58 protein-coding genes, 3 tRNA genes, 1 other RNA gene and 2 pseudogenes (1 of these 64 running past the window's edge) are annotated in these 55,178 nt (G+C 73.0%); 45 read left to right on the forward strand and 19 right to left on the reverse strand.

Translation table 11 applies throughout. From position 1 onward, the window contains the following. Nucleotides 1–31: 31 nt before the first annotated feature. The 9 genes from B5Y66_RS18035 to B5Y66_RS18075 all read right to left on the reverse strand — a co-directional run bounded on the left by B5Y66_RS18035 (nucleotide 32) and on the right by B5Y66_RS18075 (nucleotide 6,142). Nucleotides 32–1,311 (reverse strand): IS3 family transposase gene (locus tag B5Y66_RS18035; RefSeq protein WP_139820890.1). Its coding sequence is split into 2 segments (ribosomal slippage): nucleotides 32–1,008 and nucleotides 1,008–1,311, totalling 1,281 coding nucleotides; the frame shifts between segments, so codons are not numbered across the junction. Between the two features lie 22 nt (nucleotides 1,312–1,333). Beyond that, complete coding sequence (locus tag B5Y66_RS18040) at nucleotides 1,334–1,780, reverse strand: hypothetical protein (RefSeq protein ID WP_079576024.1); 447 nt, start codon at nucleotides 1,778–1,780, stop codon at nucleotides 1,334–1,336. Nucleotides 1,781–1,956: 176 nt separating this feature from the next. Next, nucleotides 1,957–2,292, reverse strand: coding sequence for a DUF2511 domain-containing protein (locus B5Y66_RS18045; RefSeq protein WP_139820973.1), 336 nt, complete (start codon nucleotides 2,290–2,292; stop codon nucleotides 1,957–1,959). 67 nt (nucleotides 2,293–2,359) lie between these two features. After that, a complete protein-coding gene (locus B5Y66_RS18050) occupies nucleotides 2,360–2,686 on the reverse strand; it encodes a hypothetical protein (protein WP_245807206.1) in 327 nt (108 codons plus the stop codon). Then, nucleotides 2,670–3,308, reverse strand: a complete 639-nt coding sequence (locus B5Y66_RS18055; protein WP_139820974.1) for a hypothetical protein — start codon at nucleotides 3,306–3,308, stop codon at nucleotides 2,670–2,672. Before B5Y66_RS18055 ends, B5Y66_RS18050 begins: the two co-directional genes overlap by 17 nt. Before the next feature lie 148 nt (nucleotides 3,309–3,456). Continuing rightward, on the reverse strand, nucleotides 3,457–4,218 hold the full coding sequence (locus tag B5Y66_RS18060) for a hypothetical protein (protein WP_139820975.1): 762 nt from the start codon (nucleotides 4,216–4,218) through the stop codon (nucleotides 3,457–3,459). A gap of 319 nt (nucleotides 4,219–4,537) precedes the next feature. Continuing rightward, complete coding sequence (locus tag B5Y66_RS18065; protein WP_079576028.1) at nucleotides 4,538–5,245, reverse strand: DUF2637 domain-containing protein; 708 nt, start codon at nucleotides 5,243–5,245, stop codon at nucleotides 4,538–4,540. Continuing rightward, nucleotides 5,242–5,571: a hypothetical protein gene (locus tag B5Y66_RS18070; RefSeq protein WP_079576029.1), complete on the reverse strand. Its 330-nt coding sequence runs from the start codon at nucleotides 5,569–5,571 to the stop codon at nucleotides 5,242–5,244. Before B5Y66_RS18070 ends, B5Y66_RS18065 begins: the two co-directional genes overlap by 4 nt. A 22-nt stretch (nucleotides 5,572–5,593) precedes the next feature. Then, nucleotides 5,594–6,142 (reverse strand): hypothetical protein, encoded by a 549-nt coding sequence (locus B5Y66_RS18075; RefSeq protein WP_139820976.1) that lies wholly within the window; start codon nucleotides 6,140–6,142, stop codon nucleotides 5,594–5,596. Nucleotides 6,143–6,269: 127 nt separating this feature from the next. Between B5Y66_RS18075 and B5Y66_RS18080 the strand changes: the two are divergent. The 9 genes and pseudogenes from B5Y66_RS18080 to B5Y66_RS18115 form a co-directional block, all read left to right on the forward strand. Next, nucleotides 6,270–6,458 (forward strand): annotated as a pseudogene (locus B5Y66_RS18080) (type II secretion system F family protein); the annotation flags it as partial. A gap of 59 nt (nucleotides 6,459–6,517) precedes the next feature. Next, nucleotides 6,518–6,706, forward strand: coding sequence for a hypothetical protein (locus B5Y66_RS18085; RefSeq protein WP_079576031.1), 189 nt, complete (start codon nucleotides 6,518–6,520; stop codon nucleotides 6,704–6,706). A gap of 1 nt (nucleotide 6,707) precedes the next feature. Next, nucleotides 6,708–6,866, forward strand: a pseudogene (locus B5Y66_RS23195) (VOC family protein); the annotation flags it as partial. A 79-nt stretch (nucleotides 6,867–6,945) separates the two neighbouring features. Next, the gene (locus B5Y66_RS23200) at nucleotides 6,946–7,122 is read left to right on the forward strand and encodes a VOC family protein (protein ID WP_281252028.1); all 177 of its coding nucleotides are present in this window, start codon (nucleotides 6,946–6,948) and stop codon (nucleotides 7,120–7,122) included. Then, entirely contained in the window at nucleotides 7,119–7,508 is a 390-nt protein-coding gene (locus B5Y66_RS18095; protein ID WP_139820977.1) for a TadE/TadG family type IV pilus assembly protein, read from the forward strand. The genes B5Y66_RS23200 and B5Y66_RS18095 overlap by 4 nt, the downstream gene beginning before the upstream one ends. Beyond that, nucleotides 7,505–8,002, forward strand: a complete 498-nt coding sequence (locus B5Y66_RS18100; protein WP_245807207.1) for a pilus assembly protein — start codon at nucleotides 7,505–7,507, stop codon at nucleotides 8,000–8,002. Before B5Y66_RS18095 ends, B5Y66_RS18100 begins: the two co-directional genes overlap by 4 nt. An 80-nt stretch (nucleotides 8,003–8,082) precedes the next feature. After that, entirely contained in the window at nucleotides 8,083–8,508 is a 426-nt protein-coding gene (locus B5Y66_RS18105) for a hypothetical protein (RefSeq protein WP_079576317.1), read from the forward strand. A 126-nt stretch (nucleotides 8,509–8,634) separates the two neighbouring features. Continuing rightward, complete coding sequence (locus B5Y66_RS18110; RefSeq protein WP_079576032.1) at nucleotides 8,635–9,078, forward strand: RrF2 family transcriptional regulator; 444 nt, start codon at nucleotides 8,635–8,637, stop codon at nucleotides 9,076–9,078. A 65-nt stretch (nucleotides 9,079–9,143) separates the two neighbouring features. Beyond that, nucleotides 9,144–10,352 carry a globin domain-containing protein gene (locus tag B5Y66_RS18115; RefSeq protein WP_079576033.1) on the forward strand — a complete coding sequence of 403 codons (1,209 nt, stop codon included), beginning with the start codon at nucleotides 9,144–9,146 and terminating at the stop codon, nucleotides 10,350–10,352. Between the two features lie 3 nt (nucleotides 10,353–10,355). Here the strand turns inward: B5Y66_RS18115 and B5Y66_RS18120 are convergent, their stop codons facing one another. Continuing rightward, on the reverse strand, nucleotides 10,356–10,892 hold the full coding sequence (locus B5Y66_RS18120) for a putative glycolipid-binding domain-containing protein (RefSeq protein ID WP_079576034.1): 537 nt from the start codon (nucleotides 10,890–10,892) through the stop codon (nucleotides 10,356–10,358). An 83-nt stretch (nucleotides 10,893–10,975) separates the two neighbouring features. Between B5Y66_RS18120 and B5Y66_RS18125 the strand changes: the two genes are divergently transcribed. From B5Y66_RS18125 to B5Y66_RS18165, 9 genes are all read left to right on the forward strand, one after another. Beyond that, a complete protein-coding gene (locus tag B5Y66_RS18125) occupies nucleotides 10,976–11,353 on the forward strand; it encodes an ankyrin repeat domain-containing protein (protein ID WP_079576035.1) in 378 nt (125 codons plus the stop codon). 93 nt (nucleotides 11,354–11,446) lie between these two features. After that, complete coding sequence (gene prfB / locus B5Y66_RS18130) at nucleotides 11,447–12,562, forward strand: peptide chain release factor 2 (RefSeq protein ID WP_079576036.1); 1,116 nt, start codon at nucleotides 11,447–11,449, stop codon at nucleotides 12,560–12,562. Nucleotides 12,563–12,746: 184 nt separating this feature from the next. After that, entirely contained in the window at nucleotides 12,747–13,694 is a 948-nt protein-coding gene (ftsE, locus tag B5Y66_RS18135; RefSeq protein WP_079576037.1) for a cell division ATP-binding protein FtsE, read from the forward strand. A gap of 3 nt (nucleotides 13,695–13,697) precedes the next feature. Beyond that, on the forward strand, nucleotides 13,698–14,609 hold the full coding sequence (gene ftsX, locus B5Y66_RS18140; protein ID WP_079576038.1) for a permease-like cell division protein FtsX: 912 nt from the start codon (nucleotides 13,698–13,700) through the stop codon (nucleotides 14,607–14,609). Nucleotides 14,610–14,617: 8 nt separating this feature from the next. Next, nucleotides 14,618–16,072, forward strand: a complete 1,455-nt coding sequence (locus B5Y66_RS18145; RefSeq protein ID WP_079576039.1) for a M23 family metallopeptidase — start codon at nucleotides 14,618–14,620, stop codon at nucleotides 16,070–16,072. A 90-nt stretch (nucleotides 16,073–16,162) separates the two neighbouring features. Then, nucleotides 16,163–16,663 carry an SsrA-binding protein SmpB gene (gene smpB / locus B5Y66_RS18150; protein ID WP_079576040.1) on the forward strand — a complete coding sequence of 167 codons (501 nt, stop codon included), beginning with the start codon at nucleotides 16,163–16,165 and terminating at the stop codon, nucleotides 16,661–16,663. Nucleotides 16,664–16,793: 130 nt separating this feature from the next. After that, nucleotides 16,794–17,161: a transfer-messenger RNA gene (ssrA, locus tag B5Y66_RS18155) on the forward strand. Nucleotides 17,162–17,348: 187 nt separating this feature from the next. Then, nucleotides 17,349–18,395 (forward strand): NAD(P)-dependent alcohol dehydrogenase, encoded by a 1,047-nt coding sequence (locus B5Y66_RS18160; RefSeq protein ID WP_079576041.1) that lies wholly within the window; start codon nucleotides 17,349–17,351, stop codon nucleotides 18,393–18,395. A gap of 34 nt (nucleotides 18,396–18,429) precedes the next feature. Beyond that, a complete protein-coding gene (locus B5Y66_RS18165; protein WP_079576042.1) occupies nucleotides 18,430–20,130 on the forward strand; it encodes a beta-N-acetylhexosaminidase in 1,701 nt (566 codons plus the stop codon). A gap of 16 nt (nucleotides 20,131–20,146) precedes the next feature. On the opposite strand, the gene B5Y66_RS18170 is transcribed toward B5Y66_RS18165, so the two are convergent. Next, nucleotides 20,147–21,169, reverse strand: coding sequence for a DUF4349 domain-containing protein (locus B5Y66_RS18170; protein ID WP_079576043.1), 1,023 nt, complete (start codon nucleotides 21,167–21,169; stop codon nucleotides 20,147–20,149). A 179-nt stretch (nucleotides 21,170–21,348) separates the two neighbouring features. On the opposite strand from B5Y66_RS18170, the gene B5Y66_RS18175 reads away from it, so the two are divergent. The 9 genes from B5Y66_RS18175 (at nucleotide 21,349) to B5Y66_RS18215 (ending at nucleotide 31,284) form a co-directional block, all read left to right on the forward strand. Further along, nucleotides 21,349–22,500 carry an ROK family transcriptional regulator gene (locus tag B5Y66_RS18175; RefSeq protein ID WP_079576044.1) on the forward strand — a complete coding sequence of 384 codons (1,152 nt, stop codon included), beginning with the start codon at nucleotides 21,349–21,351 and terminating at the stop codon, nucleotides 22,498–22,500. 72 nt (nucleotides 22,501–22,572) lie between these two features. Further along, nucleotides 22,573–23,904, forward strand: coding sequence for an extracellular solute-binding protein (locus tag B5Y66_RS18180; RefSeq protein ID WP_079576045.1), 1,332 nt, complete (start codon nucleotides 22,573–22,575; stop codon nucleotides 23,902–23,904). Nucleotides 23,905–24,011: 107 nt separating this feature from the next. Beyond that, nucleotides 24,012–24,941, forward strand: a complete 930-nt coding sequence (locus tag B5Y66_RS18185) for a carbohydrate ABC transporter permease (protein ID WP_079576046.1) — start codon at nucleotides 24,012–24,014, stop codon at nucleotides 24,939–24,941. Then, nucleotides 24,938–25,867 carry a carbohydrate ABC transporter permease gene (locus tag B5Y66_RS18190; protein WP_079576047.1) on the forward strand — a complete coding sequence of 310 codons (930 nt, stop codon included), beginning with the start codon at nucleotides 24,938–24,940 and terminating at the stop codon, nucleotides 25,865–25,867. The genes B5Y66_RS18185 and B5Y66_RS18190 overlap by 4 nt, the downstream gene beginning before the upstream one ends. Nucleotide 25,868: 1 nt before the next feature. Continuing rightward, the gene (locus B5Y66_RS18195) at nucleotides 25,869–26,876 is read left to right on the forward strand and encodes an ROK family protein (protein ID WP_079576048.1); all 1,008 of its coding nucleotides are present in this window, start codon (nucleotides 25,869–25,871) and stop codon (nucleotides 26,874–26,876) included. Beyond that, entirely contained in the window at nucleotides 26,873–28,189 is a 1,317-nt protein-coding gene (locus tag B5Y66_RS18200; protein WP_245807208.1) for an extracellular solute-binding protein, read from the forward strand. The genes B5Y66_RS18195 and B5Y66_RS18200 overlap by 4 nt, the downstream gene beginning before the upstream one ends. Before the next feature lie 61 nt (nucleotides 28,190–28,250). After that, on the forward strand, nucleotides 28,251–29,033 hold the full coding sequence (nagB, locus tag B5Y66_RS18205) for a glucosamine-6-phosphate deaminase (protein ID WP_079576049.1): 783 nt from the start codon (nucleotides 28,251–28,253) through the stop codon (nucleotides 29,031–29,033). 74 nt (nucleotides 29,034–29,107) lie between these two features. Beyond that, nucleotides 29,108–29,425, forward strand: coding sequence for a DUF3039 domain-containing protein (locus tag B5Y66_RS18210; RefSeq protein WP_079576050.1), 318 nt, complete (start codon nucleotides 29,108–29,110; stop codon nucleotides 29,423–29,425). A 77-nt stretch (nucleotides 29,426–29,502) separates the two neighbouring features. After that, entirely contained in the window at nucleotides 29,503–31,284 is a 1,782-nt protein-coding gene (locus tag B5Y66_RS18215) for a DEAD/DEAH box helicase (protein WP_245807237.1), read from the forward strand. 13 nt (nucleotides 31,285–31,297) lie between these two features. Here B5Y66_RS18215 and B5Y66_RS18220 read toward each other — a convergent pair whose 3' ends face one another. After that, complete coding sequence (locus B5Y66_RS18220; protein WP_079576052.1) at nucleotides 31,298–32,734, reverse strand: nicotinate phosphoribosyltransferase; 1,437 nt, start codon at nucleotides 32,732–32,734, stop codon at nucleotides 31,298–31,300. A gap of 143 nt (nucleotides 32,735–32,877) precedes the next feature. Between B5Y66_RS18220 and clpS the strand changes: the two genes are divergently transcribed. The 5 genes from clpS (at nucleotide 32,878) to B5Y66_RS18245 (ending at nucleotide 36,008) form a co-directional block, all read left to right on the forward strand. After that, nucleotides 32,878–33,195, forward strand: coding sequence for an ATP-dependent Clp protease adapter ClpS (clpS, locus tag B5Y66_RS18225; RefSeq protein ID WP_217700859.1), 318 nt, complete (start codon nucleotides 32,878–32,880; stop codon nucleotides 33,193–33,195). Continuing rightward, nucleotides 33,192–33,875, forward strand: a complete 684-nt coding sequence (locus B5Y66_RS18230; RefSeq protein WP_176168925.1) for a DUF2017 family protein — start codon at nucleotides 33,192–33,194, stop codon at nucleotides 33,873–33,875. Before clpS ends, B5Y66_RS18230 begins: the two co-directional genes overlap by 4 nt. Nucleotides 33,876–33,982: 107 nt before the next feature. Beyond that, nucleotides 33,983–34,786, forward strand: coding sequence for a glutamate racemase (gene murI / locus B5Y66_RS18235; protein WP_079576055.1), 804 nt, complete (start codon nucleotides 33,983–33,985; stop codon nucleotides 34,784–34,786). Continuing rightward, complete coding sequence (locus B5Y66_RS18240) at nucleotides 34,783–35,589, forward strand: MBL fold metallo-hydrolase (protein ID WP_079576056.1); 807 nt, start codon at nucleotides 34,783–34,785, stop codon at nucleotides 35,587–35,589. Before murI ends, B5Y66_RS18240 begins: the two co-directional genes overlap by 4 nt. A gap of 17 nt (nucleotides 35,590–35,606) precedes the next feature. Next, complete coding sequence (locus B5Y66_RS18245) at nucleotides 35,607–36,008, forward strand: DUF3054 domain-containing protein (protein WP_079576057.1); 402 nt, start codon at nucleotides 35,607–35,609, stop codon at nucleotides 36,006–36,008. A gap of 19 nt (nucleotides 36,009–36,027) precedes the next feature. Here the strand turns inward: B5Y66_RS18245 and rdgB are convergent, their stop codons facing one another. Both rdgB and rph read right to left on the reverse strand, forming a co-directional pair. Beyond that, entirely contained in the window at nucleotides 36,028–36,696 is a 669-nt protein-coding gene (gene rdgB, locus B5Y66_RS18250; protein WP_079576058.1) for an RdgB/HAM1 family non-canonical purine NTP pyrophosphatase, read from the reverse strand. 2 nt (nucleotides 36,697–36,698) lie between these two features. Next, the gene (gene rph, locus B5Y66_RS18255) at nucleotides 36,699–37,466 is read right to left on the reverse strand and encodes a ribonuclease PH (RefSeq protein WP_079576319.1); all 768 of its coding nucleotides are present in this window, start codon (nucleotides 37,464–37,466) and stop codon (nucleotides 36,699–36,701) included. Nucleotides 37,467–37,516: 50 nt separating this feature from the next. On the opposite strand from rph, the gene B5Y66_RS18260 reads away from it, so the two are divergent. Both B5Y66_RS18260 and B5Y66_RS18265 read left to right on the forward strand, forming a co-directional pair. Further along, complete coding sequence (locus B5Y66_RS18260; protein WP_079576059.1) at nucleotides 37,517–39,256, forward strand: ABC-F family ATP-binding cassette domain-containing protein; 1,740 nt, start codon at nucleotides 37,517–37,519, stop codon at nucleotides 39,254–39,256. Between the two features lie 46 nt (nucleotides 39,257–39,302). Further along, nucleotides 39,303–41,579: a DEAD/DEAH box helicase gene (locus tag B5Y66_RS18265; protein WP_139820978.1), complete on the forward strand. Its 2,277-nt coding sequence runs from the start codon at nucleotides 39,303–39,305 to the stop codon at nucleotides 41,577–41,579. Here B5Y66_RS18265 and B5Y66_RS18270 read toward each other — a convergent pair. Together B5Y66_RS18270 and B5Y66_RS18275 are read right to left on the reverse strand one after the other, a co-directional pair. After that, nucleotides 41,576–42,220, reverse strand: coding sequence for a Pr6Pr family membrane protein (locus B5Y66_RS18270; protein WP_245807209.1), 645 nt, complete (start codon nucleotides 42,218–42,220; stop codon nucleotides 41,576–41,578). The two genes, B5Y66_RS18265 and B5Y66_RS18270, sit on opposite strands and share 4 nt — an antisense overlap. Then, nucleotides 42,217–42,789: an NUDIX hydrolase family protein gene (locus B5Y66_RS18275; RefSeq protein ID WP_079576060.1), complete on the reverse strand. Its 573-nt coding sequence runs from the start codon at nucleotides 42,787–42,789 to the stop codon at nucleotides 42,217–42,219. The genes B5Y66_RS18270 and B5Y66_RS18275 overlap by 4 nt, the downstream gene beginning before the upstream one ends. Before the next feature lie 126 nt (nucleotides 42,790–42,915). On the opposite strand from B5Y66_RS18275, the gene trxA reads away from it, so the two are divergent. Continuing rightward, a complete protein-coding gene (trxA, locus tag B5Y66_RS18280; RefSeq protein ID WP_079576061.1) occupies nucleotides 42,916–43,293 on the forward strand; it encodes a thioredoxin in 378 nt (125 codons plus the stop codon). Between the two features lie 69 nt (nucleotides 43,294–43,362). On the opposite strand, the gene B5Y66_RS18285 is transcribed toward trxA, so the two are convergent. After that, nucleotides 43,363–43,443: transfer RNA gene (locus B5Y66_RS18285), tRNA-Leu, on the reverse strand. A gap of 25 nt (nucleotides 43,444–43,468) precedes the next feature. Further along, on the reverse strand, nucleotides 43,469–43,975 hold the full coding sequence (locus B5Y66_RS18290) for a peroxiredoxin (protein WP_079576062.1): 507 nt from the start codon (nucleotides 43,973–43,975) through the stop codon (nucleotides 43,469–43,471). Nucleotides 43,976–44,115: 140 nt separating this feature from the next. On the opposite strand from B5Y66_RS18290, the gene B5Y66_RS18295 reads away from it, so the two are divergent. The 10 genes from B5Y66_RS18295 (at nucleotide 44,116) to B5Y66_RS18340 (ending at nucleotide 54,927) form a co-directional block, all read left to right on the forward strand. Further along, the gene (locus B5Y66_RS18295; protein WP_079576322.1) at nucleotides 44,116–44,412 is read left to right on the forward strand and encodes a GroES family chaperonin; all 297 of its coding nucleotides are present in this window, start codon (nucleotides 44,116–44,118) and stop codon (nucleotides 44,410–44,412) included. 34 nt (nucleotides 44,413–44,446) lie between these two features. Beyond that, entirely contained in the window at nucleotides 44,447–45,637 is a 1,191-nt protein-coding gene (locus tag B5Y66_RS18300) for an acyl-CoA dehydrogenase family protein (protein WP_176168936.1), read from the forward strand. A gap of 104 nt (nucleotides 45,638–45,741) precedes the next feature. Continuing rightward, a tRNA-Lys gene (locus B5Y66_RS18305) sits at nucleotides 45,742–45,817 on the forward strand. Nucleotides 45,818–45,904: 87 nt separating this feature from the next. Beyond that, nucleotides 45,905–45,980 (forward strand) — tRNA-Lys (locus B5Y66_RS18310). Between the two features lie 211 nt (nucleotides 45,981–46,191). Then, on the forward strand, nucleotides 46,192–50,178 hold the full coding sequence (locus tag B5Y66_RS18315; protein ID WP_139820979.1) for a metallophosphoesterase: 3,987 nt from the start codon (nucleotides 46,192–46,194) through the stop codon (nucleotides 50,176–50,178). Further along, complete coding sequence (locus B5Y66_RS18320) at nucleotides 50,175–51,407, forward strand: HupE/UreJ family protein (protein ID WP_079576065.1); 1,233 nt, start codon at nucleotides 50,175–50,177, stop codon at nucleotides 51,405–51,407. The genes B5Y66_RS18315 and B5Y66_RS18320 overlap by 4 nt, the downstream gene beginning before the upstream one ends. Nucleotides 51,408–51,468: 61 nt before the next feature. Then, nucleotides 51,469–51,873, forward strand: coding sequence for a pilus assembly protein CpaE (locus B5Y66_RS18325; protein WP_079576066.1), 405 nt, complete (start codon nucleotides 51,469–51,471; stop codon nucleotides 51,871–51,873). A 48-nt stretch (nucleotides 51,874–51,921) separates the two neighbouring features. Then, complete coding sequence (gene trmB / locus B5Y66_RS18330; protein WP_407656408.1) at nucleotides 51,922–52,782, forward strand: tRNA (guanosine(46)-N7)-methyltransferase TrmB; 861 nt, start codon at nucleotides 51,922–51,924, stop codon at nucleotides 52,780–52,782. 139 nt (nucleotides 52,783–52,921) lie between these two features. Beyond that, the gene (locus tag B5Y66_RS18335; RefSeq protein WP_079576067.1) at nucleotides 52,922–53,269 is read left to right on the forward strand and encodes a DUF485 domain-containing protein; all 348 of its coding nucleotides are present in this window, start codon (nucleotides 52,922–52,924) and stop codon (nucleotides 53,267–53,269) included. 14 nt (nucleotides 53,270–53,283) lie between these two features. Further along, the gene (locus B5Y66_RS18340; protein WP_407656412.1) at nucleotides 53,284–54,927 is read left to right on the forward strand and encodes a solute symporter family protein; all 1,644 of its coding nucleotides are present in this window, start codon (nucleotides 53,284–53,286) and stop codon (nucleotides 54,925–54,927) included. Nucleotides 54,928–55,002: 75 nt separating this feature from the next. Here B5Y66_RS18340 and B5Y66_RS18345 read toward each other — a convergent pair whose 3' ends face one another. Then, nucleotides 55,003–55,178, reverse strand: the final stretch of a protein-coding gene (locus B5Y66_RS18345) for a glycine betaine ABC transporter substrate-binding protein (RefSeq protein ID WP_079576069.1). It continues 862 nt past the right edge of the window; only the last 176 of its 1,038 coding nucleotides appear in the window; its start codon lies off the right edge, out of view; the stop codon is at nucleotides 55,003–55,005.

The raw sequence follows: 55,178 nt of genomic DNA on the forward strand, positions 1-55,178 counted from the left end.
TGAATCGCCCTGGGTCTGATGGAGGCTCTGGTTATTTGATCTCGGCCAGGGCCCTCGACCCCTGCTGGGTAGCGTAGAGGGCGCTCTCGAACTCGGCGGGCGGGACGTCACCGAGGTAGCCGTGCAGGCGCTCGGTGTTGTGCCAGTGGACCCACCCCAGGGTCGCGAGCTCGACGTCCTCGACGCTCTTCCACGGTCCGGGTCGGGCGGGTCCGCGGATGAGTTCGGCCTTGTAGTAGCCATTGACGGTCTCGGCTAACGCGTTGTCATACGAGTCGCCCACCGTCCCGATCGACGGAACCGCGCCGATCTCGGCCAGTCGTTCGCCGTAGCGCAGGCTCGTGAACTGAGATCCGGCGTCGCTGTGACACCTCAGTCCCTCGAGGTGGGTGCCGCGAGACCACCGGGCCATCTCGATCGCGTCCAGGACCATCGTGGTGCGCATGTGCGCCGCGACCCGCCATCCGACGATCATGCGCGAGTAGGCGTCGATGATGAAGCACACGTAGGCCACGCCGGCCCAGGTCGGCACGTAGGTCAAGTCGGTGACCCACAGCTCGTTCGGCGCCATGGCGTTAAAGTCCCGACCGACCAGGTCCGGATGCCGCGGCACGCCCTCGGCCGCCTTGGTGGTGCGGACCCGCTTGGTCCGCCGGGCACCTTCGATGCCCTCGGCGCGCATCAACCGGGCAACCTGGTCCCGACCGATCTCCAGCCCGGCCCGGCGGGCGGCCTTCCACAGCTTCCGTGCGCCGTAGACCCGGTAGTTGTCATCCCACAGCGCCCGCAGCCGCGGGCGCAGCTCGGCGTCACGCAACGCCCGCGCCGAGGCAGGGCGCTTCTTCGCGGCGTAGTACGTGCTCACAGCCACCTGCACCCCTGCCGCGCGCAGCACGGTGCAGATGGACTCGACTGTGAGCCGCGCCCCGTCGACGACATCGCCACGGTTGGCGTCGATGAACGCCACTACCTCTTGTGCTGGCGGTCGAGCTCCGCCCCGAAGAAACTCGCAGCCCGCTTCAAGATCTCGTTCGCGCGCCGCAGCTCCCGGTTCTCCTGCTCCAGCTCCTTGATCCGCCGGGCCTCGCTCGCGGGCACCCCGGGCGCGTAGCCGTCGTCGATCTCGGCCTGCTTGACCCACTGGCGCACCGACTCCACGCCGTAGCCCAGCTGCGAGGCGACCCGCTGCACCGTGCCGTGCTCGGTCCCCAGCTCCGCCCGCAGGGTGCGCACCATCCGCACCGCCGCGGCCTTCTCCTCATCCGAGTACCGCCGCGTCTGCGGCTTCCCGGGCGTCTGCTCCTTCGGCATGGCTCCATCCTCGTTTCCAAGGTCAGGAGCCTCCAAGAAACCCAGGGCGATTCAAGGCGATGGCTGCGATCGCTGACAGCCCCCCGAGCCAGGTGGCCACGAGCACGTTCATACGGTTGCTCTTAGCGGCGATCATGACCTGGGCGACGAGCAGGTCTGCGGTCTGCTCGTCTGGAAGGCCGGCGACCCGTGCCATCTCCAGGATCGAGTCGGTGTCCGGCTCGTCGAGGCTTGCTACCAGCCACATCACAATCAGTAGCAGGCCAGATGCGGCGAGCAGGAAGGCTGCGACGACGGCTTGGCCTGCCGTTTGGGCGACCTGCCACGCGCTCGCGTCGATCGCGGCGGCGATCCCCACCGTGAAGGTGCAGGCAAGCCTCATTCCGTCAACAGTCCACCGCTGCGCTTCGAGCCTGCGCTCTGCCAGCCGATTCAACTCCTGGCCAAGCGCGTTCGACGTGATCGGCATCTGCTCCCCTAGTTCCGCGTCCTCCTGCGTACCTTAGAAGCGGGGCGGCGCCTCATCGTCGGAGGCGCGCAGGCGAGGTTCCGGCGGTCGGAGGGCTGCCTCACCGGGCGGCGTGGCGAGCAATGTTGCCGCGCCGGTCTGTCAGGAGTGTGGGTTGGCTCCGGGTCGTGGACGGGCTAGTACCCGCACTGCTCCAGGACGTAATCAGTGAGGCTGCCGGCGTCGACCTTGAGCCCGTCGACCTCGGGGTCGTCGAGCCAGATCGGGTCAAGGTCGGCGTAGCCCTGACCCTTTGCCAGGCCGTTCAGGGCATACAACTCCCCGTCGGCCTTGACGATGATCGCGTTTCCTTCGCCGCACATGTAGGTCACGCTGTCCACGCTCAGTGGCCAGTCCCAACCCTCCTCCGCCGCGATGTCGGCGCTGATCACGTCGTCCTCGCCGCCACCCGAGCACCCGCTCGCCAGGCCCGCCGAAAGTGCTGCAACCAGCAGCCAAGTCGCTCGCTTCACTGGGCAAGGCAATCATGCAAGCCATTTGGGAGCGGCGCTCTGGCGGGGTGAAATCTGGTACGGAGGCTTACTGCCCCGCCCGGCCTAGTCGCGGACGTCTGGGGATGGTCCGGTAGACGTCGCTCGCGCGGAGCCAGACGTACAGCTCGGTCGCTCCCTGCGCGGCCCCAACTTCGATGACGGCGACCTGCACGTGGCCCTTGGTCCAGCGCACGGCCTCAGCCGGCATGAGCTCCTCGTGCGTGGGCCAGAGCAGGCGGACGATGACGGGGATGCTGCCCTGCGGCTTGAGCGGGACGTGGGGAGGCCGCTCGGCGTTGAGCGGCCTCCGGATGCGCCAGTCCGAATCAGCGTCCGGTCGCTGCCAAGTCTTGCCCTCAGCCTCTCGCTCCACGAGGCGAGCGTAGAACGTGTGTTCGAACAGCCTGAAGCCATGCGCCGAACGGCGCCCGGCGTCCGACCGCTCGGTACCCCCACATGCCAATGCCGCCCCCTCGTGGAGCGCCGGCCAGCTCGTCCGAGATGGCCTGTTCCATGACGCCCTTCGTGACGAGGAAGTCGTGCTCCTGCTCAGTCGCGTAGTCCCGGTTCCCCTCAGTCGGGTTCTCGATCTCCATCAGGTCCGCCTCGACCAGGCGCCGTAGGCCGGTCTCGTACCACAGCACGGCCTGAGTCACGCGATCCGAGGCGTACGCCGTGAGCCTGGCCTGCACGTGCGGCGGGAGCCGAGCGTCGTAGAGGAACGCCCGAAGCCCCTCGGAGGTGTCACCAGTGACCGTGCCTCCGATGACGCCAAGGAGCCGACTTCGCGCTCCGTGCGACCACACAAGGATCTCCTCGTAGAGTTCGGCGCGCTTCGCCCAGAGCCGGTCGTCATTCGCCATCTCGCGCTGCGCCTTGAGCGTGCGCTTCTGGGTCCGGGCGTTGACGAACGGCCCGACGAGCCCGACCAGCAGGGCTACGCCTGCGGCAGCCAAAGCTACCCAGGTCTCAGGCTTGAGGTCGGGTACGTTCATGGACAGATGGTGCCGCATCGCGCCGACAGGCGCTCCGAAACGGGGGAACCTGATGCGGACCTGCGTAGTAGAACGTTGGTAACTCGCATTGCAAGCGTGCTCCCTTCTCACCGATCAGGCGTTTGCCTCCGCGAACTTTCGGGGCGGTTCAGAAAGGGGGTTCATCCGGCATGGCTGGTTGTTCGGGTAAGCGAGATGGCTCGTCGGCGAAGGTGGAGGCGGGCGCGGTCTCGCGCGCTAGCAGGTGGAGGGTTCGAGCAAGCGCCACGGCGGATTGACCGGAAGCGAACGCTGCCGTCCTCGGCGCCGTGGCCGAGTGCGTGGCGGCGTTGGCGAGGGACCATGAGCGGTTGAACCATGCGCGCAGTTGCTCAAACGACGGTCCGGCCAGCCTGGCACTGATGATCTGATCAAAGCGAGCCTTAGCGTCCCCACGCTTCGGTACCTCGGTGCCATCTGGGCACATGGACTCGTCGTAGACAAGATTCACGGCGTCCTTGAGGATCTCGCGCGATCGGCGACCCACGTCCTGCCACTGGTCCAGGTCGCGGGCCGATCCGTACTCGGCGACAAGACCTGCGATTCGCGACTCTAGTGGCGCCCACCTGGCCTCAGTCGTGAGCGCCACGTCCAGCAGCTCGTGACTGTCGCCCATTCTTTCAAGTTCGGCCTGTACGGGTTCGTATGACTCCCTCAGCAGAGAGCGGCGCTCCCTGTAGGTCCCAAGTTCGGAGCAGCGATCCCACCAAGCACTTAAGTCTGACCAGGGGAACGGGTCGTTGACTCCCCGCTGTCGCAATGCCGCTCGAATCCTGTGCGCACGTTCGCGGTAGCGCCGGTCTGCGTCCTTGTCCTTAATGCTCACCTCATGGCGCGATACTGCAATGAGGAGGTCGAACTGGCGCTCCATGAGGGCTACCAGACCATTGGTAGTGGAGGAATCAGGGTCCGGGCTAGGGTCCTTCTCGGGTTGAGCGAAGACGGACGGCCCCCAGGGACCCGCGCTCGCCCCGGACGGGGGAGAGGCTGTTCCCCAGGGATCAGTGGTCATGCCGCCCACGGTAGAGCGCCTGACCGACACCGACGCGCAGACCTGTGGATGAATTCGGCGGCCCGGCGCGGTCCGGTGCCACGTCCTTCCGTCCCGGCGCTACCGCGCCCGCCACCTTCGTCCGGCATCTGGGTCGGAGAACTCCCTCCCCACCGAAGTAAGAGGTACCTGGCCGGTGTCAGGCCGCACGGACCAGGCCGACTGACTCCATGTCCCGGATTGCACGGTCTACCAGCGTTCGGGACATGCCGACGGTTTGAGCGATGTTCTGGTGGCGCTCTCCGCGCCTGTGCATGGACAGGATGAGCGCGAGGTTGTCGCGTGTGCGCTTGGACTGCGGGTGTGTGCTCGCGAGCGTGCTGAGGATGTCGAGTTCGTCGGCCTCGGCGTCGGTCAGTTCGCGGAGCATGACCACGTTGTCCGTGCGCCACACGTCGCCGTCGGGCGTGCTCACGGGGACGGTGCGGGCGTGAGTGCTCGCCACGATGAGGCCGGCGAGGTTCTCTAGAGCCGCGAGAGCAGCGACGGGAGCCAGGGCGACGACGACCGTGCCGATGAAGGGCTGTGCGGCCCCAGGTACGCCCAGGGAGTGCGCCGCATTGCCGAGCAGCGAGACCAGCGTGAAGGACGCCAGCAGGAACCATGAGAACCGCGCGGACTGTCCCCGTGCTCGGCGCACGAGTGCCGACAGGCTGTACACGACGAGGGCGACGTCGAGCATGACGGGGACCGCCCACGACAGCCAGCCGGGGACTCTGGCCCAACCGGCCACGTCGACCAGCGCGTTGAACGACAGCGCGAACGAGGCGAGGAAGACGAGAGCCGTGCCCGTCGAGATCGCAAGGATGACCGGGAGGGAGTCAGGGTTGAGGCGAGGGTTGCTCACTCGTCGTCATCCTTCTTCGCGGAGTTGATGGCGGTGTGGGTCGCCACGACCCACGTGGTCGTGGTGGAGATGGTCAGTTCCGCGAGGACGGCTGCGAGCTGCCGGGCGGCGAGGTGTGGCGGGACGTCGGTAAGGATGCGCTCGTAGACCTTCTGGGCGCGCTTCACGACCCTGTCGGAGGCAGCCTTGGCGACGTCACGGTCGATGACGCCCGAGTTCAGGCTAGCGAAGGTGATCTCACGGACGGCGCTGCTCATGATCTCGTCGAGGTGGATGAACGCGGCGTTCACCTCATCGGTGAACGTCCGGGTCTGGTGGGTGCTCATGGGTTACTCCTTAGTTGGTTGGTCAGGCAGGGAGGTCACGGCGGCACAGGGCGCAGTAGGCGGAGCCTCGCGGCTCGCCGTGCGAGCACTCGTGGTGAGGAGAAGCGTCACGACGGGGAAGCGTCGGGAGACTTCCCCGTGAGGGGGAGGAGGCTTGCAGCGAGTTCCGGATGGCAGGGCGACGACGCTTGCCGAGCACGAACGACAGGCCCACAACACGACGTCGTGTCACTGCCCGTCGCGCCTCGACGGCGGCGTCCTTCATCGAGCGAGCAATGCCAACGAGGGCCAGGACCGCGCCTTTGGCGATGCGCACGTGCGATGGGACGCACTTGCCGGCGACGACGCCGCCACGGCGCCAGATGATGAGCCCTCGCGCCTCGAGCTCGGACAGGCGGGACCTGACCCAACGCTCGGAGTAGCCCGAGGCGTCCGCGAGCTGGGGGGCGGTCACCAGGCCCTCGCCCGAGCCGTAGGGGAGCAGGTCGACCAGGGCGCGGAGCATGGCCCGCGTGCCCTTGTGTTCGGAACCGGAGATCTCGCCCCAACCAGCACGGGCAAGGCTGGTCATGATGTCGCGCGTGGGGGCGTGAGCAGTAAGGTGGGGCACGTCGGGCTACCTCCCGGCCATGCCCCCGAGCCGTTGCAGCGGCTGCGGGGGCTTCTTCGTGGGTAGCGACAGCGGATTGGCCTACAGCGGGACCCCGCTCGCCGACGTGCTGCGTGCTCAGGCGCAGGACGTGCGTGAGTCGGGGCGCCGGGCCTTGATGGAGGCCGGCGGCAAGAAGGAGGTCGCGATGCTCGTTCCCGTGGTCTTCCTCATCCTGCCGATCACCGTCGTCTTCGCCGTGTTCCCGTCCCTCGCGACCCTCCAGATCGGCCTCTGAGCATGCCTGCCGACCTCCGTCCCCGCCGCCACCGCGCGGTGCCACCGAAAGGACCGACCATGCACGACGAGACCGAGAACCTGCCGCCGCGCCACCCCGAGGCCGACGACCCGGAACGTGGCGACGTGCCCGGCTGGGTGCTTGTGACGCTGATGACGGCAGGCCTGGTCGTCGCCCTGTGGGCGATCGCCGGGCCGCTGCTGGAGGACGCGTTCACCCAGGCGATCTCGAGCGTCACGGGTCGCTGAGATGGCGATCGGCCGGCTGCACCACCTGGTGATCGACTGCCCCGACCCCGCCGCCCTGGCGGCGTTCTGGTCGGCGGTGCTCGGCCAGGACGTCACGTACGCCGACGACGACTTCGCCGTCGTCGCGCCCAGCGACCGGCACTCCGGCCTCGCGTTCCAGCGCGCCCCCGACCACCGGCCGCCGGACTGGGGCGACCCGGTCCGGCCGCAGCAGATGCATCTCGACGTGATGGTCGACGATGGTCGACGACGTGGCCGAGGCCCACGGCTGGGTGCTCGCGCTGGGAGCCCGTCGGCTGACGGGCGCCGTGCCGGGCGCGGGCCACGGCGACGTGTACGCGGACCCGGCGGGCCACCCCTTCTGCCTGATCCCGCGCCCGGCGTGGGCGTCGCCGGTCGCGGAGGAACGGGCGTGATCTCGAAGGTCGCGCGCGACGAGGAGTCCGGGTCGGCCGTCGCCGAGTTCGTCATGGTCTCGGCGCTGGTCCTCGCGCTCTTCCTCGCCGTGGTGCAGGTCGCGCTGGCGATGCACGTGCGGGCGCTCGCGATCGATGCCGCCGCCGAGGGCGCCCGGGTCGCGGCGCGTGCCGACCGGGACCTGGCGAGCGGTGCCGTGCGCACGCAGGAGCTGCTCTCTGCCGCGCTGGGCGCCAGGTACGGGGACGACGTGTCCGTGCGCCGGGCCGTCGAGGGCGGTCTCGACGTCGTGGAGGTGACGGTGCAGGTGCCGCTGCCCGTCGTGGGGCTGATCGGCCCGTCGGGCGTGCTCACGCTCGAGGGTCACGCGCTGGAGGAGATGTGACGGCGCGCACGACGCCGGCGCGGACGGCGGCGGAGCCCCGCGAGGTGGACGAGGCCGACGGGATCGACCCCGAGGCGGGGGCGGCGCTGGTGGAGTTCCTCGGCACGGCGGTGCTGCTGCTGGTGCCGCTCGTGTACCTCGTGCTCACGGTGGCCCAGGTGCAGGCGGGCGCGTTCGCGGTCGAGGGCGCGGCGCGGGAGGCGGGGCGAGCGATGGTCACGGCTGATTCCTCGGCGGCAGGCGCCGAGCGCGCCCGGGCCGCCGCCGGCGTCGCGTTCGCCGACCAGGGCTTCGCCGTGGGCGACGGCTCGGTGTCGCTGGAGTGCTCGGCCGACCCTTGCCTCACGCCCGGCGCGACGGTGGGCGTGCGGACGCGCCTGGACGTGCCGCTGCCGTTCGTCCCGCCCGCGCTGCGCAGCTGGGTGCCGCTCGAGATCCCGGTCACGGCCACGCACGTCGCCACCGTCGACGAGTACGGGCAGGCGCGCCCGTGACGGCTCCGTCGACCCGCGGACGGACCGGCGGACGGACCGCCCTGCCGGACCGCGGACGTGGTGACGAGGACGGGCGGATCATGCTGCTCACGGCCGGGATGGTGGCGATCGCGCTCATGATCGTGGGAATGGTGGCGTCGGCCACGGCCGTGCACCTCGACCGCAAGCACCTGTACAACCTGGTCGACGCCGTCGCGGCCGACGCCGCGGACGCGATGCCCCCGGTGCGGTTCTACGAGGGGGAGGCTCGCGCCCCGCAGCGGGAGGCGGTGCCCACGCTCACCGCCGCCGACGTCGAGGGCTCGGTGCGGGACTACCTCGCCGCCCATCCGGGCGAGGCCGAGGGGCTGGACGACCTCCGCGTGGTCGAGGCCACCTCCCCGGACGGCCGGACGGCGCGGGTGCGGCTGGCCGCGACGTCCCACCCGCCGCTGGTGCGGTGGTTCACGGACGCGTTCGGCGGTGGCTTCACCGTCGCTGCCACGTCGTCGGCCCGCGCCGGCTGAGCGCACTGCGGCGCAGGCGCGCGGCGCAACAGGACGATGACGCCGTGCTGACGATGACGGCGTGTTGTGGAACTTCCCACACCCTCAAAGGCGCATCTGAGAGTCCGATTTGGCTACCCTGCGGGTGTGCAGCTCACCGCGTTCACCGACCTCGGTCTGCGCATCGTGATGCGCCTCGCCGTCCTCGACGCCGAGCAGACGGCGACCACGCGCGCGCTCGCCGGCGAGCTGAACGTGCCGGCGACGCACGCGGCGAAGGTCGTCACGCGACTCGGCCGCCTCGGCGTCGTCGATGCCCGTCGCGGCCGGTCGGGCGGGCTGCGGCTCGCCGACGGCGCCCGGGACCTGTCCGTCGGGTTCGTCGCGCGCGAGCTCGAGGGCGACGGCGAGGTCGTCGAGTGCGAGGGGCCGAATCCCTGCCCGCTGCGCGGCGGCTGCCGCCTGCGCGGCGCGCTCGCCCGCGCCCGGGAGGCGTTCTTCGCGGCGCTCGACCCCATGACGATCGCCGACGTCTCCGCCGCACCCACCCGGGACCTGCTGCTCACCATCGGCACCCGCCCGCCCGGCTGACGTCTCCGCCCGGGCGCGCCGCCCTGGGCGAGGAGAACCCCAGAAGGAACAGACAGGAGTCACGCATGCTCACCCCCGAGTCCGCCGCCGTCGTCCGCGCCACGCTGCCCGTGATCGGCGGCGCGATCGGCGACATCACGCCGGTGTTCTACCGACGCATGTTCGCCGCGCACCCCGAGCTGGAGCGCGACCTCTTCAACCGGGGCAACCAGGCCCGCGGCGACCAGCAGCGAGCGCTCGCCGGGGCGATCGCCGCCTACGCGACGCTCCTCGTCGACGACGGCCCGGACCCCCGCACGGTGCTGGCGCGCATCGCGCACAAGCACACGTCGCTGGGGATCCTCCCCGAGCAGTACCCGATCGTGCACGAGCACCTGTTCGCCGCGATCGTCGAGGTGCTCGGCGACGCGGTCACCCCCGAGGTCGCGGCCGCGTGGGACGAGGTCTACTGGGACATGGCGGACGCCCTCGTCGAGATCGAGCTGGGCCTCTACGCCGAGGCCGGCGTCGCACCCGGCGACGTGTGGCGTCAGGTGACGGTCGCCCGGCGCGTGCAGGAGTCGCCGGACACGGTCTCGCTCGAGCTGGTCGCCCCCGACGGCGCGCCGCTGCCCGCCGCCCGGCCTGGCCAGTACGTGTCGGTGGCGGTCGACCTGCCCGACGGTGCCCGCCAGATCCGCCAGTACAGCCTGACGGGTGCCGCCGCGCCCGGGGCCTGGGCGATCTCGGTCAAGTCGATCCCCGCCGGCCCGGACGGCGTCGCACCCGCCGGCGAGGTGTCGAACCACCTGCACGCCAACGCCTTCGAGGGCGACGGCCTCGAGGTCTCGACCCCCTTCGGCGAGCTCACCCTGGTCGACGGGGACAACCCGCTGGTGCTGGTCTCCGCGGGCATCGGCATCACGCCGATGATCGGCTTCCTGCACCACCTGCGCAGCGCGGGCACCACGCGGCGCGTCGTCGTGCTGCACGCCGACCGGTCGCCCGCACGGCACGCGCACCGGGCCGAGCTGCGCGCGCTCGTCGACGACATCCCGACGGCGGAGCTGCACCGCTGGTACGAGGACCTCGGTACCCGGCCCGCGCAGGACCGGCTGCACTCCGGCCTCATCGACCTGGACGGTCTCGACCTGCCGCACGACGCCGACGCGTACCTCTGCGGCCCGGCGCCCTTCATGACCGTCGTCCAGTCCGCCCTGCTCGGCCGCGGCATCACGACCGACCGGATCCATCACGAGGTGTTCGGCCCCGGGCACGAGATCGCCGCGGCGTGAGCCTCACGCCCCCGGGGGCCGGCGGGTGAACAGACCAGGGTGGTCGACGACGAACCCGTCGGCGTCCACCGAGATCTCGCTGTGGAAGTCGTCGTCGCGCGACTCGTAGACGTAGCGGTCCGCGGCCAGGCGGGTGTACCGCTGCGGGTCGGGAGCGACCTCGAAGGACTCCCCGTCGACGTAGGCCGTCACGATGTCGGCCGCCGCCTCGACCGTGAGGCCGAGGCGGCGGATCGGCAGCGTGTTGGTGAACGGGCTGAACGACAGGTCCACGTCCACGGCGTCCGCCAGGTCGGGCCGGAGGACGCCGTCCACCCACCAGTCGCCGCCGTCGTCCCGGCTGAGGTCGAGCTGGCGCCCGTCGGACGACCGCAGCCGCAGCGCCTGGAAGACCCACGCGAGGTCGAGGTCCATCGCGTACTCCAGCCGCACCGGCCCGAGGTCGACGACCGACCGGGCGCGCAGGTGGTCGTCGCGGCGGAGCACGTCGAGGTGCTCGATGCTGCCGGTCCTCAGCCCGCGCCACCGGTACGTGGTCATGACCGACCGCCTCCACGCTCGCCTCGGCCCCCTGGGTCCAGCATCGACCCGGCGCGGCACCCCCGCCCGGTAGATTCGCGCGCATGACCGACGACAAGCTGCCCGTCGACCTGGACCAGATGTTCGACCTCGCCCGCGCGGGAGCCGGCCTGCTCCTGGAGTTCGTCGACGCGGGCGTCCCGGCCGACCACGCCGACGCGGCGGGGAACACCCTGCTCATGCTCGCGGCCTACCACGGGCACGTCGGCCTCGTGCGGGGCCTCGCGGCGCGCGGCGCCGACGTCGACCGCGTCAACGCGCGCGGGCAGTCGCCGCTGGCCGGCGCCGTCTTCAAGGGCTCCGACGACGTGGTCGTGGCCCTTCTCGCCGCGGGAGCCGACCCCGACGCCGGTGCGCCCAGCGCGCGGGACACGGCGCAGGTGTTCGGCCGCGGGCTGCCGGACCCGCCGGCCGGCGCCTGACGTCGGCCGCCCTCCGGGAGTCGCGGCCCTCCGCGAGGCCCTCGACCGCGACCCGGGCGGGGGAGCAGCGCGCGGCGGGTAACCTTGAGGATCGTGGCCACCATCGACTTTCCCGCAGAGATCAAGGCGCTGCGCGCCACCCTCGAGTCCATCGAGGCCGTGAGCGACCCCACCGTCCTGCAGGCGAAGATCGACGACCTCACGCAGCAGGCCACCGCCCCCGACCTCTGGGACGACCCGGAGAAGGCCCAGCAGGTGACGTCCGCGCTGTCCATCGCGCAGAACGAGCTGCAGCGCGTCGAGAGGCTCGGACGTCGTATCGACGACGTCGAGACCCTGGTGGAGCTGGGCCAGGAGATGGAGGACGAGGACTCCCTGACGGAGGCGGAGGGCGAGATCGCCGCGGTCCGCAAGGACCTGGACATCCTCGAGGTCCGCACCCTCCTGAGCGGCGAGTACGACGCGCGCGATGCCGTCGTCACGATCCGCGCGGGCGCCGGGGGCGTCGACGCCGCGGACTTCGCCGAGATGCTCATGCGCATGTACCTGCGCTGGGCCGAGCGCCACGGCTACCCGACGAAGGTCATGGACACCTCGTACGCGGAAGAGGCCGGTCTCAAGTCGGCGACCTTCGAGGTGAACGCGCCGTACGCCTTCGGGAACCTCTCCGTCGAGGCCGGCACGCACCGCCTCGTGCGCATCTCGCCGTTCGACAACCAGGGGCGGCGCCAGACGTCGTTCGCCGCCGTCGAGGTCGTGCCGCTCATCGAGCAGACGGACTCCGTCGAGATCCCCGAGTCCGAGCTGAAGATCGACGTGTTCCGGTCGTCGGGCCCCGGCGGGCAGTCCGTGAACACCACGGACTCCGCCGTGCGGATGACCCACCTCCCGACGGGCACCGTCGTGTCGATGCAGAACGAGAAGTCGCAGATCCAGAACCGCGCCGCCGCCCTGCGCGTCATGCAGTCCCGCCTGCTGCTCATCCGGCAGCAGGAGGAGGCGGCGAAGAAGAAGGAGCTCGCGGGCGACATCAAGGCGAGCTGGGGCGACCAGATGCGCTCCTATGTGCTGCAGCCGTACCAGATGGTCAAGGACCTGCGCACCGAGCACGAGTCGGGCAACACGCAGGCCGTGTTCGACGGTGCCATCGACGACTTCATCGAGGCCGGGATCCGCTGGCGTCGCTCCGGCGGCGCCGACGCCGCCTGACGCCCGGCGGTGCGGATCGATCGCTCCGGGCGACGGATCCGACCCGTGACTCACCGGCGTGTCCTTCGCGCCACCCTCCCCGCCGGGTGCGACTCTCGGAAATCGGGCGGCCCGGCCCAGGTGCGACACGACGTCGCGCCCGCTCCGGCGCCGCACGGTCGACCTGGCAGGGGAGAGGCACGTCGTGATCCGGTTCGAGAACGTCTCGAAGGTCTACGCCCGAGGGGCGCGGCCCGCGCTCGACGACGTCTCCGTCGACGTCTCGAGGGGGGAGTTCGTCTTCCTCGTGGGTGCCTCCGGCTCGGGCAAGAGCACGTTCCTGCGGCTCGTGCTGCGCGAGGAACGGCCCACGGGCGGCAAGGTGTACGTCGCGGGTCGTGACCTGTCCCGGCTGTCCAGCTGGAAGGTGCCGTCCCTGCGGCGCAGCATCGGTGTCGTCTTCCAGGACTTCCGCCTGCTGCCGGGCAAGACCGTGCACGAGAACGTCGCGTTCGCCCTGCAGGTGATCGGCAAGCCGCGGCACACCATCCGCACCACGGTGCCCGAGGTGCTGGAGATGGTGGGCCTGGACGGCAAGGAGAAGCGGCTGCCGCACGAGCTGTCCGGCGGCGAGCAGCAGCGCGTCGCGATCGCGCGGGCGTTCGTCAACCGGCCCCAGATCCTGCTCGCGGACGAGCCGACGGGCAACCTCGATCCCACGACGTCGCTCGGCATCATGCGTCTGCTCGACCGGATCAACCGCACCGGCACCACGGTGGTCATGGCCACGCACGACGACGAGATCGTCAACGAGATGCGCAAGCGCGTCGTCGAGCTGTCGACCGGCTCGGTGGTGCGCGACGAGGTGGACGCCGTCTACGGCGAGCGGGAGTCGATCCTCCCGCAGGTGGGACAGACACCGGTGCTCGACGCCCCGGGCCGCGGCGCACGGGCGGTGCAGCGGGTGCAGGTCACCCCCGAGCCGGCGGACCTCGAGGCAGAGCGCGCCGCGGAGGCCGCGGCCGCGCGGACCGCGACGGTGCAGGAGCCGGAACGGGAGCCGGCACCTGAGACCCGGGGGTCGTCGGCGGACGAGGTGGTGCAGCAGGTGCTGCGCGAGCACGAGCGCGTGCGCGCGGGACGGGAGGCCTGAGGCGTGCGGCTCCAGTTCGTCCTCACCGAGGTCCTCCAGGGCCTGCGGCGCAACCTGTCGATGGTGATCTCGGTCGTCCTCGTGACCTTCGTGTCCCTGACCTTCGTGGGCGCGGCCGCGCTGCTGCAGACGCAGGTCACCAAGCTCAAGGGGGACTGGTACGACCTCGTCGAGGTCTCGGTCTTCCTCTGCCCGACGGGTTCCACCGCGCCGACGTGCGCGGACGGCGAGGCCACCGAGGAGCAGGTCGACACGCTCGAGAACGTGATCGACACCGAGCTGTCCGACGTCGTCGCCACCACGTACTTCGAGAGCAAGGCGGACGCGTTCGAGGCGTTCACCCAGCTCTACCCCGACGGGTACCAGGGCACCCAGCTCACCGAGGACGACATGCAGTCGTCGTTCCGGCTCAAGCTCGTCGACCCCGAGCAGTACCAGGTGGTCGACGACGTGCTCGAGGGCCGCTCGGGCGTCGAGGTCGTGGAGGACCAGCGCGAGGTCTTCGAACCGCTGTTCCTCGCGCTCGGGCGCGCGTCCCTGCTGGCGGCCGGGCTCGCGGGCGTCATGCTGCTGGCCGCGGTGCTGCTGATCACGACGACCATCCGGCTGTCCGCGGTGTCGCGGCGCCGGGAGACCGGCATCATGCGCCTGGTCGGCGCGTCGAACCTGTTCGTGCAGCTGCCGTTCATGCTGGAGGGCGCGATCGCCGCGCTGGTGGGCGCGCTGCTCGCCGTGGGCGGGCTCTGGCTCGCCGTGCAGTACCTGGTGACGGACTGGCTCCAGGACTCCGTCGACTGGGTGGCGTACGTGGACGTGGGCGACGTCCTCCTCATCGCACCGCTGCTCATCGGCATCGCCGTGCTCCTGGCGGTGGTGTCGTCCGTGGTGACGCTCAACCGGTACACGAGGGTGTGAGATCGCAGATGACGACGACGGACGGCGTCGGACGACGCGTGCTGGGCGGCCTGGTGGTCGCGGTGCTGGTGCTGGGCGGGGCGACGACGTCGGCGACCGTGTCCGCAAGCGTGTCCGCACGCACCGCGGCGGCGGACGACATCGACGACCAGCGCGCCGCCGCGGAGGCGAAGCAGCGCGCGAAGGAGCGCGAGCGCGACGGCCTCCAGGAGGAGCTCGAGGACACGAACGCCAAGTACCGCCAGGCGGTCCTGGACCTCAACGAGGTGGAGGGCCGGCTGCCGGTGGCGCAGGCCGAGCTCGCCGCCGCGGAGGCGGCGCTCGAGGAGGCGCGGCGCAAGGCCGCGATCCTCGCGCAGCGGCTGTCGGACGCCGAGGCCGAGGAGTCCTCCGTCGCCGGTGAGATCGCCGCCGGCAAGGGCAAGGTCGAGGCGGCGCGCGCCGACGTCGTGCAGATGGCGCGCCAGGCGTACCGCAACGGCGACGACACCAGCACGCTCGGCATCGTCACGGGCGCGCAGTCCACCGAGGACTTCCTCGAGGAGTTCGCCGTGTCGTCGTCCGCGGCGCGCAGCCAGGCCCGCACGCTGACCGACCTGCAGGACGCCGAGGCGGTGGCGCGCAACCAGCAGGCGCGCCTGGAGGCGATCCGGTCGGCCATCGCGGACCTCAAGCGCGAGGCCGACGCGAACGTGGTGGCGGCGGAGAAGGCGCAGCGCCAGGCGGCGGACCGCAAGGCCGAGGTGGAGCGCCTCATCAGCCAGCAGCGCAAGCTCAAGGCGTCGATCGAGGCGCAGAAGGCCAACGCGCTCGAAGAGCTCAAGGCGAACGAGCAGGCGCAGACGAGCCTCGAGTCGCAGATCAAGGACATCATCGCCAAGCAGAAGGCCCGCGACGCCCGGATCGCCGAGGAGCGCCGCAAGGCCGAGGAAGCGGCGCGCAAGAAGGCGGCCGCCGAGCGCCGCAGCAACACCAGCGGCGGCGGAGGCGGAGGCGGTTCCAGCAACGACGGCGGCTCCGGCGGTGGCGGTGGCGGTGGCGGCGGTTCGTCGTCCTCCGGCCCGTTCCTCGGCTGGCCGACGAACTACCACGTCGTGACCAGCTCGTACGGGATGCGGTTCCACCCGACGCTGCACTACTGGCGGCTGCACGCCGGCACGGACATCCGCACGTACTGCGGCACGCCGGTCTACGCCGCGCAGAGCGGGTACGTCGAGCAGGCGCACTACACGTCCGGCGGCGGCAACAACGTGCTCATCAATCACGGGTCGTACCAGGGGGACAACGTGATGTCCCGGTACCTGCACCTGAGCTACGACACCGTGGGCGTGGGCGAGAAGGTCGGCAAGGGCGAGATCATCGGGTACTCAGGCTCCACCGGGACCTCGGCGGCGTGCCACCTGCACTTCGAGGTGTACGTGAACGGCAGCACGACGGACCCGATGGGCGGCTGGCTGAACTGACGTCCGCGGAGCGCGGAAAAGCCCTGGCCGCACGGGCGCGCTCCCGTATCCTGGGTCGTCGCGAGTCCGCGATGCCGGGAGGAGGAGAGCATGTCCAGGGCCAAGGGTGGCGCCAAGAAGAAGCAGGGCGATCCGCGCGCGATCGTGGCGAACAACAAGAAGGCCCGCCACGACTACGTGATCGAGGACGTCGTCGAGGCCGGGATCGTCCTGTCCGGCACGGAGGTCAAGGCGCTCCGGATGGGGCGCGCGTCGCTGCTCGACGGGTACGCCGTGATCGACCACGGGGAGGCCTGGCTCGAGAACGTGCACATCCCCGAGTACTTCCAGGGCACCTGGAACAACCACTCGCCGCGGCGCAAGCGCAAGCTGCTGCTGCACCGCGAGGAGATCGACCGGCTCGGCGTGAAGTCGCGCGAGAAGGGGCACACCCTGATCCCGCTGAGCCTGTACTTCCTGGACGGCCGCGCCAAGGTCGAGATCGCCCTGGCGCGCGGCAAGAAGGAGTACGACAAGCGGCAGACCCTGCGCGAGCAGCAGGACATGCGCGAGGCGCAGCGCGCCATCCGGCACCAGGAGCTGCTGGGCTGAACGGGCAGCGGCCGCGGACCCGTGCGGAAATAACGACGCGCCCGGGGCGGTTGATCCTCTAGACTGAAGGACGTCGGCGCGGGGTCACCCTCGCCGGCAGGGTCGGCAGACCCGGTTTGAAAAATGCATAGGGGCTGATCGGTTTCGACGGTGGTCGTGCTTCGAGGAGAAGCGGGCCGAGGATGCAGGCTCATCTCGTGAACGCTTGCCTGCAAACCTATAGGTGCCGATAACAAGCGCACCGACTTCGCCCTCGCCGCCTGAGCGAGTCTCGAAGTCCGTGAGCCCGGGATTGCTCTCGACCCGGTAGCTCACGTCATCTAGAGAGCCACTGCTCGCCGCCCTCGTCACCGGGGCGGCGGGGACACCTAGGTGACTGGGCCCGTCCGCACCTTGTCTGCGTGAGTGCGGGGGCCGAGAAAAGCACAGCAGACTGCGCCCGGAGAAGTCCTCGAAAGGCGCCACCGGACCCGGGTTCGATTCCCGGCAGCTCCACCCCACGACAAGGCCCCGCCGGCCACGAGCCGGCGGGGCCTTTGTCGTGCCCGCCCGGGGGCCCGGCGGGTGGCGAAGGCCACGTCGGTCGGATGCCCGGAGCATGCACCCGTCGAGCGTACTGTTGAAAAGTGAACGATTCGCCGCCGGGCGGACCGTCCTGACATCCGCCGAGGAGAGAGGCACCGCTGTGCGCGCCGTCGTGTTCGAGAACTTCCAGACCTTCCCGGAGCTGAAGGAGGTCGACCGACCGACGCCGGGGCCGGGCGAGGTCCTCCTCAAGGTCGCCGGCTCGGGTGCGTGCCACTCCGACGTGAGCATCTACCGCGAGTTCACCGCCGGTGCGCCCGGGGCCCAGAACCCCCCGTTCGTGCTCGGGCACGAGGTGTCGGGCTGGGTCGAGGAGCTCGGCCAGGGGGTCGACGGCGTGCAGGTGGGCGACGCCTACCTCGTGTACGGCCCGATCGGCTGCGGCCGCTGCGCGGCCTGCTCCCGTGGCCAGGACACCTACTGCGAGAACGTGGCGAGCATGCCCTACCTCGCGACCGGCATCGGTCGTGACGGCGGTATGGCCGAGTACGTGCGCGTGCCGGTGCGCAACCTCGTCCCGCTCGGCGACGCCGACCCGGTGGCTGCCGCGCCCCTGAGCGACGCGGGTCTCACCCCGTACCACGCGATCAAGCTGGCGCTGCCGAACCTGGCGGGCGGCGGCAAGTTCGCCCTCGTGATCGGGCTCGGCGGGCTCGGCCAGGTCGCGGTGCAGATCCTCACCGCGCTCACCGGCGCCACCGTGATCGCCACCGACACCAAGCCCGAGGCGATGGAGCGGGCGGCCGCGAACGGTGCCGTGACGGTGCCGGGCGGTGAGGGGCAGGTCGAGGCGATCCGCGCGATCACCGGCGGCAGGGGCGTCGACGCCGCGTTCGACTTCGTGGGGGCCACCCCGACGATCCGCACGGCGCAGGCGTCGATGGCCCGCCAGGGCCGGCTCACCGTCGTCGGGATCGCGGGCGGGACCGCCGAGTGGTCGTTCTTCGCCAACCCCTACGAGGCCACGATCACGAACACCTACTGGGGCACGATCGAGGACCTCCACGAGGTCGTGGCGATGTACCGCGCGGGGCAGATCACGCCGCAGGTGCAGCGCTACTCGCTCGACCAGGCGCTGGACGCCTACCGCGACCTGGAGGCCGGGAAGGTGGCCGGGCGCGCCGTCGTCGTGCCGCACACCGCCTGACGGTCCCGCGCGACCGTTCACTAGGGTGGCGCCCATGCCGCACGCCACCGACGTCGTCCCCGCCCCCGCCTCTCTGCACGAGGGCGGGGGCGAGGTCGTCCTGCCCGACGGCGCCCGGGTCGCCGCCGACCCGGGCATGCGCCCCGCAGCGCGGTGGTGGCGGCGGGCGAGCGAGGACGCCTTCGGCGTCGACCTGGTGCCCGCAGAGCCGGGCGGCGCGGCGGACGTGACGTTCGTCCGTGACCCGGCAGTCCCCGTCGGCGGCTACCGGCTGACCGTCGCCGACCGGGGCGGGCACGCGCTCGTGCACGTCGCCGCGACGGACGGCGCGGGCGCCCTCGCGGGCGCGCAGACGCTGCGCCAGCTCGCGGGCCCGCAGGCGTTCCGACGCGCGGGCAGCGCGCCGCTCGCGCTGCCGGTCGTGACCGTCGAGGACGGACCGCGGTTCGGCTGGCGCGGTGTGCTGCTCGACGTCGCCCGGCACTTCCTGCCGAAGGCGGACGTGCTGCGCTTCGTGGACCTCGCGGCGGCCCACCACCTCAACGTGCTGCAGCTCCACCTCACCGACGACCAGGGGTGGCGGATCGAGGTCCAGCGGTACCCGCGGCTCACGCAAGCCGGGTCGTGGCGACGCGAGTCGGGTGTCGGCACCTGGCGCGCGGAGCGCTACGACGGGCGGCCGCACGGCGGGTACTACACGCGGGACGACCTGCGAGAGATCGTGGCCTACGCGCGCGAGCGCGGCGTGACCGTCGTGCCCGAGATCGGGTCGCCGGGGCACGTGCAGGCGCTCCTCACTGCGTACCCGGAGCTGGCCGCGCGGCCCGGGGCGCACGAGGTGCGCACCACCTGGGGCATCAGCGAGGACGTGATCGACCCGTCGCCCGCGGCCGTCGACTTCTTCGCCGGCGTCCTGGACGAGGTGTGCGACGTGTTCGACTCGCCGTTCGTCGCCCTCGGCGGCGACGAGGTGCCCACGACCGCCTGGCGCGAGCGGCCGGACATCGTCGCGCGTGCCGCCGCGCTCGGCCTCGTCGGTCCGGACGGCGAGGGGGACGTCACCCGGCTGCACGGCTGGTTCCTCTCCCGACTCGCGGACCACCTGCGCTCGAAGGGCCGCCGCGCCGTCGTCTGGGACGAGGCGTTCGGCCCCGACCTGCCGCGCGACGTCGTCGTGACCTGCTGGCGCGGGCACACCGTCGCCGCGGACGCGCTCGCGGCCGGGCACGACGTCGTGATGGCGCCCGAGCAGGAGGTGTACCTCGACCATCGTGCTGCCGAGGGCGACGACGAGCCGGTGCCCGTCGGGTTCGCGCGCACCGTGGACGACGTCCGCGCGTTCGAGCCGCTGCCCGCGGGGCTCCTGGCCGTGCGTCCCGAGCTGGCGGCCGACCTGCCCGGCACGCTGCTGGGGGCCCAGGCACAGGTGTGGAGCGAGCACCTCGACTCCGTGCGACGCCTCGACTACGCGGCGTTCCCCCGCCTCGTCGCGTTCGCGGAGGCGGTCTGGAACCCGGCGGCGTCGGGGTTCGACCGGCGCCTGCGCGAGGCGCACCTGGCGCGGCTCGACGCCGCGGGCGTCGAGTACCGCCCGCTCGACGGGCCGCGGCCCTGGCAGCGCCGTCCTGGCGTGGCGGGCTACCCGCGCGACCTCGCCGCCGAGCGCGCGACCGCCGGCTGGGCCGGGATGGGCGGCTGGGTCGAGGGGCGCGACGGCGCGGAGCCGGGCGAGTAGCGGCCCGGGCGCGGCGTCAGCGCCCCGCGGGTACCGGCTCGGAGGAGTCCTCGGGCTCGGACGGCAGCGGGGCCGGCGACGGTGCGCCCGGCCCGTCCGGGCCCGGGTCGTCCGAGCCGTCGGGGGAGCCGCCGGCCGACCCGCCCGTCGCGTCGGCGGACGGCCGCGTGCGACGGCGCAGCCAGCGGTAGCCGAGGTACCCGAACCCGGCGAGTGCGAGCCAGGGGAGCAGCACGCCGACGACGAGGACGACCGTCTGCACCGTCGTGACCAGGGCGCCCCAGCCCGACGCGAGCCCGCCGAGGAAGCCGCCGCGCGACTGGGCGGCGGCTACCGGCTCGGGGACGATCGAGACGTCGAGCGTGGACATCGCCACCTGGTCGGACAGGCGCTGGCGCTGGGCGGTCAGCGCGTCGAGGTCGGCCTGGCGGTCGGACAGCTCCTGCTCCACCTGGAGCAGGTCCTCCGTGCTCCCGGCCGTCGTCATGAGCTCGCGGAGCCGGTCGGTGGAGGTGGTCAGTGCCGCGATCCGGGCGTCGAGGTCCTGGCCCTCGCCCGTCACGTCCGTGCTCTGCACGTCGACGTCCTCGACGGTGCCGAGCGTGTCCAGCGCCTCCACGGCGCCGGTCATCCGGTCGGAGGGCAGCCGCACGGTCATCGAGGCCGACCCGGGCGTGTCGTCCGTGGCGGCGGTCTCGGAGCGCCGTTCGACGCGGCCGCCGGCCTCCTCCACGAGCCGTGCGAGCCGGGTCGCGGCCGCCGCCGGGTCGTCGGCGACGACCGTCGCGCTGCCGGTGGTGACGACCTCGCGCGCCGCGGCGGCACCGGGCTCTTCGGCACCCTCCGCGAGCGCCGCGTCGGCCTGCTCCGCGCCGACGTCCGCGGCCGCGCCCGCGCTGTCCGTCCCCACCGCCGACGACTCGGCGCCCGCGCCGTCGCCGCCCGACGAACAGGCCGTCACGACCAACAGGAGGGCCGTGACCAGAGCCGCGACGACGGGTGCGCGGCGGGTCGGTTCCCGGCGCTGGGTGGCAGGCATGGCTCAGAGCGTAGGGCGGGGTGGTGCCCTGCTCGGGCCCGTCCGCAGGATCGTGATCCGACCGTGCCGTGACCGTGACCTTGGCCGACGCCGGCCGACCGTCACGATCCGGTCACGCCTGACGTCCCGGGTCCGCGGCGGATTGACAGAGAGCTAGTTAAGACGCTGTACTAACAAACATGTCCACGCCGACGACGCGCACAGCACGACGAGGTCTGGGTGCCGGCCTGCGAGCCACCTCCAAGGTGCTCCCCGAGCACGCCCGGGCGCACAACCGTGCCCTGGTGCTCCAGCACCTGTTCCACGAGGGCCCGACGTCCCGGGCCGACCTGGCCCGCGCGACCTCGCTGACCCGCGTGACGATCTCCGACCTCGTGAACGTCCTCCTCGCCGAGGGCCTGGTCGAGGAGCTGGGCGTGCAACCCGGCCGCCGCGTTGGCAAGCCGGCCATCCTCGTGGGCATGCGCACCGACGCCTACCAGATCGTGGCCGTCGACCTGTCGGACGACGCCGTGATGCGGGGCGCCGTCATGACGCTCACCGGCGAGGCCGTGGTGCGCCGCTCCCTGCCGGTGGCGGGACAGGTCGGCGACGAGCTCGTGGGCCTGCTCACGCGCTTCGCGCGCACCCTGATCTCCGCGGCCACGCGCCCTGTCATCGGTGTCGGTGTCGGCTCTCCCGGCGTCGTCGACGACTCCGGCCGCGTGATCGAGGCGCCGAACCGCCAGTGGACCGACCTGCCGCTCGCCGCGATCCTCACCGACCGCCTCGCGCTGCCCGTGCACGTCGCCAACGACGCGAACTCCGCGGCGCTCGGCGAGTACACCTACGGCGGTGCCGCCGACTCGATGCTCGTGCTCACCGTCGGGCAGGGCGTGGGGGCTGGCGTCATGGTCGACGGGTCGCGCGTGCACGGTGCCGTCGACGCCGCGGGCGAGCTCGGGCACGTCACCGTGGTGGACGACGGCGAGCTCTGCGCGTGCGGCCGCCGCGGCTGCCTCGAGACCGTGCTCGCCGCCCCGGCGCTGCGCCGCGCCGTCGCGGGCCTGGACCCGGCCGCCGCGGACGAGGCCCTGGCGGGCGTCGGCCGCACCCTCGGCACGGCGCTCGCGCCCGTCGTGGGCGCCCTCAACCTCGGCGAGGTGCTGCTCAGCGGCCCCGCCGACCTGCTCGACGGCGCGCTGCGCACCGCCGCCCTGCAGACCCTGACCGACCGCACGATGCCGGCCACCGCCGTCGGCCTGCGGCTCCGGATGGCCACGCTCGACGAGGACGTCGTCCTCGCCGGGGCGGCCGTCCTGGTGCTGGCCGCCCAGCTCGGGGTCTCCTGACCCCCTGAACGACGACCACCACCGCGGGCGCCGATCCTGGCGCCGCTCTGCTCAGACCGAGAGGAATCCCCAGTGAAGAGGACCCGTGTCGTCGCCACCGGCGTGGCGACGAGCCTGACCCTGGCGCTCGCGCTCGCCGCGTGCGCGCCCGCCGCCGACGAGGGGAGCGGCGAGACCGGCGCCTCCCCCGAGGCCGGCGACATCACCCTGTGGCTCGCCGGTGCGGACACCAACGACGACCTGCGGAAGTACCTCGTCGACACGTTCGCCGAGGAGAACCCCGGCTCGACGCTGACGATCGAGGAGCAGGACTGGACCGACCTGGTCACGAAGCTCACGACCGCGCTGCCCGACGCCGCGAACACCCCCGACGTCGTCGAGATCGGCAACACGCAGGCCCCGACGTTCACCTACGCGGGCGCGTTCCGCGAGGTCTCGCCCGAGCTGTACGACGAGCTGGGCGGCGACAAGCTGCTGCAGTCGTTCGTCGAGGCCGGCTCGATCGACGAGACCAAGTACGCGCTGCCGTACTACTACGGCTCGCGCTACATGTTCTTCCGCAAGGACATCTGGTCGAAGGCCGGCCTCGAGGTCCCCACGACGCTGGAGGAGTTCGGCGACTCGGTCAAGGAGCTCACCTCCAAGAAGCAGTCCGGCTTCGCGATGGGCGGCCAGGACTGGCGCAACGGCATCTCCTGGGTGTTCGCGAACGGCGGCGAGCTCGCCGTCAAGGACGGCGAGCAGTGGACCTCCACGCTGTCCGACCCGAACACGGTCAAGGGCCTCGAGCAGTGGCAGGACGTGTTCGAGGGCGCCTCGAACCTCCCGCCGACGGCGAAGGACGAGGCGTACTGGGACTTCATCAACGACGGCACCGACGGCGCTGCACCCCAGGGCGCGACGATCATGGCGCCGGGCTGGGCCCGCTGGTCGATCGGTGACATGACGAAGGGCGACGACGGCAAGGAGGTGCGGGACGGCATGGTCGACGACAAGAAGTTCGACATCTTCGCCCTGCCCGGCGTCGACGGCGGCGTCGCCCCCGTGTTCGCCGGTGGCTCGAACCTTGCCGTGTCGGCGAAGTCGCAGCACCCGGAGCTCGCGGAGAACCTGCTGCGGATCGTGTACTCGGACGAGTACCAGACCCAGCTCGCCGAGGCGGGCCTGGGGCCGGCCAACACCGACTTCAACAAGCTCATGGAGGTCGACAAGTTCGGCGAGGTCGCCGTCGAGACGGCCGAGGCGTCGAAGCTGACCCCGGCCGCGCCCGGCTGGGCCGCCGTGGAGGGCGCCTCCGTCTACGAGGAGCTCTTCCAGAAGATCGCCGAGGGCGGTGACGTGACGGCTCTCGCCAAGCAGTACGACGAGAAGCTCACGCCGATGCTCAACGGCCAGGCGGGCTGACCCCCTCACGCCCCACCCCCTGACGGGCGGAGCGGTGCCCCTCGCTGGTCCCCCCACCAGCGCCACCGCTCCGCCCGTCACCCACGACCCCCGGGAAGGAGGACCGCATGACCGCCGCGACGCCCGCGCCCGCCATCGCGATCCGCCGTCGGCGCACGCCGGCCACCCCCTACCTCCTGCTGATCCCCGCCGTGCTGGTCCTGCTGGTCGGCCTCGGGTACCCCGTGTACTGGCAGGTCGTGACCTCGCTGCAGGAATACGGGATGATGCAGCAGTTCGGCGCGCCCCCGACCTTCGCCGGCCTGGACAACTACGCGCGCATCTTCTCCGACGAGCGGCTGTGGACGGTCGTCGGGCGCTCCGTGCTCTTCTGCCTCGTGAACGCGTTCCTCACCGTGGCGATCGGTCTCGGCCTCGCGCTCCTCATGAAGGCGGTGCACGCCGCCGTCCGCGTCACCATGCAGGTCGTGCTGCTCCTGGCCTGGGCGACGCCGCTCGTGGCCGCGGTGACCGTCTTCCGGTGGCTCTTCGACTACCGTGCGGGCGTCGTGAACTGGCTGCTCGTGCAGATGGGGTTCGAGCAGTACCAGGGCTACGCCTGGCTCGCCCAGCCGCTGACGTTCTTCCTGGTCGCGACCGTGGTCATCGTGTGGATGTCCGTGCCGTTCGTGGCCATGTCCCTGTACGCCGGTCTCACGCAGGTCTCCGAGGAGGTCCTCGAGGCCGCCCGGCTCGACGGGGCCCGCCCCGCGCAGATCCTGCGCCACATCCTGCTGCCGCTGGTGCGCCCGGTGCTCGCCATCGTGCTGCTGCTGCAGATCATCTGGGACCTGCGCGTGTTCGCGCAGATCCGCCTGCTGCAGGACGCCGGGGCCCCGATCTCGGAGACGAACCTGCTGGGCAACTTCATCTACGAGCTCGGCATCGGCAGCCAGGACTTCTCCGGCGCCGCCGCCGTCTCCATCTTCGTCCTGCTGCTCACGGTGCTGCTCGCCGCGCCGTACGTGCGCAGCCTCATGAAGGAGGACGCCGCATGAGTACCGCGACCGAGACCGCGCGGCCGTCCGCCGCGCCCGTGGTGCGCGACGTCCGCCCGGACGCGCGCCGCCCGCGGCCGCGGGTCGGCAAGATCCTGCTGGGGGCGCTGGGGATCGTGCTCTCCCTCGTGTGGGCGTTCCCCGTCTACTGGATGCTGCTGTCGGCCGTGACGCCGGACGCCCGCCTCCGGGCGAGCACCCCGAGCTTCCTGCCCACGCACTTCACGCTCTCGAACTTCGGCAGCGTGCTGACGGGCTCGGGGTTCGGCGGGGCGCTGCGGATGAGCCTGATGATCACGGGCGTGACGATCGTGGTCGTCCTGGCGTTCGCGTTCCTCGCGGCGCTCGCCATCAGCCGCTGGCGCTTCCGCGGCCGGACCGGCTTCGTGCTGGCGGTGCTGTTCATCCAGATGCTGCCCGCCGAGGGCCTGTTCATCGCGCAGTACAAGATGCTCTCGACAGTGGGGGAGAGCGCGCCCGTGCTCGGCCTCAACTCCGTGCTCGGTATCTCGATCCTGTACGCCGCGATGCTGGTGCCGTTCACGATCTGGATGCTGCGCGGCTTCGTCGCGGGCGTCCCGGCGGAGCTCGAGGAGGCGGCCATGGTCGACGGGCTCTCGCGCACCAAGGCGTTCCTGCGGATCACGTTCCCGCTGCTCGCGCCGGGCCTCGTCGCCTCGGGCGTGTACGCGTTCCTCCAGGCGTGGAACGAGTTCACGACGGCGCTCGTGATCCTGCCCGCCGAGGACCACCAGACGCTGCCGATCTGGCTGCGCAGCTTCCTGTCCGCCTCGGCGAACCGCGGCATCGACTGGGGCGAGGTCATGGCGGCCTCGACGCTCATCGCGGTGCCGGTCATCGTCTTCTTCCTCTTCGTGCAGGGCCGGATGACGTCCGGTCTGGTCTCCGGGGCGGTGAAGGGCTGACGTGGACGACGGCACAACGAGGGTGACGGGTCGCCCGACCGGACCGACCGTCGGGCTCGACATCGGCGGCACCAAGACGCTCGCCGTCCTGCTCGACGCGGCCGGCGCCACCGTGGCGCAGGCACGGCTGGCCACCGAGCGGGGTCCGGCCGGCGTGGTGGCGGGCGCGGCACGCGCCGTGCGCGGCGTCGCCCGACAGGCCGGGGTCGACGTCTCCGAGGTCGCCGGCGTGGGCGTCGGCATGCCTGGCCTCGTCGACCCCGCCGCGGGCACCGTGCGCCACGCCGTGAACGTCGGCGTGGACGCGTCGCCGCTGGCGCTCGCCCGGCTGCTCGGCGAAGAGCTCGGCGGCGTCCCCGTGGGCCTGGAGAACGACCTGAACGTGGCGGCGCTCGGCGCCGCGCACCTGGAGGCCACCGCGACGGGCACGCCGCGGGGCAGCGTGGACCTCGCGTTCCTCGCGCTCGGCACCGGGCTGGCCGCGGGCCTCGTGCTCGACGGCGAGCTCCGGCGCGGGTTCGGCGGCGCCGCGGGCGAGATCGGGCACGTGCCGGTCGACCCGGGCGGCCCCGTGTGCCCGTGCGGTCAGCGCGGCTGCCTCGAGCTGTACGCGTCGGGCACGGCGGTGGCCCGGCTGTGGCCCACCGACACGGGCCGCCCGGCGCCCGTCGAGCTGTTCGAGGCGGCAGCCCGTGGCGTGCCCGCGGCCGTCGAGGTGCGCGACGCCTACGCGTCGGCCGTCGCCGCGGCCGTGCGCATGCTGGTGCTCACGGTCGACGTCCAGCACGTGGTGCTGGGCGGCGGGGTGGCCCAGCTCGGCGACCCGCTGCTCGACGCCGTGCGCGCCGCCCTGACGCGGGAGTCGCGGTCCTCCGGATTCCTCGGCTCGCTGCACCTGGCCGACCGGGTCCGCCTCGCGCCGGGCCGCGTGCCCGTGGGCGCCGTGGGCGCCGCCGTCGTCGGGCGCACGGTCGCCGGCCCGGCACCGGTGAACGGGGTGGCGTCGTGACCCGACGTCGGGCAGGGGCGGCCACCGGTCTGCTCGTGCTCGCGCTGGCGGGGTGCTCCACGCCGGGCGCCGGCGCGGAGCGGTCGGGTCCCGACCAGGACCTCACGATGTGGTTGGTCGGCACGGACACCACGCCCGAGCTGCGCGAGTACCTGGTGCAGACGTTCGAGGACGAGCACCCGGGCGCGACCCTCACGATCGAGCAGCAGGAGTGGGGCGACCTCGTCGAGAACCTCACCGAGGCGCTGGACGACCCCGCCACCACGCCGGACGTCGTCGAGGTCGGGAACACCCAGTCGCCGACGTTCACCACCTCCGGCGCGTTCCGCGAGATCTCGCCGGAGCTGTTCGAGGAGCTGGGCGGCGACGCGCTGCTGCCTTCGTTCGTCGAGGCGGGGTCGGTCGACGGCCGCCACTACGCGCTGCCCTACTACTTCGGCTCGCGCTACGTCTTCTACCGCAAGGACCTGTGGGCTGCCGCCGGGTTCGACAAGCCGACGACGCTGGCCGAGTTCGGCGAGACGGTCAAGGCGCTGACCGACGACGACCACGCCGGGTTCGCGATGGGCGGCCAGGACTGGCGCAACGGCGTCTCCTGGGTGTTCGCGAACGGCGGCGAGCTCGCGGTGAAGGAGGGCGACCGCTGGGTGTCGACCCTGTCGGACCCGAGGACCGTCGAGGGCCTCGAGATGTGGCAGGACGTGTACGAGAACGCGTCGTACCTGCCGTCCACCGAGAAGGACGTCTCGTACTGGGACTTCCTCAACGACGGCGTGGAGGAGGCTCCGCCCGCGGCGGCCACGATCATGGCGCCCGCCTGGGCGCGCTGGTCGATCGGCCACCTCGAGCGCAACGACGAGGGCGAGCTGGTGCGCGACGGGATGAAGGACGGCGACACGTTCGACATCTTCGCGCTGCCGGGCGTGGACGGGGGCCCGGCCCCGGTCTTCGCGGGCGGGTCGAACATCGCGGTCTCCGCCACGTCGCCGAGCCCCGAGCTGGCCGAGGACGTGCTGCGCGTCGTCTTCTCCGACGAGTTCCAGGAGAGGCTCGCCGGCAGCGGGCTCGGGCCGGCGAACGCCGAGGCGCAGGAGCTGATGAAGGCCGACAAGTTCGGCCGCCTGATGGTCCGCACGGCCGCCGCCTCGAAGCTCACGCCGGCGGCGCCCGGCTGGGCCTCGATCGAGGACGCCGGCGTCTACGAGGAGCTCTTCGGCCGGATCTCCGACGGCGGCGACGTCGCGACGCTCGCCGAGGAGTTCGACGCCCGCCTCACGCCGATGCTCAACACCCCGGCGACAGCCGAGGACTGACGCGCCCGACGCACGACCACGGGGATGATGGACCCGATCCCCCGAGAGACTGGAGCCCCGCATGGAAGTCGTGATCGCCCCCGCCGAGGAGCTGGCCGTGCTCGCGGCCGACGCGATCGAGGCGCTGCTGCGCCGTGACCCCGCCGTCGTGCTCGGCCTGGCCACCGGCTCGAGCCCGCTGAAGGTGTACGACGAGCTGGCGCGCCGCCACCGCGAGGAGGGCCTGTCGTTCGCCCGTGCCCGCGGGTTCATGCTGGACGAGTACGTGGGGCTGCCCGCCGAGCACCCCCAGCGGTACCGCAACGTGATCGAGACGGAGATCGCCTCGCGCGTCGCGTGGCCGGCCGACCAGGTCCTCGGGCCCGACGGCCTGGCCGCGGACATCCCCGCGGCGTGCTCCGCGTACGAGCAGGCGATCACGGACGCCGGTGGCGTGGACCTGCAGATCCTGGGGATCGGCACGGACGGCCACATCGCGTTCAACGAGCCCGGGTCGTCGCTCGCGTCGCGCACCCGGATCAAGACCCTCACCGCCCAGACCCGGGTGGACAACGCGCGGTTCTTCGACGACGACGTGGAGCAGGTGCCGACGCACTGCCTCACCCAGGGCCTGGGCACGATCATGCAGGCGCGCCACCTGGTGCTGCTCGCGACCGGGCGGCAGAAGGCCGAGGCCGTGCACCAGCTCGTCGAGGGGCCGATCTCCGCGATGTGGCCGGGCACGGTGATGCAGCTGCACCCGCACGCCACGGTGCTGGTCGACGACGCGGCGGCCTCGCGCCTGCAGCTCGGCGACTACTACCGCCAGACGTTCACCAGCAAGCCCGGCTGGCAGGGCCTGTGATCCGTGCCCGGATCCGCGCCACGGGGGCGGTCGTGGCCGCGGAGCGTCGGGGGGTCCGTCGTAGACTGCCCGGCATGAGCGATCCCCTCTCCACCCCGCCCGCCGACCCCTCGCAGGACACCGGGGCCGGCACCAGCGTGCTGGAGCGTCCGGACACCCGCGAGCAGGCGGCGGAGCCGGGCGACCACGAGCGCTTCGCGCACTACGTGCGCAAGGAGAAGATCATGGAGTCGGCCCTGTCGGGCAAGCCCGTGATCGCGCTCTGCGGCAAGGTGTGGGTGCCGGGTCGCGACCCGGCGAAGTTCCCCGTGTGCCCGGTCTGCAAGGAGATCTACGACGGCCTGCGCGACCCGCAGGACGGCGAGGGCGGCGAGGGCGACTCCGGCAAGTGAGCGCCCAGCCGCTTCCCGAGCCCGAGTCCACCCCCGATCTCTTCGAAGCCGCGGCGGAGCCGGCCAAGCCGCTGCCGCTGCCGCAGTCGCCGTCGTCGTCGGCGGCGTCGCACCTCAGCCCGGCGTTCCCGCGCCGGGCCCCGTGGGGCACCGCATCCAACCTTCGTGCCTGGCAGGCGGAGGCCCTGGAGCTGTACCGGCAGCGCGACCCGCGCGACTTCCTCGCGGTCGCGACGCCGGGCGCCGGCAAGACGACGTTCGCGCTCCGCGTCGCCACCGAGCTGCTCGAGGCCGGGATCGTGCGGCGCGTGACCGTCGTGGCACCCACGGAGCACCTCAAGCACCAGTGGGCGGACGCCGCCGCGCGTGTCGGCATCCGGATCGACCCGTCGTTCAAGAACAGCCAGGGCAGGCACGGCTCGCACTACGACGGCGTCGCCCTGACGTACGCGCAGGTCGCGGCCAAGCCGGCGCTGCACCGCGCCCGCACGGAGGCGGCCCGCACGCTCGTCATCCTCGACGAGGTGCACCACGGCGGCGACGCCCTGAGCTGGGGCGAAGCCGTCCGGGAGGCGTTCGAGGACGCGACCAAGCGGCTCGCGCTGACGGGCACGCCGTTCCGGTCGGACACGGCGCCGATCCCGTTCGTCACCTACGAGGAGGACCGCGAGGGCATCCGCCGGTCCAAGGCGGACTACACCTACGGCTACGGCGACGCGCTGCGCGACCACGTCGTGCGGCCCGTGCTGTTCATGACCTACTCGGGCAACATGCGCTGGCGCACCAAGGCCGGCGACGAGGTCAGCGCCCGCCTCGGCGAGGCGATGACGAAGGACATGCACGGCCAGGCGTGGCGCACCGCGCTGGACCCGAACGGCGAGTGGATCCCGTCGGTGCTCGCCGGTGCGGACAAGCGGCTGACCGAGATGCGCCGCGCCGTCCCCGACGCGGGAGGGCTCGTCATCGCGACGGACCAGACGGACGCGCGGGCCTACGCCGGGCACCTGGCGCGCCTCACCGGGCAGAGCCCGACGGTCGTGCTGTCCGACGACGACGGCGCGAGCGCCCGCATCGACGAGTTCGCCCAGAGCGACTCGCGGTGGATGGTGGCCGTGCGCATGGTGTCCGAGGGCGTGGACGTGCCGCGTCTGGCGGTCGGCGTGTACGCCACCAGCACCTCCACCCCGCTGTTCTTCGCGCAGGCGGTGGGCCGGTTCGTGCGCGCCCGCAAGCGGGGCGAGACGGCGTCGGTCTTCCTGCCGAGCGTGCCGCTGCTGCTCGAGCTGGCCAACGGCATGGAGCTCGAGCGGGACCACGCGCTGGACCGGCCGAAGACGGCCGAGGAGCAGGGCATCGAGTACGACCCGGAGGCGGAGCTGCTCGCGGCTGCCAATCGGGAGGAGAAGGCGTCGGGCGAGCTCCTCGGCTCGTTCGAGGCGCTCGAGGCGCAGGCGTCGTTCGACCGCGTGCTCTTCGACGGCGGCGAGTTCGGCACCGGCGCGGACGTCGGCTCCGCCGAAGAGCTCGACTTCCTCGGCCTTCCGGGGCTGCTCGAGGCCGACCAGGTGACCACGCTGCTGCGGCAGCGGCAGGCGCAGCAGGTGCGCGGGCGGGGCGGCGCCACGGCGTCCGAGGCCGCGCTCGAGCAGTCGGAGGCGGAGCACCGCCGGGCCGCCGACCTGCGCAAGGAGCTGTCCAAGCTGGTCTCGGCCTGGGCCCGCAAGAGCAGCACGCCGCACGGGTCGGTGCACAACGAGCTGCGCCGTCGGTGCGGCGGCCCCGAGGTGCCGCTCGCCACCGCCGAGCAGCTCACCGCGCGCGTCGAGATGGTGCGGGGCTGGTTCGTCGGGAAGCGATAGCCCCACCCCACCTTCAGCGCAGCACGAGGTCCACGGTGGGGATCGCGGGGTCCCCGGCCGAGAGCCGTCGCCCGCCGCGCGGCAGCTCGGCGCGCGCCTGCAGATGGTGCCGGGCCGCGTTCTGCACGCCGTAGGCGCCCACCCAGCGGGAGTCGACGGCGCCGTCCACGACGAGCGGGACCAGGAGGCGGCGCAGGTCGGGTTGCTCGCCGTCCGACGGCCGGTCGTCCGGGGCGCCACCGTCCTCGGGCGACCAGGCCACGACGAGGTCGTCCGGCCCGGTGACGAGCACCTCCTCGACGGCTCGGCCGTCGGACCCGAAGCGCCGCGCCGCGCCCTTGCGGCCGCCCTGGCTCGTCTTGTGCGCGGACGCCTTCGCGACCGGCTGCAGCACCCCCGAGGCGTCGGCGCGCGCGACGAGCTTGTAGACCATGCCGCAGGTGGGCGCGCCCGACCCGGTGACGAGCGAGGTGCCCACGCCGTAGACGTCCACCGGCATCGCGGCGAGCCCGGCGATCGCGTGCTCGTCCAGGTCGGACGTCACGACGATCTTCGTACCGGTGGCGCCGAGCTCGTCGAGCTGGCGGCGCACCTCGACCGCGAGGACGCCGAGGTCGCCCGAGTCGAGACGGACGGCGCCCAGCGACGTCCCGGCGGCGGCGATCGCGTTCTCGACGCCGCGCCGCACGTCGTACGTGTCGACCAGCAGCGTGGTCCCGGTGCCGAGGGACGCGACCTGGGAGTCGAACGCCGACCGCTCGTCGTCGTGCAGGAGGGTGAACGAGTGCGCGGCCGTGCCGATCGTGTCGACCCCGTAGCGCATGCCCGCCTCGAGGTTCGACGTGCCGGCGAACCCGCCCACGACGGCAGCGCGTGCGGCCGCGACGGCGGCCTGCTCGTGCGCCCGCCGCGAGCCCATCTCGAGCACCGGGCGGTCCACCGCGGCGCTCGTCATGCGCGACGCGGCGGAGGCGATCGCGGAGTCGTAGTTGAGGATCGACAGGATCAGGGTCTCGAGGAGCACCGCCTCGGCGAACGTGCCCTCGACCTGCAGCACGGGAGAGCCGGGGAAGAAGATCTCGCCCTCGGCGTACCCCTGGATCGAGCCGGTGAACCGGTAGCCGCGCAGGAAGTCGAGGGTGCGGGCGTCCACCACGCCGGCCCGCTCGAGGTAGGTCAGCTCGGCGTCCCCGAAGCGGAAGTGAGCGAGCGCCTCCAGGATGCGGCCGGTGCCCGCGAGCACCCCGTAGCGCCGGCCGGCGGGCAGCCGCCGGGTGAACACCTCGAAGACGCAGTGCCGGTGCGCGGTGCCGTCGGCGAGGGCGGCCTGCAGCATCGTCAGCTCGTAGCGGTCCGTGAGCAGGGCGACCGACGGGCGGACGGACGGGAGGGGGGCCGCCGGGACGGCGTGCAGCGACGGGGCGGCGCCGCCCCGGGGCTCGTCGGTCATGGGGACACGGTAGGGGGCACGCGCGGATCCGGCAGGGCGTGGCCCGCCTGCCGGACGGTCGACGCCCACGGCTCGGCTGCGCCTAGGCTGGGCGGGTGAACGGGCAGACGACGACGGCGGCGACCGCGGTCGCGGCGACCGAGGTGGAGCGCGAGACGCGGACCGACGCGGCGACGGCCGTCGCCGACCCGTGGGTGACGATCGTGTGGAACGACCCGGTGAACCTCATGTCGTACGTGAGCTACGTCTTCGAGAGCTATTTCGGCTACCCGCCGGCGAAGGCGCAGAAGCTGATGATGCAGGTGCACCACGACGGGCGCGCCGTCGTGTCGTCCGGCCCGCGCGAGCGCATGGAGGTGGACGTGCAGGCCATGCACGGGTTCGGGCTGTGGGCCACGCTGCGGCAGTCGGGTGCGTCCGACGGCGGCGTCGAGGGCGGCGCGGCAGGAGGCGCCGCGTGACGCCGTTCCGGTCCGCGCCGGCGGGCTACGTCGCCCGGTGGGAGGACGTCGAGCGGGAGGTGCTCGGCCGCGTCGCGCGCGACGTCGCGGAGCTGGTGCGCGCCGAGTCGGGGCTGGAGCCGGGCATCGAGGTCGGTGACGGCGTCGCGTTCACGGGCGTGGCACGGGTGCCGCAGGACCCGGCGGTGCAGCGCCTGCTGCCCGACGCGCACGACGAGGACGCCGACGTCGCCACCGAGTTCCGGCACCTGACCCAGACGGACCTCGCCGCTGGCAAGGTTGCGCGCCTCCTGGCGTTCGCCGACGCGATCGAGTCCCCGGACGAGCTGCCGGACGACCCGCGGGCGGGCGCGGAGGTCGTCGTGCCGCGCGAGTCGGCGCAGGAGTTCGCCGGTGCCCTCACCGACGTGCGACTCGTGCTGGCGGAGCGGCTGGGGCTGGTCGACGACGCCGACGTGGAGACCCTGCACGACGACGTCCTGTCCGGCGTCGACGAGGAGGACGAGGACACCGACGACGCCGACGACACCCCCGACGAGTTCGCCGGCTGGGAGCGGGTCGGGCTGTCGGGCCCGGAGCGGCGGTACTGGGGCGGCGTGTTCGTCGCGGCCGGGTTCGCGCAGGAGTCGCTGGTCGACGAGATGCTCGCGGACCTGCGTGCAGGGCGTGCGGACGGGTGACCGCAGCAGCGTCCCCGCAGGCCGGGACGCTGCTGTGGCGGGCGCCACGCCGTGTCGCCGCTCACTCCCCGGGGTCCTGACGGTCCGTCGCGACTAGGCTTCCTCGGGTGAACGACGCCCCCATCGGGATCTTCGACAGCGGCGTCGGCGGGCTGACCGTCGCGCGCTCCATCCTCGACCAGCTGCCCCACGAGCAGGTGCTCTACCTGGGCGACACGGCGAACAGCCCGTACGGGCCGAAGCCGCTCGCCGCCGTGCGCGCGATGGCGCTCGACGTCATGGACCGGCTGGTCGACGAGGGCGTGAAGATGCTGGTCATCGCCTGCAACTCCGCGACCGCGGTCGCGCTGCCCGACGCCCGCGAGCGGTACACCGTGCGGCGCGGCATCCCGGTGGTCGAGGTGATCCGCCCTGCGGCACGACGCGCGGTGCTCGCCTCCAAGACCGGGCGCATCGGCGTCATCGGCACCAAGGCGACCGTCGACTCGCGCGCCTACGACGACGCGTTCCACGTGACCCCTGGGCTGGAGATCACCACGCAGGCATGTCCGGACTTCGTTCCGCTGGTGGAGCGGGGGCTGACGTCCGGCCCCGAGGTGCTCGAGGTCGCCCACCGCTACCTGGACCCGGTGAAGGCCGCCGGCGTCGACACTCTCGTCCTGGGCTGCACCCACTACCCGCTGCTCGCGGGCGCCGTCTCGTACGTCATGGGGGAGGACGTCACCCTCGTCTCGAGCGCCGAGGAGACCGCCAAGGACGTGTACCGCAACCTCGTGCAGCACGACCTGGAGCGGTCGTCCGACGCGCCCCCGCCCGCGCACCGCTTCCTCGCCACGGGGACGCCCGAGCCGTTCGAGCAGCTCGCGCGCCGGTTCCTGGGGCCGGAGGTGGCCCTGGTGGAGGCCGCATGAGGCTCGTCACCGTCGGTGTCGCCGGCTCCTTCCCCGGGCCCGCCTCGCCCGCGTCCGCCTACCTGCTGCAGGCGCACGACGGCGAGCGGGAGTGGAACGTGCTGCTCGACCTCGGCAACGGGGGGCTCGGAGCGCTGCAGCGGCACGTCGACCCGCTCGACCTGGACGCCGTGGCCCTGTCCCATCTGCACCCGGACCACTGCGCGGACCTGTCGGGGCTGTACGTGTACCTGCGCTACCACCCCGAGCGGGGCGGCACGCGCACCGGGGTCGGGCGGAAGCTGCCCGTGCTCGGGCCCGCCGCCACGCCCGAACGAGCCGCCGCGATGTACGGCCTGGCGCCGGGCGAGTCGATGGCGGGGGAGTACGACTTCCAGGCGTGGCAGCACGGGACGCCGGTGCGCGTGGGTCCGTTCGAGCTCGAGCCCTTCGCGGTGTTCCACCCGGTGGAGGCGTACGGCATCCGCGTGACCGGGCCGTCGTCGGTCCGCCCGGGGGAGCGAGCGACCCTCGTCTACTCCGGGGACACGGATGCCTGCGACGGGCTGGTCGCCGGGGCGCGCGACGCCGACCTGTTCCTGTGCGAGGCCGCGTTCCAGGAGGGGCGCGACGACGCCGTCGAGCGTGGCATCCATCTCACCGGCCGGCGGGCCGGGGAGGCCGCGGCCGCCGCCGGGGCGCGGAGTCTGCTGCTCACGCACCTGCCTGTGTGGAGCTCGCCGGACGTCGCGCGTGCGGAGGCGCGGTCGGTCTACGACGGGCCCGTCGAGGTGGCGGTCGCCGGCGGGGTGCACGAGCTGTGAGCGATAGCCTCGGCCCCGTGAACGACGCCTCCGCTCCCGCCTCCCCGACGACCCCGACTGCTCGGCCCGCCTGGCCCGCCGCCGTCTGCGACCTCGTCTGCGTGCTCGTGTTCACCGTGGTGGGCACGCTCAACCACGACACGGCGGGCGTCGGGCACGTCGCGCTGGTCGGGCTCCCGTTCGTCGTGGGGCTCGCCGTCGGCTGGCTCGCGACGCGCGCCTGGCGCGCCCCCGCGCAGGTGTGGCCCACGGGGGTGGCGGTGTGGTTCGCCACCGTGGTGCTGGGCCTGGTGCTGCGGCCCGTGCTCGGCATCGGCGGGGTCGAGGTGTCGTTCGCGATCGTCACCGCCGTCTTCCTCGGCGTGACGATGCTGGGCTGGCGGGCGCTCGCGGCGCTCGCCGCCCGCCGCCGCGCCTGAGTGGTCGTGCGCGCCCGGGTCAGAGGGCGGCGGCGACCGCCGCGGCCAGGGCGCGGAACGCCTTCCCGCGGTGGCTGATGGCGTTCTTCTCCGCCGGCTCGAGCTCCGAGGACGTGCGCGTCCCGGGCGTGCCGTCGGGCCCGGGGGCCTGCTCGGCGGGCACGTGGACGGGGTCGTAGCCGAAGCCGTTCTCGCCGCGCGGCGCGCGCACCAGGGTGCCGGGCATCTCGCCGAGGCACACCTCCTCGCGCCCGTCCGGGGTCACCAGCGCCGCCGCGCAGACGAACGCCGCGGCGCGGTGCTCGTCGCGCACGTCCGACAGCTGCGCCAGCAGCAGCTCGAGGTTCGCCACGTCGTCGCCGTGCCGCCCCGCCCAGCGGGCCGAGAAGATGCCGGGCGCGCCGCCCATGACGTCCACGCTGAGGCCGGAGTCGTCTGCCACGGCGGGCAGGCCCGTGGCCGCGGCGAGCGCTCGCGCCTTGATGAGCGCGTTCTCGACGAACGACACCCCGTCCTCGACCGGCTCCGGGGCGCCGAGGTCGCCTGCCGTCACCACGGCGTCGTCGGGCAGCGCGTCGAGGCCCGGCTGCTCGCGCAGGATGGCGCGCAGCTCCACGAGCTTCTTGCGGTTGTGCGTGGCCAGCACCAGGCGGGCGCCGGCAGGGACGGTGATGCTCGCGCCGGACATGCTCAGAGCTCCTGCGCCAGCGCCGCGCGCTGGGTCTCGGTGAGCTCGGCCGTGCCGGCGACGGCGAGGTCCAGCAGGGCGTCGAGCTCGGCGCGGTCGAACGGCGCGTGCTCCGCGGTGCCCTGCACCTCCACGAACGTGCCCGACCCGGTCGTCACGACGTTCATGTCCGTCTCGGCCCGCACGTCCTCGACGTAGGGCAGGTCGAGCATCGGGGTCCCGTCGATGATGCCGACGCTGACGGCGGCGACCGAGTCGGTGAGCACCTGCTTGCCGCCGGTGACGTGGCCGTGCCGGGCGCCCCATGCCACGGCGTCGGCGAGGGCCACGTACGCGCCGGTGATCGCGGCGGTGCGGGTGCCGCCGTCGGCCTGCAGGACGTCGCAGTCGAGCACGATCGTGTTCTCCCCGAGCGCCGAGACGTCGACGACGGCGCGCAGCGCGCGGCCGATGAGGCGGGAGATCTCGTGGGTGCGGCCGCCGATCTTGCCCTTGACCGACTCGCGCTGGCTGCGCTCGTTGGTCGCGCGGGGGAGCATCGCGTACTCCGCGGTGACCCAGCCCTCGCCGGAGCCCTTCTTCCAGCGCGGCACGCCCGCGGTGAACGACGCCGTGCACAGCACACGGGTGTTGCCGAACTCCACCAGCACGGAGCCCTCGGCGTTCTGGGTCCACCCGCGCGTGATCGTGACGGGGCGGAGCTGGTCGGGCGTGCGGCCGTCGGCGCGCAGGGCAGCGCCGGGCACGGTCTCGGAAGCGGGGGAGGTCATGCCGTCCACCCTATGCGAGCGCCCGGCAGGCCTCGCCCTAGGATCGTCGGGTGCAGCTCACCGCCACGGACCTCGCGTTCGCCTATCCCGGCCGCCCGGTCCTCGACGGCGTGAGCCTGCGGGTGTCCGACGGCACCCGCCTGGGCGTGGTGGGCGAGAACGGCTCCGGAAAGTCGACGCTGCTGCACCTGCTTGCCGGCGACCTGCAGCCCGCCCGCGGCGGGATCCGTCGCAAGGGGAGCGTCGCGCTGGTGGAGCAGGAGCTCGTCACCACGCCCGGCCAGACGGTCGGGGACCTGGTGCGGGGCACGCTCGCCGGGCTGCGGGCGCTCGCCGCCGAGATCGAGGCCGAGGCCGCGGCGTTCGACCACGAGACGGGCGACCTGCGGCGGCTGTCCGGCCTGCTCGCGCGCGCCGAGCACCTGGCCGCGTGGGACGCCGACCGCCGGGTCGAGGTGGCCCTGACCCGGCTGGACGCGGTGCGCGACCCCGACCGCCGTCTCGACACCCTGTCCGTCGGCCAGCGGTACCGCGTGCGGCTCGCGTGCCGGCTCGCCGAGCGGGCGGACCTGCTGCTCCTGGACGAGCCGACCAACCACCTCGACGACTCCGCGATCGAGTTCCTCACCGGCGAGCTGATCGCCTGGCGCGGCGGGGTCGTGGTCGTGACGCACGACCGCGAGCTGCTCGACGACGTCGCCACGGCGATCCTCGACCTCGACCCCTCGATGGACGGCAAGCCCGTCCTGTACGGGCAGCCCGGCTACCTGGCGTACCGGTTCGCCAAGAACCAGGCCCTGCACCGGTGGCGGCAGCGCTACCGCGCGGAGCAGGAGCGCGCCCGCGTGCTCGCCGAGCGCCTCGACGCCTCGTACGAGGGGCTGTCTGACGAGTGGCGCCCGGCGAAGGGGTCGCAGAAGCACCGCCGCGCGACGCGCGCCCGCATCCACGTCAAGGCCGCCGACCGGCTGGTCGAGAAGCTCGAGGCCGAGGCCGTCGAGGTGCCCGTGCCGCCGGCGCGGCTCGCGTTCCCGGACCTGCCCGCGATGTCGCCCGGCTGGGACGCGGGCGACCCGCTCGTCGAGCTCCGCTCGCCGCGGGTCGTGGCGGACCCCTGGGCCCTTCGACAGGCTCAGGACGGCGCCGGCTCGGGGCGGCGAGACGGCGACGGCGTCCGGGTCGACCTGCCCGGCACGCGTGTCGCGATCCCACCGTCGGGCCGGCTGCTGGTCGTCGGGCCCAACGGGGCCGGCAAGTCGACCCTGCTGGCGGCGCTCGCGGGCCGGGTGCCGCTGGCGCGCGGGACCCGCACCGTGACCGCGGGGGCACGGCTGGGCATCGTGGCGCAGGAGACGGCGCTCGCGGCCGGCGCCGAGACCCGCGCCCCGGCGCTGGACGTCGTGGACATCGCGGACGCCGGCGACGCGGGGCCGCGTTCCGGGTTCGACGCGTACGCGGCGGAGGCGCTGGAGCTGCTGCAGCGCGGCGAGCTGGACCCGGAGCACGTGGTGCCCGTGGCCGCCCTCGGCCTGCTGAGCGAGGAGGACCTGGAGCGGCCGCTCGCGGAGCTGTCGGCGGGGCAGCGGCGCCGGTTCGAGCTCGCGCGGGCGCTCCTGCACGCGCCCCACGTGCTGCTGCTCGACGAACCCACCAACCACCTGTCGGTGGACCTCGTGGACGAGCTGACCCGCGCGCTGATCGCCACGCCCGCCGCCGTCGTCGTCGCCACCCACGACCGGCGCATGCGCGCCGACCTCGCGGACTGGCCGGTGCTCGACCTCTCCGCCTGACCGCAGGTCGACGACCGTGCGAGAGGCCGGTGACTACCCTCGGCTCGTGGCCGCCGAACCTCCCATCCCCGTCGAGGAACCTGTCGCGCCCGGGCGCGAGGCCCGCGCGCTGGTCGCACGCCACGCCGGCCGCAGGGACGGCGCACGGGCGATCCTGGACCACCTCGACGCGGCCGTCGTCACCGTCGCGGCCTGGGTGCGGGACGACGAGCGCCGGCGCGTCCGCGAGGAGCTGGAACGCGTCGACACGGCGCGCCTGGGCGAGACCACCGACCGCAACCTGCGGCTGTCCGCCGTCCAGGCGGCCGGCTACTTGACTGCCGCGGACCTCCTCGACGTCGGGCCGCGCGACCTCGCGGCCCTGCCCGGGGTCGGGGAGACGACGGCACGCGGCGTGGTGGCCGCTGTCGGGCAGCTGGCGGAGGCCGCCGTCGCGCTGCACCCGCTGCGGATCGGGATCGACCGGGCGGGGCTGCCGACGCCGGCCGGCGCGGACCGGCTCCTGGCGTCCCTCCACCGGGTCATGCGGCTGCGCCCGCTCGTCGCACCGCACCGCACCGCGCTGACGGACTACGCGGCGAGCGTGGCCGCCGCCCTGCCCGTCGCGGCGCGCGCCCGGCACCTCGCGCGGTGGTGGACGGCGCGGGCGTCCACACGCCGGGCCGCGCGCGAGGCGCTGGCCTCGTTGCGCGCCTGGGACCGCTCGGGTTTCGGCACACACCTGGACGTGACGCTCGCCACGCTCGCTGCCGGTGTCGAGGAGCCCGACCCCGGGGTGCTCGCGCTGGCCGCCGACTTCGAGAAGCGGTCCGCCGAGTACTACGCGGTGCTGGTCGACATCGTGCCCCAGGCGCAGGACGCCCTCGCGGCACGCGGGCTCCTGCCGCAGGACCTGGTCGACCGCGTCGAGGCCCGCCCGCTCGACGTCGGCGCGATGCGCGTCCCCCTGCGCGGCTACCAGGAGTTCGGCGCCCGGTTCGTCCTCAACCAGGGACGGGCGCTGCTCGGCGACGAGATGGGGCTCGGCAAGACCGTGCAGGCGCTCGCGGTCATGGCCCACCTGACGGCGCAGGGCGAAGGGCGGTTCCTCGTGGTCTGCCCGGCCAGCCTGCTCGCGAACTGGGCGAGGGAGGTGGAGGACCGCACCTCGTTGACGTCCCACCGTATGCACGGCGAGGGACGGGCCGGCGCGATCGCGGCGTGGGAGTCGCGCGGCGGCGTCGGCCTCACCACCTTCGAGGGCCTCGCGCACGTGCCCGACGTCGGCGACGTCGCTCTCGTCGTCGTCGACGAGGCGCACTACGTGAAGAACCCCCGCACGCGACGGTCCCGGGCGGTGGGCCGCTGGGCCCGCCGGGTGTGGCGGGTGCTGTTCCTCACCGGCACCCCGATGGACAACCGGCTCGAGGACTTCCTGGAGCTCGTCCGCATGCTGCAGCCCGACCTCGTCGCGCAGCTGCCGGGCCACCTGGGGCTGCTGGGTCCTGACGCCTTCCGGCGGGTCGTCGCGCCGGTCTACCTGCGGCGCAACCAGGAGGACGTGCTCGTCGAGCTGCCCGAGATCATCGCCGCCGACGACTGGGTCGACCTCACCGCGGCCGACGACCGTGCCTATCGGGACGCCGTCGCCGCCGGCAACCTCATGGCGATGCGGCGAGCGGCCTGGGTCGCGGGCGCCGACGGCGACTTCAGGGCGTGCGCCAAGCTGACGCGGCTGCTGGAGATCGTCGATGAGGCGCGCGACGAGGGGCGGGGCGTGGTCGTCTTCTCCACCTTCCGCGACGTGCTGGACACGGTGGTCACGGTGCTCGGATCCCGGGGCGTGCCGGTGCACGGGCCCCTGACCGGTGACGTCCCCGTCGCCGAGCGCATGGGGCTCGTGGACGGGTTCGTCTCCGACGACGACGCTCCGGTGCTCGTGGCCCAGATCGCCGTCGGAGGGACCGGGCTCAACCTCCAGGCGGCGAGCGTCGTCGTGCTGTGCGAGCCGCAGCTCACCCCGGCCGCCGAGGATCAGGCGGTCGCGCGGCTGCACCGGATGGGCCAGGTCCGCACGGTCCGGGCCCACCGGCTGCTCGCGGAGGACGGTGTGGACGAGCGGGTCGTGGAGCTGCTCGCCGGGAAGCAGAAGGTGTTCGACGAGTACGTCCGCACGTCGAGCGTGGCGGCCGCGGCCGTGTCGGCGGTGGACGTCACCGTGGGAGCCCTCGCCCGGGACGTCGTGGCCTGGGAGCAGGCACGTCTCGGCTACGGGCCGTGCTGGGACGGTCTGGACGACGACGGGGGCGACGGGGGCGGCCTGGGCGAGACGGCCGTGTCCTAGCGTCGGCGGTCGGGCGCCGCGGGCAGACGGCGGTCCGCCCAGAGCGCCACGAGGGCGAGCAGGAGGAACATGGCCGCGACGAGGGCGGCGTTGACCAGCGCGCGCGCCAGGCCCAGCTCGCCGACGTCGAGGAACGGGTACGGGTACCAGCCCACGACCGCGCCGCGCACGAAGGTGTAGCCGATCCATGCCAGCGGCCCGACGACGGACCAGCCCACCGTGACCGCGTCGACCCGGGGGCGCGGCCCGGCGAGGAGCCACACGACCACCGCGAGCACGGGCGACGCCATGTGCAGGAGCACGTTCGACAGCTGACCTGCCTGCGTGAGCCCGGGCACCGTGCCGGCGAGCACCGTGTTGTAGACGACGCCGGTGACGACGATGCACAGCAGCGCATCCAGGTGCGCGACGCGCAGCAGCCGGCCGTCGCGCGCCGGGTGGAGCGCCAGGAGCACGGAGACCGCACCGATGCCGACGTTGGACAGGATCGTGAAGTAGGAGAACAGCCGGACCAGCCGCTCCGTCGTGGTGCCCGCCGCGCCCGGGCCGTCGACGAGCGCGATGACGAGCTCCATGAGCACGCCCCCGAGGGCGGGGAGCGCGACGAGCAGGTGCGCGGCGGTCGCCGTCCGGCGGCTCACGTCAGGCGGCCGGCCCAGGCCATCGCCTGCTTCACGAGGGTGCCCTGGCCGTGGATCATCTCGGCCTGCACGGTGTCGCTGCACGCCTCCTCCGGCGTGAGCCACGCCAGGTCGAGCGCGTCCTGCTGCGGGCGGCAGTCGCCCGTCACCGGGACCACGTACGCCAGGGACACGGCGTGCTGGCGGGGGTCGTGGTACGGCGTGATGCCGGGGGTGGGGAAGTACTCAGCCACGGTGAACGGCTGGGGCGACGCCGGCACCTGCGGCAGCGCGACCGGGCCCAGGTCCTTCTCGATGTGCCGCAGCAGCGCGTCGCGCACCCGCTCGTGGTAGAGGACGCGGCCCGAGACGAGCGCCCGGGTCATGGTGCCGAGCGGCGTGACGCGCAGCAGCAGCCCGACGGCGACCACGTCGCCGGAGTCGTCGACGCGCACCGGCACGGCGTCGACGTAGACGACGGGGAGCTGCGCGCGCACGGCCGCAAGGTCCTCCGGGCTGAGCCAGCCCGCGGGCTGTGGCTCGTCGCGGTAGAACTCGTCGTCTGGAGGAAACTCGGCCGTGTCCGTCACAGGTCGTTTCTACCAGCCCGCACCCCGCGCCACCCCGTCGCAGCGCGCCGTGACGGGTGCCCCGGGAATACTGGGGAGCGTCCCGGCGCTGTGCGCAGGAGACCCCCTGATGGAAGGACGACACCCATGGCCACCGTCGAGCTGACCGACGACACGTTCGAGAAGACCGTCACCGACAACGACATCGTGCTGGTCGACTTCTGGGCCGAGTGGTGTGGCCCGTGCAAGCAGTTCGCGCCGGTCTTCGAGGCCTCGTCCGAGGAGAACGCGGACGTGGTGCACGCCAAGATCGACACCGAGGCCCACCAGCGCATCGCCGCCGCCGCGGGCGTGACGGCCATCCCGACCCTCATGGCGTTCCGCGAGGGCGTGCTGGTCTTCAACCAGGCCGGCGCCCTGCCCCGCCCCGCGCTCAAGCAGGTCGTCGACGCCGTCAAGGGCCTCGACATGGACGACGTGCGCGCCCAGATCGCCGCCGAGAACAACGGCGCGCCGCAGGCCTGACCGCCGCACCGCCAGCACCACGGACGACGCCCGTCCCGGCTTCCCGGGGCGGGCGTCGTCATTCGCCGGTGCGCGAGGCGGGACTCGAACCCGCACGTCCGAAGACACTGGTTCCTAAGACCAGCGTGTCTGCCATTCCACCACTCGCGCGCCGGGCCAGTGTAGGCAGTCGGCGTCAGTCGAGGCCGAGGGTCTTGCGCACCCGCGCGACGTGACCGGTCGCCTTGACGTTGTACTGCGCGACGGCGACCTTGCCCTCCGGGTCGACGACGACGGTGGAGCGGATGACGCCCACGTACGTCTTGCCGTAGTTCTTCTTCTCGCCCCACGCGCCCCAGGCCTCGAGCGCCGTGTGCTCGGTGTCGGCGACGAGCGGGAACGTCAGCGCGTCGCGCTCGGCGAACGTCGCGAGCTTGTCCACGCCGTCGGGGGAGACGCCGACGACGGCGTAGCCGGCGCCCTGCAGGGACGCGAGCGAGTCGCGGAAGTCGCAGGCCTCGGTGGTGCACCCCGGCGTCATCGCGGCGGGGTAGAAGTACACGACGACGCCCTTGCGGCCGGGCTCGGCGAGCGCGTCGGCCAGCGAGAAGGTGCCGGTCGTGCGGCCGGTGCCGGACGCGTCGGGCAGGACGGCGGGCAGCTCGAGGGCGGGGGCGGTGTCGCCGACGGCGAGACGGGTCACGGGCACTCCTTGGTCTGGTGGCTGTCGTGCGGGCGGGGCCGTCGAGGCCGCACGCCCCGGCGTCGAGCGTAGACGTCCGCGTCGTCTAGCGTGGTGCCGTGACCGACGCTGCGCCTCGCACCGCACCCCTGCCCATCCGCATGCTGCACGACCGCCTGCTGGTGGAGCCCGAGGTGGACTCGTCGGAGCGGCAGTCGACGGCGGGCCTCGTGATCCCGGCCACCGCCGCCGGGGCCAAGCGGCTCGCGTGGGCCCAGGTGGTGGCGAAGGGCGAGCACGTGCGCCAGGTCGCCGTGGGCGACCGCGTGCTCTACGACCCGGAGGACCGGGCCGAGGTGGACCTCGGCGGCACCGACTACGTGCTCCTGCGCGAGCGCGACGTGCACGGTGTCACCGAGACCGAGGACGAGGGCGGCGCGACCGGCCTGTACCTCTGACGGCCCGGCCCGGCGTCGCTACGGTGGGCCCATGATGGGCGATCCCCTGGACCTGCTCGCGCTCGAGGACGAGCTGAGCGCCGCGGAGCGCGAGACCCGTGACCGGGTACGCGCGCTCGTCGACGAGCACGTGCGGCCGCACGTCGCGCGCTGGTTCGCGGACGGCGTCTTCCCGCTCGACCTGGTGCCGCACCTCGCGGAGGCGGGCCTGCTCGGCATGCACCTGCACGGGCACGGCTGCGCGGGTCGCTCGGCCGTCGAGTACGGGCTCGCGATGGCCGAGCTCGAGGCGGGCGACTCCGGGATCCGGACGTTCGTCTCCGTGCAGGGATCGCTGGCGATGTCGGCGATCGCGAAGCACGGCTCGACCGTCCAGCAGGAGCGCTGGCTGCCCGCCATGGCGACGGGCGACGCCATCGGCTGCTTCGCCCTCACCGAGCCCGCCGCGGGCTCCGACCCGGCGTCGATGACGACCACGGCGACCCGCGTGGGCGACGAGTGGGTGCTGTCGGGGCGCAAGCGCTGGATCGGGCTGGCGTCGGTGGCCGACGTCGCGGTGGTGTGGGCGCGCGCGTCGGACCCGGCGGACGAGACGGCGGCCGGCGCAGGCCGTGTGCGCGGCTTCCTCGTCCCGACGTCGACCCCGGGATTCGTCGCCACTCCCATCGAGCCCAAGCTGTCGCTGCGGGCGTCCCTGCAGTGCGACGTCGTGCTCGACGACGTGCGGCTCCCGGCGGACGCGATCCTGCCGCACCACCCTGGCCTGGCCGGTCCGTTCGCCTGCCTGGCGGAGGCCCGCTACGGGATCGCGTGGGGCGCTGCGGGCGCGGCGCGCGACTGCCTGGACGTGGCGCTGCGGCACGCGGGGGAGCGGGTCCAGTTCGGGCGCCCGCTCGCCGCGTTCCAGCTCACCCAGGCGAAGCTCGTGGACATGGCCCTGGAGGTCTCCGCCGCGCAGCTCCTGGCACTGCGGATCGGGCGGCTCAAGGATGCCGGGCGGCTCGAGCCGCACCAGGTCTCGGCTGCCAAGCTCGCGAACGTCCGGTCCGCGATCGACGTCGCCCGGACCGCCCGTACCGTCCTCGGCGGCGACGGCATCACCCTGGAGCACTCCCCGATGCGGCACGCCGCGAACCTCGAGTCGGTCCGCACGTACGAGGGCACCGACGAGGTGCACACCCTGATCCTGGGGCGTCACCTGACGGGCCACCAGGCGTTCCGCTGAGGGCGCCCGCCGCTGGCCGGACGGCTGTCGTGCAGGTCACAGCGCCGACCGGCCGGAACGGTTTCCCGGCAGCCCTGGACGGCTGGTAATGTTTCTCACCGCCAGCGCCATTAGCTCAATTGGCAGAGCAGCTGACTCTTAATCAGCGGGTTCGGGGTTCGAGTCCCTGATGGCGCACCAGCACGAGGTCCCCGTTCCGCGGGGGCCTCGTCGCGTGAGTGCATCGCGACCAGGCCCTTTCCGGGCCGGCTGCCGCCCTCTGGCCACGCGCCATTAGCTCAATTGGCAGAGCAGCTGACTCTTAATCAGCGGGTTCGGGGTTCGAGTCCCTGATGGCGCACCAGCAAGCCCCGTCCGGCACCGCCGGGCGGGGCTTTCTCGTGCTGTCCCGTCGCCCGGACCCCGCGTCCAGTGGTCGTCCAGTGTTCTCCCCGTCGCCCCCGGCACGCACCGGGGAGTTCACCCGCCGCCGGAACGCTGTCGTCCCGGGTGAGCCCGGGCTGCCTGGCGGGAGCGCCCTTCCCTTCATCGACGACAGGAAGGACGGCACGCTGATGCGGCCGAAACCCTCTGGACGCCTGCGCGCGTCCTCCCTCGCCGCCTGCGTGGTGGCGGCGTCGCTGGCGCTCCCCGCCGCCGGCGTCGCACCCGCCGCCGCGGCACCGACGGACCCGGACCCCGACCCGGCCGCGACGGTCGCCGCCGACGACCGGTTCCCCGGGTTCCCGGGCTGGACGGAGGGCACCGCGGCCTCGACGCACGGGAAGAAGCCCGGCAAGCCCACCGGACCCACCAAGCCCGGCACGGCGCCCACGCTGACCCCGAAGGACGGCACCCACCTCGAGGGCGCGGTGCGGTTCGCGGCGGGTCCGTCCACCGCGGGCGACCCGGTCGGCCGCATCACGGTGGACGGCGCGGACCTGCCCGGCCTCGAGTCGACGACGGGCACGTCCGCGCTGGCGTTCGACGTCGGCAGCAACTCGGCCGATGCCGCGTTCGGCAACTACCTCGTGGTCAACGGGCATCGCGTCGAGCAGGAGCGCACCTGGGTGTCGGAGCGCGTCTCGGTCCCCGTGCCGAACGCGTGGCTGGTCCAGGGCACGAACACGGTCGAGATCCACGCGGGCGGCCTCGACTCGTCGTGCGGCGTCAACTTCGACGACTTCGTGGTCTCCGAGGTGCAGCTCGAGCTGCTCGGCGAGACCGCGGGCGACACGGGGAACTCCTTCGGGTACTCGATGGGCGACGGCTCCTGCGGCAGCAACACCTCCTATGTCAAGGAGGCGACGGTGACGTTCGAGGTCGAGAACGCGCCGGGCGCCACCACGGGGCTCGCCGCCGACGTCGACACGACGACGCTCGCGAACGGCTCCCACCGGGTCGTCGCCACCACGCGGTCGGGCGCCACGGCCACGCACACCGTGCGCGTGAACAACGCCCCGGTCGGCGCGCCCGCGCTCTCGCCGGAGGACGGCACGCTCACGCGGGGCGTGCAGACCGTCACGGCGTCCGCGCCGGCCGACGGCGACGGCGGCACCGCCTCGCTGACCGTCGACGGCGAGCCCGCCGCCGGGCCCGCGACGCTCGGCGACGGGGTGTCGGTGTTCGCGTTCGACGTCGGCACGAACGCGGTCGAGACGCGCCACCAGAACCACCTGCTCGTCAACGGCACCCGGCTCGACCTGCGCGGCGAAGGCGGCCGCGACCTCGTGTCCGAGCGGGCCCAGGTGGGCGTCCCGAACCGCCTCCTGCGCCCCGGCGCGAACACGATCGCGCTGGTCGCCGGGGACGTCTCGTCCTCGTGCGGCGCGAACCTCGACGACTTCACGGCGTCGGACCTCGCGCTGAGCGTCGCCGACGGCACCGTCACCCCGCCGGAGGACCTGCAGGCCTCCTACGCGATGGGCGACGGCAGCTGCGGCTCCAGCACCACTGCGGTGCCCCAGGTCGAGCTCACGTGGACGGTCGACGCCCCCGCCGAGACCGCGTTCCCCGCGCTCGGGCACGGCGAGGCCACCGTCTCGTTCGTCGTCGGCTCCAACTCGCTCGACGGGTCCGCGCAGAACCTGCTGCGCGTCAACGGCGTCGAGCGACGCATCGACCAGACCGTCGTCGGCGGCCGCGGCGAGATCACGTTCCCGAACGAGTGGCTCCTGCCCGGCTGGAACGAGGTCGACGTCGTCGCCGGCGCCTTCGAGAACGACTGCAACCTCGACGACTTCACGATCTCCGACGTCGTGCTGACGCCGGCGTCCGGCACGGCGCAGCAGCAGAACGCGGCGGCGTCCTACGCCCTCGGCGACGGCACCTGCGGCTCCAACCTCAACTCCTTCCGCCAGGTCGACCTGCACTTCCTCGTCGACGCCCCGGCGCGCGGCCTGCGCGCCGACGTCGACACCGCCGACCTGGAGGACGGCGAGCACGAGCTGGCCGCGGCGTCCACCACGGGCGAGACCGCCACGCGCACGCTGGAGACGGACAACACGGCCCCGCGCGTCTCGTCGTCCACCCCCGCCGACGGCGCGGTGATCACCAGCGCCGTCCCGCTCGCGGTGGAGCTCACCGACGCGCACGGCGTGGTCGGCGACGCGCAGGTGACGCTCGACGGCGAGGCCGTCGCGCTCGGCGACCCGGTCGGCCCGGGCCTGCCCGCCGGCGAGCACACTCTCGAGGTGGTGACCGCGGACTCCCTCGGCAACACCGCCACGCGCGAGATCGCCGTCACCAGCGCGGGCGTGCCCGACGTCCCGACCGACCTGTCCCCGGCCACCGGGACCACCGGCGCCCAGGCGCCGGTCACCCTCTCGGCCCGCGTCGCCGGCCCCGACAAGGGCAACGTCACTGCGACGTTCGCGCAGGCGGACGTGCTGCTCCCCGGCGAGGTCCGGCAGGGCGCGGCCGACGCCGTCCCGACGGAGCTGAACCCTCGTGGGGCGACGAGGGCGCCGGCGAAGGGACTGGCCGCGGGCGACGGGAAGACGCTCGCCTCACCGCAGGCCGACGCCGTCGCCTACCAGCGCTTCGACGTGCGGGTGAAGACCCGCGAGGAGCACCCCGTGGTGCGCTGGAGCGGCACCGCCGACCCGGCGCGCGAGGTCGCTCTGCTGGCCTGGGACACCCGGGCGAAGGCATGGGACACGCTCGCGGCGTCGCGCGGCTCGGCGCAGGGCGACACCGTCCTCGTCGCGCCGGCCGGGCCCCAGCACCGCGACCGCGGCGTCGTGCACGTCATGGTGGCGGCCACCGACCCGTTCGCGGACGACCTCGACGCGGGCGAGGAGGGCTTCGCCGACCCGGCGGACTACGACTTCTCCATCGCGCACCTGACCGACACCCAGTACCTGTCCGAGGGCGCGGTCGAGCAGGAGACGGCCGAGGAGCGGGAGATCTGGGAGTCCGCGTACGCCGGCGTGACCGACTGGATCGCCGCGAACGCCGACGAGCGCAAGATCGCGTTCGTGTCGCACACCGGCGACCTCATCGAGAACAACATCCGCGAGCCGCAGGACGATGCCATGCGGGCGCAGGTGACCGGTGAGTTCGAGGTCTCGTCCCGGCACCAGGCGACCATCGACGGCATCCCGAACTCCGCGGTCGCCGGCAACCACGACAACTGGTCCGGGGCGGCGGGCGGTGCCGACATGTACAACCGGTACTTCGGCCCCGACCGGTACGAGGCCGCGGCCGAGTCCTGGGAGAACGCCGAGTACGGCTCCTGGCGCGAGGGCGACAGCTCCAACCACTACGTGCTGTTTTCCGCTGGCGGGCTGGACTTCGTCGCCGTGGGCATGGGTTACGGCGTCACCCGCGAGGAGGCCGAGTGGGCCGACGGGATCTTCGAGCGGTACTCCGACCGCAACGGCATCCTCATGACCCACGCGTACCTCGCCGCCAGCACGCAGAAGGACGGCCGGGACGCGGGCTTCGCCACCCCGGACGGCTCCCCGCTGTACAAGTACGTCGTCGAGCCGAACGACAACGTGTTCCTCGTGCTCGCCGGTCACGTGCACGGCGTCACGACCAACGTGAAGCCGAAGGTGGGGCAGATCGCCGACGGAGTCGTGGAGCTCCTCGCGGACTACCAGGCGTTCACGGTGCCCGCCGGTCGGGTGGGCCTCGGCACGATCGGCGGCTACGACCCGGCCGAGCGGCTGCGGTTCGGGGCGTCGTACTTCCGGATGCTGCAGTTCGACGTCGACCGGGCGGAGATGAGCGTGGACACCTACTCGCCGCTCCTCGACGACTTCGGGGCCGACGAGTGGGACCCGGACGCCCGGTACGACTCGACCGCCGACAACATGGTGCTCCCGGTGGACCTCACCACCCGCACCACGTCGCTGGTCACGGACTCGCTGGCCGTCTACGCGCCCACGCGCGTGATCGGGACGAGGACCGTGGCGTCCGGCGAGGTCGCGTCCGTGCGGTGGGACCGCCTGGAGCGGGACACGCAGTACGCGTGGGTCGTCACGGCGACCACGCGCGGCGGCGGCGTCACCGCCGCGGAGCCGGCGCTCCTCACCACCGCGGGCGGCAAGCGGTGACCTTCCCCACCCCCGCCAGGGCGGCGTCGCGTCGCGGCGCCGTCCTGGCGGCCCTCGCCGTCGCCGGGGCGGCCACCGTGCTGCCGGCCGGCCCCGCCGTCGCGCACGACGCCACGACCGACGCGTACGCGCAGGTAGCGGCCGCCGTCGGCGCGGACGTCCACGTCGAGCTCGACCTCGAGTACGACCTGCTCATGAAGTCCGCCTGGCTCACGGCCGAGGCCTACGACGCGCAGGGCCAGGCCGCCCAGGAGGCGCAGCTCGCGGCGCACGCCGAGGAGGTGGCGACGTACGTCACCGAGCGGTTCCAGGTGGCGGCCGGCGAGGACCTCTGCGACCCGGCGCTCGCGGCCGACCCGACCGTCGGCGACCGCGGCGGGAAGGCCTACGCGACGGTGGTGCTCGACTACTCCTGTCCGACCGGCGAGGAGACGCACACGCTGTTCAGCGCGCTCTTCCCCGACACCGAGTCGTTCGTGCACTCCACCGAGACGATGGTCGCCTACGAGCTCGACGACGAGGAGGGGTCGGCGGTGCTCACGCCGTCCGAGCCGACCGTGACCACGGGCGAGCACCGGACGCTGCACCGCCTGGGCGCGTTCTTCGTGCTCGGGGCGGAGCATCTGCTGCTGGGCCCCGACCACCTCCTCTTCCTGCTGGCGCTCATCGTCGGGTCGCGCCGGCTGCGGGACGTCGTGCTGGTGGCGACCGCGTTCACCGTGGCGCACTCCGTGACCTTCCTGCTCGCGGCGACGGGCGCCGTGAACGCGCCCGGCGCCGTCGTGGAGCCGGTCATCGCGATATCGATCGCGGCCGTCGCAGCCTGGCACCTCTGGGCCGTGCGCCCCGGGGCGCCGCCGCGCCTGCTGACGGGGCTCGACGGCGGGCCCGGGGGCACCGTCGAGCCGCGGCGCCGGCGCGACCTGGCGCGCGCGGACGTCATCCGGCTCGCCGTCGTGTTCGCCTTCGGCCTGGTGCACGGGCTCGGGTTCGCCGGCGCGCTGGGGCTCGACGAGCCCTGGTCGTGGGGCCTGCTCGGGTCGCTGCTCGTGTTCAACGTGGGCATCGAGGCGGTGCAGCTCTGCATCGTCGCGATCGTGTTCCCCCTCCTGGTGCTGCTGCGCCGCCGCTCCCCGCGCGTGGCGCGGTGGGTGACCGCCGTCGTGGCGGCCGGCGTCGCCCTGGTGGGAGTCTTCTGGTTCGTGCAGCGGGTGCTCGGTCTGGGCTGAGCCCGCGGGGCATCACCGGCGCCGGCGCGCGCCGGGCCGCGACCCGGCGCAGGATGAGGCGATGATCTCCACCGAGCTCGCGGCCCGGCTGCGCGACGCAGGGCTGGTCTGGCGACCGGCCGACGGCGACCGGTTCCGCATCGACGCGCCCGACCTCTCCGGGGACGTCTTCACCGTCAGCACCATGACGATCGAGGCCCACGACTACCCGACCGGCACCATTCTCGGCTTCAACGGCACCACCGAGTGGGCACTCGACTCGGTGGCCGTCGAGGACGCGCTGTGGCTGCCCCGCGAGGACCAGCTGCGCGACCTGCTGCGCACCACGTTCCGGGGCCTGACGCGTGCGGGGGAGCGGTACGAGGTCGAGGTGGAGCTGAGGGGCGAGCAGCGGACCTTCGCCGCCGACGACCCCGCAGAGGCGTACGGGGCGGCCCTGCTCGCCCTCGTCGGGCTGAGCACCTGACCGGGGGGCCGTGCCGGGGAGCGGGCGCCGCCCGTCTACCCTGGACCCGTGCCCGACCCCGTGACCTCCGAGCCTGCCGACGTACCCGCCGACGTGCCCGCCGACGTGCCCGCCGACGCGATCGTCGACGCGATCGCCGCCGAGCCGACCGGTGCGGCCCACCCCCGGTACCGGCGCCAGCCGGTCAGCTTCGTCCGGCGCAGCGCGCGCCTCACCACGGCGCAGCGCAAGGCGTGGGACACCCGCCGCGACCGGTACCTCGTGGACGTGCCGCGCGACGTCACGGTGGCGTCGGTCGACCCCGCCTGGCGGCTCGACCCGGCGCAGGTCTTCGGCCGCACGGCCCCGCTGGTGGTGGAGATCGGGTCCGGCCAGGGCGAGGCGATCGTCGCGGCCGCCGCGGCGCACCCCGAGCGCGACCACCTGGCCGTCGAGGTGTACACCCCCGGCCTGGCGCAGACCATCGTGCGGGCCGGGCACGCCGGCGCCGACCCGGGGCGGGACGGCGGTGCGCCGGGGAACGAGCTCGGCAACCTGCGGCTCGTCGAGGCGGACGCCGCGGAGCTGCTGGCCACGGCGCTGCCGGAGGCGTCGGTCGACGAGCTGTGGGTCTTCTTCCCCGACCCGTGGCACAAGTCGCGCCACCAGAAGCGACGCCTCGTCACGCCGGCGTTCGCCGCTGTCGTCGCCCGCGCGCTGCGGCCCGGCGGCGTGTGGCGGCTCGCCACGGACTGGTCGCACTACGCGGACCAGATGATCGAGGTGCTGGAGGCCAGCGACGACTTCCGCAACGCCCACGGTCCCGGGGTGCGCGCGCCCCGGTTCGACGGCCGCGTGCTCACGAGCTTCGAGAGGAAGGGTTCCGCCGCCGGGCGGGCCGCGACCGACCTGGAGTACGTGCGCGGCTGAGCCCGTGCGTGGCTGACCTGGGGACGCGCCTGGGTAGTGACTTGCGCCACACCGTCCGGCTCTAGCAGGGTGTGCCTCGCGAACGTTATCGACCGGGGCAGCGTGGCCTCGGCACCCCGCATGAGCCAACGGAGGCATCATGACCGACCTGTCCAAGGAAGGGCCACCACCCGGCGAGACCGAGTACCAGAGGGTGCAGCGGTCGGACGAGTTCCAGGGGCTGCGGCGCGCGTTCCGGAACTTCGTGTTCCCGATGACGGCGCTGTTCCTCGCCTGGTACTTCGTCTACGTCCTGCTCGCCAACTACGCCCACGACTTCATGAGCATCCGGCTGGGCGACAGCAACATCACGGTGGGGCTGCTGTTCGGGCTCGGGCAGTTCGTCTCCACCTTCGCTATCACGATGCTCTACGCCCGCTGGGCGAACAAGAAGTTCGACGCGCGGGCCGACGCGCTGCGCCGTGAGATCGAGGAGGGCGACCTGTGAGCGGCAACCTGACCCTGGCGGCCGACGGGACGGCCGGCGCGCCGACCGTCGTCGCGGCCGAGGCCACCGACATCGGCAACCCCTGGGTGAACATCGGCATCTTCGCCGCGTTCGTCCTGGTCACGCTCGTGATCGTGTTCCGCGCCTCGCGGCAGAACAAGTCCGCCGCCGACTTCTACGCTGGCGGGCGCAACTTCACCGGCCCGCAGAACGGCACCGCGATCGCCGGCGACTACCTGTCCGCCGCGTCCTTCCTCGGTATCTGCGGCGCCATCGCGCTCAACGGGTACGACGGCTTCCTCTACTCGATCGGGTTCCTGGTCGCCTGGCTCGTGGCGCTGCTGCTGGTGGCCGAGCTGCTGCGCAACACCGGCAAGTTCACGATGGCCGACGTGCTGTCCTTCCGGCTCCGCCAGCGTCCGGTGCGGATGGCGGCCGCGCTCGCGACCCTGCTCGTGGTGTTCTTCTACCTGCTCGCCCAGATGGCGGGCGCCGGCGGCCTCGTCGCCCTGCTCCTGGGTGTCGACAGCCGGGCCGGGCAGAGCCTCGTCATCGCCGTCGTCGGCGCGCTGATGATCCTCTACGTGCTGGTCGGCGGCATGAAGGGCACCACCTGGGTGCAGATCATCAAGGCGATCCTGCTCATCGCGGGCGCCGCGATCATGACGGTCTGGGTGCTGGCCCAGTACGGGTTCAACCTCTCCGACCTGCTCGGCGGTGCCGTCGAGGCGGCCGGGCCCGGCGGGGAGGCGCTGCTCGAGCCGGGCAAGCAGTACGGCGCGGACTCCACCTCCAAGCTGAGCTTCCTGTCGCTGGCCCTCGCGCTCGTGCTCGGGACGGCCGGCCTGCCGCACGTGCTCATGCGCTTCTACACCGTGCCGACGGCCAAGGAGGCCCGTCGATCGGTGGTCTGGGCCATCTGGCTCATCGGCATCTTCTACCTGTTCACCCTCGTGCTGGGCTACGGGGCGGGCGCGCTCGTGGGTCCGGAGGCGATCAACAACGCCCCCGGCGGCGTGAACTCGGCGGCGCCGCTGCTGGCGTTCGCCCTCGGCGGCGAGATCCTGCTCGGGCTCATCTCGGCGGTCGCGTTCGCGACGATCCTCGCGGTGGTGGCGGGGCTGACGATCACCGCGGCGGCCAGCTTCTCCCACGACATCTACGCCAACGTCATCAAGAAGGGGCAGGTCAAGCCCGACTCCGAGGTGCGCATCGCGCGCTGGACGGTGGTGGTGATCGGCGTCATCGCCATCGTGGGCGGCATCTTCGCCCAGAACCAGAACGTCGCGTTCCTCGTGGCGCTCGCCTTCGCGGTGGCGGCCTCCGCGAACCTGCCGACCATCGTGTTCTCGCTGTTCTGGAAGCGGTTCAACACCTCGGGCGCGCTGTGGAGCATCTACGGCGGGCTGGTCTCCTGCATCGTGCTCATCGTCCTGTCGCCCACCGTGTCGGGGGACGAGAAGGCGATGTTCCCGGGCGCTGACTTCGCCGTCTTCCCGCTGACGAACCCGGGCCTGGTGTCCATCCCGCTGGGCTTCCTCCTGGGCATCGTCGGTACCTTCCTGTCCAAGGAGAAGCCGCACCCGGAGAAGTTCGCCGAGATGGAGGTCCGCTCCCTCACCGGTGCCGGTGCCGAGAAGGCGACCGCCAAGCACTGACGGAATGCACGGAGAAGGGCCCCGAGGATCGCTACCTGATCCTCGGGGCCCTTCCTCGTGCGCGTGCCGCGGCGCTCAGCCGGCCGACGTCGACAGGGAGCCGTCGGAGCTGAATACCAGGCCGAGGGTGATCTCGCCCTTCTGCAGCGCCGCCTTGGTGAGCGGGCCGCCGGCGTCCAGCGAGCGGAACTCGGAGAACGTCAGACCGTAGGTGTCCTCGAGCCCGGGCTGGCAGAACGGCCGTTCGGTGC

Source organism: Krasilnikoviella flava (assembly GCF_900167525.1).
GTDB classification, from domain to species: Bacteria; Actinomycetota; Actinomycetes; order Actinomycetales; family Cellulomonadaceae; genus Isoptericola; species Isoptericola flavus.

Excerpts from the sequence above, each read along its gene's own strand:
- B5Y66_RS18040 (WP_079576024.1), bottom strand. The coding sequence starts at position 1,780 with ATGCCGATCACGTCGAACGCGCTTGGCCAGGAGTTGAATCGGCTGGCA.
- B5Y66_RS18055 (WP_139820974.1), bottom strand. The coding sequence starts at position 3,308 with ATGAACGTACCCGACCTCAAGCCTGAGACCTGGGTAGCTTTGGCTGCC.
- B5Y66_RS18060 (WP_139820975.1), bottom strand. The coding sequence starts at position 4,218 with ATGGAGCGCCAGTTCGACCTCCTCATTGCAGTATCGCGCCATGAGGTG.
- B5Y66_RS18070 (WP_079576029.1), bottom strand. The coding sequence starts at position 5,571 with ATGAGCACCCACCAGACCCGGACGTTCACCGATGAGGTGAACGCCGCG.
- B5Y66_RS18075 (WP_139820976.1), bottom strand. The coding sequence starts at position 6,142 with ATGACCAGCCTTGCCCGTGCTGGTTGGGGCGAGATCTCCGGTTCCGAA.
- B5Y66_RS18085 (WP_079576031.1), top strand. The coding sequence starts at position 6,518 with ATGCACGACGAGACCGAGAACCTGCCGCCGCGCCACCCCGAGGCCGAC.
- B5Y66_RS23200 (WP_281252028.1), top strand. The coding sequence starts at position 6,946 with ATGGTCGACGACGTGGCCGAGGCCCACGGCTGGGTGCTCGCGCTGGGA.
- B5Y66_RS18105 (WP_079576317.1), top strand. The coding sequence starts at position 8,083 with ATGCTGCTCACGGCCGGGATGGTGGCGATCGCGCTCATGATCGTGGGA.
- B5Y66_RS18115 (WP_079576033.1), top strand. The coding sequence starts at position 9,144 with ATGCTCACCCCCGAGTCCGCCGCCGTCGTCCGCGCCACGCTGCCCGTG.
- B5Y66_RS18120 (WP_079576034.1), bottom strand. The coding sequence starts at position 10,892 with ATGACCACGTACCGGTGGCGCGGGCTGAGGACCGGCAGCATCGAGCAC.
- B5Y66_RS18125 (WP_079576035.1), top strand. The coding sequence starts at position 10,976 with ATGACCGACGACAAGCTGCCCGTCGACCTGGACCAGATGTTCGACCTC.
- B5Y66_RS18145 (WP_079576039.1), top strand. The coding sequence starts at position 14,618 with ATGACGACGACGGACGGCGTCGGACGACGCGTGCTGGGCGGCCTGGTG.
- smpB (WP_079576040.1), top strand. The coding sequence starts at position 16,163 with ATGTCCAGGGCCAAGGGTGGCGCCAAGAAGAAGCAGGGCGATCCGCGC.
- B5Y66_RS18165 (WP_079576042.1), top strand. The coding sequence starts at position 18,430 with ATGCCGCACGCCACCGACGTCGTCCCCGCCCCCGCCTCTCTGCACGAG.
- B5Y66_RS18170 (WP_079576043.1), bottom strand. The coding sequence starts at position 21,169 with ATGCCTGCCACCCAGCGCCGGGAACCGACCCGCCGCGCACCCGTCGTC.
- B5Y66_RS18175 (WP_079576044.1), top strand. The coding sequence starts at position 21,349 with ATGTCCACGCCGACGACGCGCACAGCACGACGAGGTCTGGGTGCCGGC.
- B5Y66_RS18185 (WP_079576046.1), top strand. The coding sequence starts at position 24,012 with ATGACCGCCGCGACGCCCGCGCCCGCCATCGCGATCCGCCGTCGGCGC.
- B5Y66_RS18190 (WP_079576047.1), top strand. The coding sequence starts at position 24,938 with ATGAGTACCGCGACCGAGACCGCGCGGCCGTCCGCCGCGCCCGTGGTG.
- nagB (WP_079576049.1), top strand. The coding sequence starts at position 28,251 with ATGGAAGTCGTGATCGCCCCCGCCGAGGAGCTGGCCGTGCTCGCGGCC.
- B5Y66_RS18210 (WP_079576050.1), top strand. The coding sequence starts at position 29,108 with ATGAGCGATCCCCTCTCCACCCCGCCCGCCGACCCCTCGCAGGACACC.
- B5Y66_RS18220 (WP_079576052.1), bottom strand. The coding sequence starts at position 32,734 with ATGACCGACGAGCCCCGGGGCGGCGCCGCCCCGTCGCTGCACGCCGTC.
- B5Y66_RS18240 (WP_079576056.1), top strand. The coding sequence starts at position 34,783 with ATGAGGCTCGTCACCGTCGGTGTCGCCGGCTCCTTCCCCGGGCCCGCC.
- rdgB (WP_079576058.1), bottom strand. The coding sequence starts at position 36,696 with ATGTCCGGCGCGAGCATCACCGTCCCTGCCGGCGCCCGCCTGGTGCTG.
- rph (WP_079576319.1), bottom strand. The coding sequence starts at position 37,466 with ATGACCTCCCCCGCTTCCGAGACCGTGCCCGGCGCTGCCCTGCGCGCC.
- trxA (WP_079576061.1), top strand. The coding sequence starts at position 42,916 with ATGGCCACCGTCGAGCTGACCGACGACACGTTCGAGAAGACCGTCACC.
- B5Y66_RS18295 (WP_079576322.1), top strand. The coding sequence starts at position 44,116 with ATGCTGCACGACCGCCTGCTGGTGGAGCCCGAGGTGGACTCGTCGGAG.
- B5Y66_RS18300 (WP_176168936.1), top strand. The coding sequence starts at position 44,447 with ATGGGCGATCCCCTGGACCTGCTCGCGCTCGAGGACGAGCTGAGCGCC.
- B5Y66_RS18315 (WP_139820979.1), top strand. The coding sequence starts at position 46,192 with ATGCGGCCGAAACCCTCTGGACGCCTGCGCGCGTCCTCCCTCGCCGCC.
- B5Y66_RS18325 (WP_079576066.1), top strand. The coding sequence starts at position 51,469 with ATGATCTCCACCGAGCTCGCGGCCCGGCTGCGCGACGCAGGGCTGGTC.
- B5Y66_RS18335 (WP_079576067.1), top strand. The coding sequence starts at position 52,922 with ATGACCGACCTGTCCAAGGAAGGGCCACCACCCGGCGAGACCGAGTAC.